This is a genomic window from Microbispora sp. CL1-1, assembly GCF_012034195.1.
Lineage (GTDB): Bacteria > Actinomycetota > Actinomycetes > Streptosporangiales > Streptosporangiaceae > Microbispora.
In genome coordinates this window covers 343264-384572 of sequence record NZ_JAATEK010000003.1, presented here as the reverse complement: position 1 = coordinate 384572, position 41309 = coordinate 343264, and the positions used below count along the sequence as shown (strand labels likewise).

At 71.5% G+C, this 41309-nt stretch carries 37 protein-coding genes and 1 tRNA gene (1 of these 38 running past the window's edge); 34 read left to right on the top strand and 4 right to left on the bottom strand.

Annotated elements, in window-relative coordinates; translation table 11 throughout:
- The first annotated feature begins 931 nt into the window (after window positions 1–931).
- The 18 genes from HCK04_RS06000 to HCK04_RS05915 all read left to right on the top strand — a co-directional run bounded on the left by HCK04_RS06000 (window position 932) and on the right by HCK04_RS05915 (window position 23821).
- On the top strand, window positions 932–2215 hold the full coding sequence (locus HCK04_RS06000) for a folylpolyglutamate synthase/dihydrofolate synthase family protein (protein ID WP_142645884.1): 1284 nt from the start codon (window positions 932–934) through the stop codon (window positions 2213–2215).
- An 8-nt stretch (window positions 2216–2223) separates the two neighbouring features.
- The gene (locus HCK04_RS05995; RefSeq protein ID WP_260617132.1) at window positions 2224–2562 is read left to right on the top strand and encodes a DUF4233 domain-containing protein; all 339 of its coding nucleotides are present in this window, start codon (window positions 2224–2226) and stop codon (window positions 2560–2562) included.
- A gap of 11 nt (window positions 2563–2573) precedes the next feature.
- Window positions 2574–4097, top strand: coding sequence for a hypothetical protein (locus HCK04_RS05990; protein ID WP_142645848.1), 1524 nt, complete (start codon window positions 2574–2576; stop codon window positions 4095–4097).
- Window positions 4098–4482: 385 nt separating this feature from the next.
- Window positions 4483–4893 carry a nucleoside-diphosphate kinase gene (ndk, locus tag HCK04_RS05985; protein ID WP_030505860.1) on the top strand — a complete coding sequence of 137 codons (411 nt, stop codon included), beginning with the start codon at window positions 4483–4485 and terminating at the stop codon, window positions 4891–4893.
- A gap of 231 nt (window positions 4894–5124) precedes the next feature.
- Window positions 5125–6144, top strand: coding sequence for a rod shape-determining protein (locus HCK04_RS05980; RefSeq protein ID WP_312845719.1), 1020 nt, complete (start codon window positions 5125–5127; stop codon window positions 6142–6144).
- 8 nt (window positions 6145–6152) lie between these two features.
- Window positions 6153–7460, top strand: a complete 1308-nt coding sequence (locus HCK04_RS05975; protein WP_142645846.1) for a rod shape-determining protein MreC — start codon at window positions 6153–6155, stop codon at window positions 7458–7460.
- Window positions 7461–7463: 3 nt separating this feature from the next.
- Window positions 7464–7982 (top strand): rod shape-determining protein MreD, encoded by a 519-nt coding sequence (gene mreD / locus HCK04_RS05970; RefSeq protein WP_142645845.1) that lies wholly within the window; start codon window positions 7464–7466, stop codon window positions 7980–7982.
- On the top strand, window positions 7979–10033 hold the full coding sequence (gene mrdA, locus HCK04_RS05965; protein ID WP_142645844.1) for a penicillin-binding protein 2: 2055 nt from the start codon (window positions 7979–7981) through the stop codon (window positions 10031–10033). The genes mreD and mrdA overlap by 4 nt, the downstream gene beginning before the upstream one ends.
- A 12-nt stretch (window positions 10034–10045) precedes the next feature.
- Window positions 10046–11218: a rod shape-determining protein RodA gene (rodA, locus tag HCK04_RS05960; RefSeq protein ID WP_142645843.1), complete on the top strand. Its 1173-nt coding sequence runs from the start codon at window positions 10046–10048 to the stop codon at window positions 11216–11218.
- A 159-nt stretch (window positions 11219–11377) separates the two neighbouring features.
- Complete coding sequence (locus HCK04_RS05955; protein ID WP_142645842.1) at window positions 11378–13300, top strand: TIGR03960 family B12-binding radical SAM protein; 1923 nt, start codon at window positions 11378–11380, stop codon at window positions 13298–13300.
- Between the two features lie 94 nt (window positions 13301–13394).
- Complete coding sequence (locus HCK04_RS05950) at window positions 13395–14123, top strand: TIGR03936 family radical SAM-associated protein (RefSeq protein ID WP_142623795.1); 729 nt, start codon at window positions 13395–13397, stop codon at window positions 14121–14123.
- Window positions 14124–14256: 133 nt separating this feature from the next.
- Complete coding sequence (locus HCK04_RS05945) at window positions 14257–17262, top strand: Rne/Rng family ribonuclease (RefSeq protein ID WP_346776131.1); 3006 nt, start codon at window positions 14257–14259, stop codon at window positions 17260–17262.
- A 188-nt stretch (window positions 17263–17450) separates the two neighbouring features.
- Window positions 17451–17765 (top strand): 50S ribosomal protein L21, encoded by a 315-nt coding sequence (rplU, locus tag HCK04_RS05940; RefSeq protein WP_030505848.1) that lies wholly within the window; start codon window positions 17451–17453, stop codon window positions 17763–17765.
- Window positions 17766–17810: 45 nt separating this feature from the next.
- Window positions 17811–18068, top strand: coding sequence for a 50S ribosomal protein L27 (gene rpmA / locus HCK04_RS05935; RefSeq protein WP_030505847.1), 258 nt, complete (start codon window positions 17811–17813; stop codon window positions 18066–18068).
- Window positions 18069–18164: 96 nt separating this feature from the next.
- Complete coding sequence (gene obgE / locus HCK04_RS05930) at window positions 18165–19514, top strand: GTPase ObgE (protein ID WP_142645840.1); 1350 nt, start codon at window positions 18165–18167, stop codon at window positions 19512–19514.
- Window positions 19515–19538: 24 nt separating this feature from the next.
- Complete coding sequence (proB, locus tag HCK04_RS05925) at window positions 19539–20684, top strand: glutamate 5-kinase (protein ID WP_260617131.1); 1146 nt, start codon at window positions 19539–19541, stop codon at window positions 20682–20684.
- Window positions 20677–21933 carry a glutamate-5-semialdehyde dehydrogenase gene (locus tag HCK04_RS05920; protein WP_142645839.1) on the top strand — a complete coding sequence of 419 codons (1257 nt, stop codon included), beginning with the start codon at window positions 20677–20679 and terminating at the stop codon, window positions 21931–21933. The genes proB and HCK04_RS05920 overlap by 8 nt, the downstream gene beginning before the upstream one ends.
- 247 nt (window positions 21934–22180) lie before the next feature.
- Window positions 22181–23821 (top strand): serine/threonine-protein kinase, encoded by a 1641-nt coding sequence (locus tag HCK04_RS05915; protein WP_142645838.1) that lies wholly within the window; start codon window positions 22181–22183, stop codon window positions 23819–23821.
- Window positions 23822–23963: 142 nt separating this feature from the next.
- On the opposite strand, the gene HCK04_RS05910 is transcribed toward HCK04_RS05915, so the two are convergent.
- A complete protein-coding gene (locus HCK04_RS05910; protein WP_142645837.1) occupies window positions 23964–24983 on the bottom strand; it encodes a M48 family metallopeptidase in 1020 nt (339 codons plus the stop codon).
- Window positions 24984–25088: 105 nt separating this feature from the next.
- Here HCK04_RS05910 and nadD point away from each other — a divergent pair, with 105 nt between their 5' ends.
- Complete coding sequence (nadD, locus tag HCK04_RS05905; RefSeq protein WP_185948925.1) at window positions 25089–25700, top strand: nicotinate-nucleotide adenylyltransferase; 612 nt, start codon at window positions 25089–25091, stop codon at window positions 25698–25700.
- Here the strand turns inward: nadD and HCK04_RS05900 are convergent.
- Together HCK04_RS05900 and HCK04_RS05895 are read right to left on the bottom strand one after the other, a co-directional pair.
- Window positions 25663–26712 (bottom strand): MFS transporter, encoded by a 1050-nt coding sequence (locus tag HCK04_RS05900; protein ID WP_142645835.1) that lies wholly within the window; start codon window positions 26710–26712, stop codon window positions 25663–25665. The two genes, nadD and HCK04_RS05900, sit on opposite strands and share 38 nt — an antisense overlap.
- Before the next feature lie 70 nt (window positions 26713–26782).
- Complete coding sequence (locus tag HCK04_RS05895; RefSeq protein ID WP_142645834.1) at window positions 26783–27058, bottom strand: hypothetical protein; 276 nt, start codon at window positions 27056–27058, stop codon at window positions 26783–26785.
- Between the two features lie 181 nt (window positions 27059–27239).
- Between HCK04_RS05895 and rsfS the strand changes: the two genes are divergently transcribed.
- The 4 genes from rsfS to HCK04_RS05875 all read left to right on the top strand — a co-directional run bounded on the left by rsfS (window position 27240) and on the right by HCK04_RS05875 (window position 28703).
- Entirely contained in the window at window positions 27240–27644 is a 405-nt protein-coding gene (gene rsfS / locus HCK04_RS05890) for a ribosome silencing factor (RefSeq protein ID WP_142645833.1), read from the top strand.
- Window positions 27645–27669: 25 nt separating this feature from the next.
- Complete coding sequence (locus HCK04_RS05885) at window positions 27670–28305, top strand: histidine phosphatase family protein (RefSeq protein ID WP_142645832.1); 636 nt, start codon at window positions 27670–27672, stop codon at window positions 28303–28305.
- Window positions 28306–28396: 91 nt separating this feature from the next.
- Window positions 28397–28469 (top strand) — tRNA-Ala (locus tag HCK04_RS05880).
- 51 nt (window positions 28470–28520) lie between these two features.
- Window positions 28521–28703 carry a hypothetical protein gene (locus HCK04_RS05875; protein ID WP_142645831.1) on the top strand — a complete coding sequence of 61 codons (183 nt, stop codon included), beginning with the start codon at window positions 28521–28523 and terminating at the stop codon, window positions 28701–28703.
- 3 nt (window positions 28704–28706) lie between these two features.
- Here the strand turns inward: HCK04_RS05875 and HCK04_RS05870 are convergent, their stop codons facing one another.
- A complete protein-coding gene (locus HCK04_RS05870; protein ID WP_142645830.1) occupies window positions 28707–30092 on the bottom strand; it encodes a peroxidase in 1386 nt (461 codons plus the stop codon).
- 179 nt (window positions 30093–30271) lie between these two features.
- Between HCK04_RS05870 and HCK04_RS05865 the strand changes: the two genes are divergently transcribed.
- The 11 genes from HCK04_RS05865 to HCK04_RS05815 form a co-directional block, all read left to right on the top strand.
- Window positions 30272–31366: a glutamate--cysteine ligase gene (locus HCK04_RS05865; protein WP_142645829.1), complete on the top strand. Its 1095-nt coding sequence runs from the start codon at window positions 30272–30274 to the stop codon at window positions 31364–31366.
- An 85-nt stretch (window positions 31367–31451) separates the two neighbouring features.
- On the top strand, window positions 31452–31805 hold the full coding sequence (locus tag HCK04_RS05860; RefSeq protein WP_142645828.1) for a hypothetical protein: 354 nt from the start codon (window positions 31452–31454) through the stop codon (window positions 31803–31805).
- Complete coding sequence (locus HCK04_RS05855; RefSeq protein ID WP_142645827.1) at window positions 31802–32215, top strand: hypothetical protein; 414 nt, start codon at window positions 31802–31804, stop codon at window positions 32213–32215. The genes HCK04_RS05860 and HCK04_RS05855 overlap by 4 nt, the downstream gene beginning before the upstream one ends.
- A gap of 91 nt (window positions 32216–32306) precedes the next feature.
- On the top strand, window positions 32307–33710 hold the full coding sequence (locus tag HCK04_RS05850) for an MFS transporter (RefSeq protein WP_142645826.1): 1404 nt from the start codon (window positions 32307–32309) through the stop codon (window positions 33708–33710).
- A gap of 68 nt (window positions 33711–33778) precedes the next feature.
- Complete coding sequence (locus tag HCK04_RS05845) at window positions 33779–34447, top strand: SRPBCC family protein (RefSeq protein ID WP_142645825.1); 669 nt, start codon at window positions 33779–33781, stop codon at window positions 34445–34447.
- A 146-nt stretch (window positions 34448–34593) separates the two neighbouring features.
- Window positions 34594–35379 carry a dienelactone hydrolase family protein gene (locus HCK04_RS05840; RefSeq protein ID WP_142645824.1) on the top strand — a complete coding sequence of 262 codons (786 nt, stop codon included), beginning with the start codon at window positions 34594–34596 and terminating at the stop codon, window positions 35377–35379.
- A gap of 226 nt (window positions 35380–35605) precedes the next feature.
- Window positions 35606–36502, top strand: coding sequence for an EamA family transporter (locus HCK04_RS05835; protein WP_142645823.1), 897 nt, complete (start codon window positions 35606–35608; stop codon window positions 36500–36502).
- A 154-nt stretch (window positions 36503–36656) separates the two neighbouring features.
- Window positions 36657–37697 (top strand): LacI family DNA-binding transcriptional regulator, encoded by a 1041-nt coding sequence (locus HCK04_RS05830; RefSeq protein WP_142645881.1) that lies wholly within the window; start codon window positions 36657–36659, stop codon window positions 37695–37697.
- 441 nt (window positions 37698–38138) lie between these two features.
- Window positions 38139–39125 (top strand): LacI family DNA-binding transcriptional regulator, encoded by a 987-nt coding sequence (locus HCK04_RS05825; protein ID WP_142645880.1) that lies wholly within the window; start codon window positions 38139–38141, stop codon window positions 39123–39125.
- A 75-nt stretch (window positions 39126–39200) separates the two neighbouring features.
- On the top strand, window positions 39201–40190 hold the full coding sequence (locus HCK04_RS05820; protein WP_221889869.1) for an ABC transporter substrate-binding protein: 990 nt from the start codon (window positions 39201–39203) through the stop codon (window positions 40188–40190).
- Between the two features lie 81 nt (window positions 40191–40271).
- A protein-coding gene (locus tag HCK04_RS05815; RefSeq protein WP_142645822.1) for a sugar ABC transporter ATP-binding protein crosses the window boundary here: on the top strand, window positions 40272–41309 show its 5' portion. Its footprint extends 474 nt past the window's final position; only the first 1038 of its 1512 coding nucleotides appear in the window; its start codon is at window positions 40272–40274; its stop codon lies beyond the right edge, outside the window.

The window sequence follows — 41309 nt, the reverse complement described above, 5'->3', positions numbered from 1 at the left end:
GCCGCCGGACAATCTTTGATATGTGGTTGGGCCATCCCTTGTGGGGTGGCCCTTCCGCATTTTCGGGCACCTTTCTTTTTCGCGGGTTTGTTCCCGGGGTTGTTCCTGGGGTGTGTTCCCCGGCGGGTTGCTGGGTGTTGGTTCCCGCTGCCTGTTCCTGCGTGTGTGTGGGCGGTGGGCGGTGGGTGTGGTGGGTGGTGTGGTGGCCCCGGCCGGGGTGTGGCCGGGGCTTTCGCATGCCCGGGGAAGGTTTCCCGGGGCTGGCCAGTGCTGGGGCGGGGCGTGTCGGTGGGGAACGCAACGCAGGAGTCGGCAGGCCGCGGATGAGGGACAACACAGGGTGCCCTGCGGCGCGTGCGGCTGGTCGGGTGTGGGCAGGGGCTTTTGTGGGTTGGCGCGAGCGGTCGGCCGGGGGGGGGGGGGGGGGGGGGGGGGGGGGGGGGGGGGGGGGGGGGGGGGGGGGGGGGGGGGGGGGGGGGGGGGGGGGTCCGGGGGGGCGCGAGCGGGGATGCGGGAGGAGCGGAGCGGGCGGGAGTGAGGACCGCAGCGAAGGCCCAGCGGAGCGGGCTTCGCGAGGACCGGAGCTTCCGGCCGGCGCAGTGACGTCCCAACTGACCGGTCCGAACTACGCCCGTCTCAGGCACACCCGTCCCAAGCGCGCCCATTCCAGGCACACTCATCCCGAGTGCGCCGGTCCCAGGCACAGCCGCCCCGCGTGCGCCCGTCCCAGGCACACCTGTCCCGAGCATGTCCGTCCCGAGCGCCTGTCCTCCTGGCCGGTCCGAACTACACCCGTCCACCTCGACCCACATGACCTCAGTTCCGACCTTGCCCCGCTCAACCCCCGGAGCGCGTACCGCCTCGTGAAGGGGCGGGCGGTAGTTCCCGTACGCTGAGGGTCGTGGAATATCGAGCCGTCGAGCAAGCGATCATGGCACGGGGAGTGGAGTGGGATTTCAGCCCCACTCTTGATCGGATCACCGCGCTGATGGAGATCCTCGGCGACCCCCAGAACTCGTACAAGGTCGTTCACGTCGCGGGCACCAACGGGAAGACGAGCACCGCGCGCATGGTCGAGGCTCTGCTGCGCGAGCGTAACCTGCGGGTGGGCCGCTACACCAGCCCTCATCTGCAGTCGATGCGCGAGCGCATCTCGATCGACGGCGAGCCGCTGTCGGAGGAGCGGTTCGCCGAGGTGTACCAGGACGTCGCCCCCTACCTTGAGATGATCGACGCCAGGGTGGGCAAGCTGAGCTTCTTCGAGGTGCTGACGGCGATGGCGTTCGCCGCGTTCGCGGACGCGCCCGTGGACGTCGCCGTGGTCGAGACCGGTATGGGCGGCACCTGGGACGCGACGAACGTGGCCGACGGGACGGTGTCCGTCATCACGCCCATCTCGCTGGATCACACGGATTACCTGGGTGCGGACATCGCGACGATCGCCGGAGAGAAGGCCGGCATCATCAAACCGAAGGCGACGGCGGTGCTGGCGCAGCAGGCGCTGCCCGCCGCCGAGGTGCTGATGCGGCGGGCGGCCGACGTCGGTGCGGTGGTCGCCCGTGAGGGGCTGGAGTTCGGCGTGCTGCATCGCGAGCTCGCGATGGGCGGCCAGATGCTTCAGCTCAGGGGCCTGAAGGGTGTGTACGAGGACGTGTTCCTGCCTTTGTACGGCGCGCACCAGGCGGGCAACGCCGCGGGCGCCCTGGCGGCGGTGGAGGCGTTGACGGCAGGTGACGACCCGCTGGGCGAGGAGGTCGTACGGCAGGCCTTCGCCCAGGTGAGCAGCCCGGGGCGGCTGGAGATCGTGCGAAGGGGCCCGACCGTCCTGGTCGACGCGGCGCACAACCCCGCGGGCATGGAGGCCACGGTCGAGGCACTGACCGAGGCGTTCGGGTTCACCCGGCTCATCGCCGTGGTGGCCGTGATGGCGGACAAGGACGTGGACACGATTTTGGACCTGCTGGAGCCGGTGGCCGAGGAGATCGTGGTCACCCGCAACTCCTCACCTCGCGCGCTCAGCCCTGACGATCTCGCGTCCCGGGCGGAGGCCGTGTTCGGCCAGGACCGCGTCCACATCGAGGACCGGCTCGACGACGCCATCGACAGGGGCGTCGCGCTGGCCGACCAGGGCGACGAGTTCGGTTCGGGCGTTCTCATCACCGGTTCTGTCGTGACCGCGGGCGAGGCGCGCATCCTGCTGAAGGCCGCCAAGTGAGCAGCGCCGTGTTCGAGGTGACCCCCGGCATGCGCCGGCTCTGCGCGACCGTCCTCGGGATGCAGGCGATCGTCGTCGCGCTCGTCAGCCCCGTGGCGATCACCATCAACCACGTGTCCGCCCCGCTCGCGCTGACGGTCGGGCTCGGGCTGGCCGTCCTGTGCGTGGTGGTCGCCGGCCTGCTGAAACGCCCATACGCCTACATCGCGGGCAGCATGCTGGAACTCCTGACAATCGCCACGGGATTCCTGGTTCCGATGATGTTCTTCCTCGGGGTGATCTTCGCTGCCCTGTGGATAACGGCTATCTTCGTCGCTCGCCGTGTCGAAGGGACGACGAAGCGCTAAAGTCGGCAACCATGGCCGTCCCTCCCGTACCGCAGGCTCGGACCGCCGTGCCGGTCCGTGCCGTGCGCGTCCCTCTGCTGGTCGACGTCGTCATCGGGCTGCTCACGCTGGTGGCCCTTCCTCTGGCGCTCGTCGCCATCCCGAACACGATCTCCGTCGTGGCGGCGCTGCTGCCGCCGGGTGTGTCGCAGGTCGACATGATCCGCGCGCACGGCCTGGCGCTGCCCGCCATGCTGGTGACCGTGCCGCTCGCCGCGGTCGCGGTACGCAGGTTCCGCGCGGCGCCGATCCTCGTGGCGGGGCTCACGCTGCTCGCGCTCGCCGACGTGGCCGGGGGTTACACCGACACGGTCGCGCTCGTCGGCGTGCTGCGCGTGCTCCACGGGATCGGCGCGGGCATGCTCGTGCCGGCGACGCTGGTCGCGGTCGCCGAGCGTCCCCGTCACCGGGTGCTGCTGCCGATCTGGGCGGGCACGCTCGCCGCCTCGCTGCTGACGGCCCAGGCCCTCGCCCTGTGGGCGATCCGGGACGTGTCCTCCTGGCAGGTCACCCTTCAGCCGTACCCGCTGCTCACCGGGGTGGCGCTGGCTCTCGCCGCGGCCTACCTGGTGCTGTGGATGATCTCCAGCGACGGCGGCTCGCCGGCCGAGGGGGAGATCCTGCCCGGGGGCCGGCCGACGTCGGCGGAGCGCGGGCGGCTCGCGCTGGCCATCGTGCCCGCCGCGGCCATCGCCGTGCTGGGCGTCGGGATCACCTTCGACTGGCCCCCGCCTCTGGTCGTCGTCGCGGCGGCGGTCGTGGTGGTGGCCATGCTGGCCCTCGCGGCTCTCGGCACGTTCGAGGGGCCGGGCGGCCGTACGCTCGCCTTCGTCAACGTCGCGGTGGGGCTGGTGGTGCTGCCGACCGCCGCGCAGATGACCTACATCGAGCTCGGCGGCCCGCTGGGCGGTCCCGGCCTCAAGGGCCTGTGGGTGCCGTTCCTGGTGGCCGCGGTGACCGCCCTCGTGGGCGCCGTCCTGGCGGGCCGGGCGCCCGAGGCGCTCGCGGCCCGGATGACGGTCCTCGGTCTCGCGGCCGTCGTCGTGGGGCTGGCCGCGATCAGGCTGCTGGTCCCGGCGCCGTCGGGCACGCCGCTGGTGGTGCCGTTCGTCCTGCTGGCCGCGGGGTCGGCCGTGGCGCTGGTCGGCGCGTTCCGTACGGCGGGCCTGGGGACGGCGATGCTGGGCCTGTCGCTGTGCTTCCCGGCCGTGCTCGCGGGCTTCCTGCTCGGCACGGGCATCCAGGTGAACCGGCTGCGCGAGGCCGCGGAGAGCGCACGGGGTGACGGGAACGCCCTGGTCAACGGGTTCATCGACGCGCTGCACATGTGGGCGCTCGTCGGCGGATTCGTGGTGGTCGGCGTGATCGTGCTCTCCTCCGTCCTGGCCCGGAGGGCCGCCACCGCGGCGGCGGACAGTGACGTGGTGATCCCGCTGCCGACGCCGTCGCCCGAGAAGGCCGACGACACCCCCGAGGACTCCGGCTCCAAGCACTGACCCGGCACGCGGCAGGACTCGCCGCTCACGTACCGACCCGGCATGCGGCAGGACTCGCCGCCGCACACTGACACGGTACGCACAGGAACACCGCCGCCCGCGCACCGACACGGTGACACGGTACGCACAGGAACACCGCCGCCCGCGCACCGACACGGCTCGCGCAGAAACGCCCGCCCGGAGCGCCCGTCCGAGACGCCCGTCGAGATGCTCTGCCGCAGACCCGCCGGCATCGGACTCGTCCGATCGGAGCGGCGTTCCCGGACCGGTAAGCTGCCGTTGCGTCGGAGCTTCCCAGCCGGAGCTTCCCAGACGCGTGACGGGCGGGCCCGCGATCCGCCGGGTCACCGTGTACGGCGAGTCAACGACCTTAGGAGAAAAGACCGTGTCCGAGCGTACGCTTGTCCTGATCAAGCCCGACGGGGTCCGTCGCGGCCTCATCGGGGACGTCATCGGCCGCATCGAGCGCAAGGGCCTCAAGATCGTGGCGATGGACCTGCGCACGCTCGACGCCGAGACGGCCAAGGCCCATTACGCCGAGCACTCGGAGCGTCCGTTCTTCGGCGAGCTGGTGGAGTTCATTACCGGCGGCCCGCTGGTCGCGATGGTGCTTGAGGGCCCCCGGGCCGTCGAGGCGTTCCGCGCGCTGGCCGGCCTGACCGACCCGGTGAAGTCCGCGCCCGGCACGATCCGCGGCGACCACGCCCTGGAGATCGGCGAGAACGTCGTGCACGGCTCCGATTCGCCGGAGTCCGCGGCCCGGGAAATCAAGATTTTCTTTCCCGACCGTTTCTAGTCCTTGCCACACGAGAGGCCCCGGTTTAAACCGGGGCCTCTCGTGTTTTTCCAGGTGGTGACCGAGCTTAGGCAGGGCGACACCGGTTTTTCCGGGGCCTTGGGAGCTCGATGTGCCCAGTGATGAGCACATGCCGTTACGATTCGAATGCGATGCGTCATCCCGCACTCCCGCTGAACCCGGTAACCGCTAACCACCTGAAGGAAGGCTTCCTTCCGCATGGGCAGCAAGCTGACATTCCTGGGCCGTGACATGGCTGTCGACCTTGGCACGGCGAACACTCTCGTCTACGTCCGAGGGCGCGGCATCGTCCTGAACGAGCCGTCCGTCGTCGCCATCAACGTCACGACAGGAAACATCGTGGCTGTTGGGATAGAAGCGAAGCGGATGATCGGTCGGACGCCCGGAAACATCGTCGCGATCCGTCCCCTGAGGGACGGTGTCATCGCGGACTTCGATGTGACCGAGCGGATGCTGCGTTACTTCATCCAGAAGATCCACAAACGGCGCCATTTCGTGCGCCCGCGCATCATCGTGGCCGTGCCGAGTGGCATCACCGCGGTGGAGCAGCGCGCCGTGAAAGAAGCGGGCTACCAGGCCGGGGCCCGCCGTGTGTACATCATCGAGGAACCGATGGCGGCCGCGATCGGAGCCGGCCTGCCGGTCCACGAGCCGACCGGGAACATGGTCGTCGACATCGGCGGCGGCACCACCGAGGTGGCCATCATCTCGATGGGCGGCATCGTGACCAGCCAGTCGATCCGCGTCGGCGGCGACGAGCTCGACCACGCGGTCATCGCCTTCGCCAAGAAGGAGTACTCGCTGATGCTGGGCGAGCGCACGGCGGAGGAAGTCAAGATCGCCGTCGGGTCGGCCTGCGTCACGGGCGAGGACTTCCACGCCGAGGTGCGCGGCCGCGACCTGGTCAGCGGCCTGCCGAAGACGGTCGTCATCAGCGCCGAGGAGATCCGCCGGTCCATCGCAGAGCCGGTCAACGCGATCGTCGACGCGGTGAAGTCGACGCTGGACAAGTGCCCGCCGGAGCTCTCCGGCGACCTCATGGACCGGGGGATCGCCGTGACCGGTGGCGGCGCCCTGCTGCGTGGCATGGTCGACCGGTTGCGTGAGGAGACCGGCATGCCGGTCCACCTGGCCGAGAACGCGCTCGACTCGGTCGCGCTCGGCTCCGGGCGGTGCGTGGAGGACTTTGAAGCCCTCCAGCAGGTGCTCGTGCCGGAGCCCCGCAACTAAGGAGCGTCATGAGAGACACCCGTCGCGCCCGTCTCACGCTCGGAATCCTCCTCGCCGTGGCGCTGATCCTCATCACCGTGGATCACCGGGCCGGGAACAACCGCGTCCTCGGCCCGGTGCGCGACTTCGCGAGTGCCGTGTTCGGGAAGGCCGAGCGCGTCGGTGCCGCCGTCACCAGCCCGATCACCGGATTCGTCGGCATGGTGCGCGACGCGCCCTCCGCGCGGCGCACCATCGCCGACCTGCGCAAGGAGAACGCGCGGCTGCGCGACGAGGTGTCGGCGCAGAAGCTCGACAGGGCACGGGCCGACAAGCTCGACAGCATGCTCGGGCTGGCGGGTCTCGGCCGCTACCGCATCGTGCCGGCCCAGGTCGTCGCGCGGCGTACGGTGGCCGGTTTCGAGGACACGGTCGAGATCGACGCCGGCACCGGCGACGGGATCCGGCCCGACATGACGGTGCTCAGCGACGCCGGGCTGGTCGGCCGCGTCGTCCAGGCGGGCCCGGACGGCTCGACGGTGGCGCTCCTGACCGACCCGGCCCTGTCGGCCGGGGCCAGGTTGGAGGGCGGCAACGAGCTCGGCGTCGTGAGCGGCCTCGGCGAGGCGGGCGGCGGCGGCAACCTCGTCAGGTTCCGCCTGCTCGACTCCACCGTGCCGATCGGCGTGGGCCGCCGGATCGTCTCGTTCGGCTCCCAGCAGAGCAAGCCGTACGTGCCGGGGGTGCCGATCGGCGTGGTCGAGCGGGTGGACAACACGCCGGGTGAGGTGACGAGGACGGCCTACGCGCGGCCCTTCACCGACTTCTCCGCGCTGGACGTCGTCGGCGTGGTGGTCGCGGCGCCGAAGCGTGATCCGCGCGACGCGGTGCTGCCGCCGAAGCCGCCACCGCCGCCGAAGCCGCCGCGCGAGGACCAGCGGCGCGGCGACGCCCGGGGGCAGGGACGCGCCTCGCTGGAGGCCGAGTGGGGGCTCGACGGCCGCAGTCGCGGCGCGGGCGACGAGGCGCGGGCCGCGACCGGACCGCAGGTGCGCGAGGGCCGGCCCGAGGCCGCGCAGGAGCGGCGCGGCCGGCACGGCACGCAGGCCGTGGACAGCGAGCAGCGCGCCCAAGAGCAGCGCGCACAGGAGCAGTACGCCCAAGAACGGCAGGCGCAGGAGCAGAGGCGCGAGCAGCCGGCGCAGGAACGGCAGGCGCAGGGGCGGCAGGTCCACGAGCAGCCCGCCGCGCACCGATCGCCCGCCGCGCACCGGCCGCCGGCCGTGGAGCCGCGCGACGCGCCTCGGCAGCACGACGGCCACGGTGAAAGGAACTGACCGATGGGCCGCAACCTCCTCGCCGCGCTGCTGCTCTTCGTGGCTCTGGTGCTCCAGGTCAGTGTGGTCAACCGGCTGCTGCTTTCCTGGGCGCCCGACCTGGTGCTGGTGACGGTGGCCGCGCTCGCGACCAGGCGCGGGGCCGTCCCGGGCGCGGTGATCGGCTTCTGCGGCGGGCTCGCCTATGACCTGCTGCCTCCCTCGAACCACACGCTGGGCCAGTACGCGCTGGTGCTGTGCGCCCTCGGCTACGCGGCCGGGCGGTTGGGAGATCGGGTGCCGCTGTTCGCGGTGGCGGCGTGCGCCGTGCTCGCGCCCGGCATGCTGGCGGGCCTGGGCGCGTTGATCGGCGCGCCGGGGGTCACCTGGTCGGTGCTGGCCACGGCATGGCCCCGGGCCGCGATCTGCAATCTCGTGGCCGCTCCACTGGCGCTCTGGGCGGTCAAGGTCACGCACGGCGGCCATCGCAGGCGCGCAGGCGGTGGCGAGCTCGTGCCGAGCTGGAGACGGGGGACGGCATGACACGTTTGCGCGGACGCCTGATCGTCCTGCAGGTGCTGGTCATCGCCATGATCGTGGTGCTCGTCGTCCGGCTGTGGCAGGTCCAGGTGGTGCAGGGGCCGCGGTTCGTCACGGTCGCGACGGAGACGCGCACCCGTGAGGTGCGGGTGCCCGCTCTGCGTGGGGCGATCCTCGACTCCTCCGGCCGCCCGCTCGTGCGCAACCGTACGACGCTGGTGGTCTCCGTGGACCGCGGCCGGCTTGAGCGGATGCCGGACGGCGGCGACGCGGTTCTGCGCCGGTTGTCCGCCGTGCTGAAGGTGCCGCTCGCGAAGCTGAAGCAGGAGATCCGGGCGTGCGGCCCGGGCATCAGCCGCCCGTGCTGGCCCGGCTCGCCGTACACGCCGATCCCGGTCGCCAACAACGTCAATCCCCGGGCGGCGCTGCAGATCCTGGAGCGCCAGGAGGACTTCCCCGGCGTCACGGCCGACATCCAGGCGCTGCGCGACTATCCCAACGGAAAGGACGCCGCCCAGCTCCTCGGCTACCTGCAGCCGGTGACGGAGAGCGAGCTGGAAAAGCGCGAGGGTCTCAAGGCCAACTATTCGGGCGTCGACCTCACCGGCCGCGACGGGCTCGAGCGCACCTACGATTCCGCACTGCGCGGCACGCCCGGCCTGCGCAACGTCCAGGTCGACCGGATGGGCAAGGTCATCACGGTCAACCAGGCGTCCGACCCGGTCCCCGGCGACGTCCTGGTGACCAGCATCGACGCCAAGGTGCAGCGCATCGTGGAGAAGTCGCTGGACCAGGCCATGCAGGAGGTGCCCCGCTCCGACGGCGCCGCAGGCGTGGTGCTCGACATCAAGACCGGTCGCGTGATCGCGATGGCCAGCCGGCCGACGTACGACCCCAAGGTCTGGACGGGCGGCATCTCGGAGAAGGACTACCGGTGGCTGCTGTCGGACAAGTCGGGCAAGCCGCTGGTGTCGCGGGCGATCGCCGGCGAGTACGCGCCGGGTTCGACCTTCAAGATCAGCTCGGTGTCGGCGATGATCGCCGATGGGCAGCCCCTGCACGGCACCTACCAGTGCCCGAGCTCCTACAACGTCGAGGGCAGGTCGTACCCGAACGCGGGCGGCATGAGCCTGGGCGCGATCTCGCTGCACGAGGCGCTGGTCAAGTCGTGTGACACCGTGTTCTACCGCGCCGGATATGAGGAGTGGCTGCGCGACGGCGGCAAGACGCCCAAGGCCAAGGTCAAGGAGCCGATGCCGAACATGGCCAAGGCCTACGGCTTCGGCAAGCGCACCGGCATCGACCTGCCCGGCGAGTCCGCGGGCCGCATCCCGACCCGCGCCTGGAAGCTCGACCTGTACAACACGACGAAGTCGGAGATGTGCAAGCGGGCCAAGATCGGCTACCCGGAGATGAAGGACCAGAGCCGGGCGGCGTTCGCCAAGCGGCTGGCCAACGAGAACTGCCTGGAGGGCATGATCTTCCACGCCTACGAGGCGGTCAACCTCTCGATCGGCCAGGGCGACGTGCTGGTCACCCCGCTCCAGCTCGCGCGGGCGTACGCGGCGCTGCTGGGCGACGGCCAGGTGCGCAGCCCGCGTGTCGGCTGGGCGCTGATGCGGCCGGACGGCACCCTTAAGAAGGAGATCCCGGTCCCGGTCGTGGGGCGCCTCCCGGTCAACGACGAGACCCGCACCTACATCCGCAAGGCGCTCAGCGAGGTGCCCTCGGACGGCACGGCCGCCGGCGCGTTCCGCGGGTTCCCGATGAACGTCGTCAAGATCGGCGGCAAGACCGGTACGGCAGAGGTCTACGGCAAGGAGGACACGTCGTGGTTCGCGTCCTTCGCGCCTGCGGACAATCCGCGGCTGGTCACCGTGGTCATGGTGGCGCAGGGCGGCTTCGGCGCCTCGACCGCCGCGCCCGCCGTGCGGCGCATCTGGGAGGGGATCTACGGCCTCGGCAAGGGGAACGACGGCAAGCCGCTCAAGCCGGCGCTTCCGGACGGCAAACCGGCGACGCGGCTGCCGGCCATCAGCCGCGAAACGCAGTGAGGCGGATCTGCCATGACTGAAGCCCTCGGGGTAAGGCGGAGGTCGTTCGCGAGCCGCGTCGTCGGCAGGGGATCGGTCGTCTGGCGGATGGACTGGCTGCTGTTCGGCGCGGTGGTCGCGCTCAGCGCGATCGGCACGCTGCTGGTGTGGTCGGCCACCCGCACGTGGTCGTCGATCGAGCCGACGGGCATGGCCAAGAAGCACGTGCTCAACCTGCTCATCGGCCTGGCCCTCTACAGCGCGATCGCGGTGACCGACTACCGCTGGCTGCGCACGTACGCGCCGGTCCTGTACGGCATCGCCGTCCTCGGGCTGATCCTGGTGATCAGCCCGATGGGTTCGACGGTCAACGGCCACCACTCGTGGATCCTGCTCGGCGGGGGTTTCGCCCTGCAGCCCGCCGAGCTGATGAAGCCGGCGCTGGTGGTGATGCTGGCGCGGCTGCTGGCCCCGGTGTCCGAGAAGGGGAAGACCAAGGACCGGCCGAGGGGCTCCGGTCTCGCGCTGTCGCTGGCGGCGGCGGGCGGGGCGGCGGCGCTGGTCATGCTGCAGCCCGACCTCGGCACCACGATGGTGCTGATGGCGACGACCGGCGCGATCATCGTCTTCGCCGGGATACGCAAGCGCTGGGTGCTGGCCGGGGTGCTGCTCGCGGGCCTCGCGGGGGTGGCGGTGTGGGCGCTGGGGCTGCTCAAGCCCTACCAGGTGGCGCGGTTCACCGCGCTCATCGACCCGTCGAGCGACCCGCGCGGCGTGGGCTACAACAGCACGCAGGCGCTCGTGGCGATCGGGTCGGGCGAGGTGTTCGGCAAGGGCCTGTTCCACGGCGGCCAGACCACGGGTCGCTTCGTGCCCGAGCAGCACACCGACTTCATCTTCACCGTCGCGGGCGAGGAGCTCGGCTTCGTCGGGTCGGTCACCGTGGTGGCCCTGCTCGGCGTGGTGCTGCTGCGCGGCGTGCGGATCGCCCGGATGTGCAACGACCGGTTCAGTGCGCTCGTCTCCGGCGGCATCGTCGCGTGGCTGGGCTTCCAGACCCTCGTCAACGTCGGCATGACGATCGGAATCATGCCGATCACCGGCGTGCCGCTGCCGTTCGTCTCCTACGGCGGCACGGCGACGTTCGCGAACATGACGGCGGTGGCCATCCTGCAGGCGATCCATCTCAGGTCGCGGCCCGGGTGATCCGCGCCGCCCGGTGCCTCGCGCCGGGCGCCGGGACGCCGCGGCCTACGGCGAGCCGGGTCACCGCCCGGTCTCGCCGCGCGGGCGGCCCGATCTGGCACCCCTGCTGAGGACGGAAGATCCGCAGGGGCCACTCTCCGGAGCCGATACCCTGGATACATGTCTGTCGAGTCGTTGTTTCCCCGCCTGGAGCCGCTGCTGCCCAAGGTGCAGAAGCCGATCCAGTACGTCGGGGGCGAGCTGAACTCGACGGTCAAGGACTGGGACGAGGCGACCGTCCGGTGGGCCCTGATGTACCCGGACGCCTACGAGGTCGGCCTGCCCAACCAGGGGGTGCAGATCCTCTACGAGATCCTCAACGAGCTGCCCGAGACGCTGGCGGAGCGCACCTACGCGGTGTGGCCCGACCTCGAGGCGCTCATGCGGTCCGAGGGTGTCCCGCAGTTCACCGTGGACGGTCACCGGCCGGTTCGCGCGTTCGACATCCTCGGGGTGTCGTTCGCCACCGAGCTGGGCTACACCAACCTCCTCACCGCGCTCGACCTGGCGGGGATCCCGCTGGAGGCGGTGGACCGCACCGACGAGGACCCGATCGTTCTGGCGGGCGGCCACGCCGCGTTCAACCCGGAGCCGATCGCCGACTTCCTCGACGCCGCCGTGCTCGGCGACGGCGAGCAGATCGCCATCGCGATCTCCGAGGTGCTGCGCGAGTGGAAGGCCGAGGGCTCGCCCGGCGGCCGCGACGAGCTGCTGCTGCGCCTCGCCTCCACCGGCGGGGTGTACGTCCCGAAGTTCTATGACGTCGAGTACCACCCGGACGGCCGCATCATGCGCGTCGTCCCCAACCGCGACGGCGTGCCGACGCGCGTGTTCAAGCACACGGTCATGGACCTCGACGAGTGGCCCTACCCGAAGAAACCGCTGGTCCCGCTCGCCGAGACCGTGCACGAGCGGTTCAGCGTCGAGATCTTCCGGGGCTGCACCCGGGGCTGCCGCTTCTGCCAGGCGGGGATGATCACCCGTCCGGTGCGGGAGCGGTCGATCACCACGATCGGCGACATGGTCGAGGCGGGGATCAGGGAGTCCGGCTTCAGCGAGGTCGGGCTGCTGTCGCTGTCCAGCGCGGACCACTCCGAGATCGCCGACGTCACCAAGGGCCTCGCCGACCGTTACGAGGGCAGCCAGGTCGGCCTGTCCCTGCCCTCCACCCGGGTCGACGCGTTCAACATCGACCTGGCGAACGAGCTGTCCCGCAACGGCCGCCGTTCCGGTCTCACGTTCGCGCCGGAGGGCGGGTCCGAGCGGATGCGCAAGGTGATCAACAAGATGGTCACCGAGGAGGACCTGATCCGCACGGTCACCACCGCCTACTCCAACGGCTGGCGGCAGGTGAAGCTCTACTTCATGTGCGGGCTCCCGACCGAGGAGGACGAGGACGTCCTCGGCATCGCCGACCTGGCCAAGAAGGTCATCAAGGCGGGCCGCGAGGCGACGGGCTCGCGCGACATCCGCTGCACGGTCTCCATCGGCGGGTTCGTGCCCAAGCCGCACACGCCGTTCCAGTGGGCCGCCCAGTGCGACCACGAGACGGTGGACCGCCGGCTGCGCGCGCTGCGCGACGCCCTGCGCTCCGACAAGGAGTACGGCAGGGCCATCGGCTACCGCTACCACGACGGCAAGCCGTCGATCGTGGAGGGGCTGCTGTCGCGGGGCGACCGCCGGGTGGGCCGGGTCATCCGGGCCGTCTGGGAGGACGGCGGCAGGTTCGACGGATGGAGCGAGCACTTCTCGTTCGAGCGGTGGATGGCCGCGGCCGAGCGCGCCTTCGCCGACGAGCCGGTCGACGTGGACTGGTACACGACGCGCGAGCGGGACGAGCACGAGGTGCTCCCCTGGGACCACCTCGACGCCGGTCTCGACCGCGAGTGGCTGTGGCAGGACTGGCAGGACGCGCTGAACACGGTCGAGGTCGAGGACTGCCGCTGGACGCCCTGCTACGACTGCGGCGTCTGCCCCACGATGGGGACGGAGATCCAGATCGGCCCCACGGGCAGAAAACTGCTGCCACTCACCGTGATCTGACGGTCACGGCCTATCCTGAAAGACGATCGACCGACAGCGGAAGGACGACGGAACTCTGAAACCCGTTCCCGACGGGCCCGCGCCCGAACCCACCGTGCAGCGCCTTCGTGTGCGCTACGCCAAGCGGGGCCGCCTGCGTTTCACCAGCCACCGCGACATCTCCCGCGCCGTCGAAAGGGCGGTGCGGCGAGCGGGCATTCCGGTGGCCTACAGCGCCGGCTTCAGCCCTCACCCGAAGATCTCCTACGCCGGCGCCGCCCCCACCGGAGTGGCGAGCGAGGCCGAATACCTGGAGATCGGGGTGAACCGGCCGTGCGACCCGCGGCGGGTTCGCGACGACCTCGACGCCTCGCTGCCGCCGGGGCTCGACGTGCTCGACGTGGTGGAGGCGCGGGACGGGAACCTGGCCGACCGGCTGGAGGGCTCGATGTGGGAGCTGCGGCTCCCCGGAGCCGATCCGGGCGAGGCGGAGCGGGCGGTGAAGGAGTTCCTCTCGGCCGATCTGGTGGAGGTCGAGCGTCTGACCAAGAAGGGAATGCGGCGGTTCGACGCCCGCCAGGCGGTGCGTTCGCTGGCCGTCGTGGGGGAGCCGGGAATTACGGCAGGTCAGGAGACCGTTCAACCGTGTGTCATACTTCGTATGGTTGTTCGGCACGAAACACCTGCCGTCCGGCCCGATGACGTGCTCATGGGTCTGCGTCTCGTGGCAGGCTTCGCGCCGCCGTCACCCGCTGCGGTGACCAGGCTGGCGCAGGGGCCGCTCGACGCGACCGGTGAGCCCGCCGACCCGTTCGCCTTCGACCGGGCAGGCGGAGACCGATAAGACTTGCCGCCGAGGCGCCGACAGGAAGCCCGGCGGACCGCGAGAGACGAGAGCCTTCGCGCGGCGCGGCAACGTGCCCGGAGGCTGACGGGAGAGCGCCCGCATGCTCGACAACGAGCCCACTGACGGGGCTGTGAGCCTTGACAGTGACACGACAACAGAAGAACGCCGGCAGACCGGGGGAGAGGTCGTTTCTTCCGGTCCTTCGGTCGTATCCACGACCCGGCGCCGCCGGTCGGCGAGCCGTCCGGCCGGGCCACCGCCCGAGCCCGACGACCTGCCGCCGCCGGTGACCACCGTGGCCGCGGCCACCATGCCCAAGGCCGTGGAGACCACCGCGCCGAAGAGCGCCCGCGGCACCGTGCCGAAGAGCGCGGAAACCACCGTGGCCTCCGTGGCCGAGCCCGTGGCGGCTCCCGCGCAGGAGGAGCCTGCCGCGAAGGAGAAGCCCAAGCGGGTGACCCGCCGCCGCACCAAGGCCGCGGAGGAGCCGGTCGCCGAGCAGCCGCCGGTGACCGCGGAGGCCGTGACGGCCCCAATGGAGACGGCCCCAATGGAGACGGCCCCGGCGGAGACGCCACCGGCGGCCGCGGAGACCGCCGCGGAGACCGTGCCGGCCACCGCGGAGACGGCGCCTGCCGCGCAGGACGAGCCGCCCGCGCCCACCCGGCGTCGCCGGAGCCGCAAGCGGACCGACGAGACCGAGACGCCCCAGCAGGCCGAAACGGCACAGGCCGAAGCGGCACAGACGGAAACGGCACAGACGGAAACGGCGCAGACCGAAGCGGTGCAGGACGTGCCGGCCGAGCAGCCTGCCACGTCGAGGCGGCGCCGCCGCGTCCGCGCGGAAGAGCCGGAGCCGGAACGATCCAGGGCGATGAGCGCCGCCGAGGCGGAGGTCGACGCCGCGCTGCGGCTCAACCTCCCCGACGAGGAGCCGCTGGACGACGAGCCGCTCGACATCGAGGACGTCGACCTGGAAGAGGCCGACGACGAGGACGGCGATCGCCTGGACGTGGTGGCCGACCCCTTCGGGCTGTCCGCGCAGCAGCCGGCCGTGCCCTCGGTGACCTTCCAGGCGCCGTCGGCGCTGTTCCAGCCGATCTTCCAGGCCCCTGATCCGTACGCGGTGCCCGTGCAGAGGGCGGCGACGCCCCCGGCCGAGCCGGTGCCGGCTGAGGACGAGGAAGCCGAGGCGGAGGAGCCGGAGGAGACCGTCGATTCCGGCGATGACGACTCCGAGGGCGAGGGCGGCACCCGCCGTCGTCGCCGCCGCAGGGGCGGCCGCGGCCGCGGTGCCCGCGCCAGGGACGCCGAGGACGGCGAGGAGCAGGAGAGCGAGGGCGAGGAGCCCCAGGCCGCGTCGGCCGAGGAGGACGACCGCGAGCAGGCGGAGGACGACTCCGAGGGCCAGACCGGCACCCGCCGCCGTCGCCGTCGCCGCCGCCGGGGCACCGAGGACGCCGATCTGACCCCCGACGACCCGCCGAACACCGTCGTCCGCATCCGGGCGCCCCGCGCGACCAGGTCCACCTCCGTGGACGAGGTCCAGGGCGTGCGCGGATCGACCCGGCTGGAGGCCAAGAAGCAGCGCCGCCGTGAGGGCCGCGAGCTGGGCCGCCGCCGTCCCCCGATCATCACCGAGTCGGAGTTCCTGGCCCGGCGCGAGTCGGTCGAGCGGATCATGGTCGTGCGCCGCCAGGGCGGCCGCACCCAGATCGCGGTGCTGGAGGACGGCGTCCTCGTCGAGCACTACGTCGACCGGGAGTCCAGCCAGTCGTACGTCGGCAACGTCTACCTCGGCAAGGTCCAGAACGTGCTGCCCTCGATGGAGGCGGCGTTCGTGGACATCGGCAAGGGCCGCAACGCCGTGCTGTACGCCGGCGAGGTGAACTTCGACACCGCGGGGCTGGAGGGCCAGCCCAAGCGCATCGAGGCGGCGCTGAAGTCCGGGCAGTCGGTGCTCGTGCAGGTCACCAAGGACCCGATCGGTCACAAGGGCGCCCGGCTGACCTCGCAGATCAGCCTCCCCGGCCGCTATCTGGTCTATGTGCCGGACGGCTCGATGACCGGGATCAGCCGCAAGCTGCCCGACAAGGAACGGGCCCGGCTCAAGCAGATCCTGCGCAAGGTCATGCCGGAGAACGCGGGCGTGATCGTGCGTACCGCCGCGGAGGGCGCCTCGGAGGAGGAGCTCAGCCGCGACGTCGCCCGGCTGTCGGCCCAGTGGGAGAACATCCAGCGCAAGGCCAAGTCGGCCAGCCCGCCGGAGCTGCTGTCCGGCGAGCCCGACCTGACCATCCGGGTGGTCCGCGACGTCTTCAACGAGGACTTCAGCTCCCTGGTCGTCGAGGGCGACGACGCGTGGACGACGGTGGACGAGTACGTCCGCTACGTCGCCCCGCACCTGGCCGATCGGCTGTCGAAGTGGGAGGGCGAGACCGGCGCGTTCGCCGCCTACCGCATCGACGAGCAGATCGCCAAGGCGATGGAGCGCAAGGTGTGGCTGCCGTCCGGCGGCTCGCTGGTGATCGACAGGACCGAGGCGATGACCGTCGTCGACGTCAACACCGGCAAGTTCACCGGGCAGGGCGGCAACCTCGAGGAGACCGTCACCCGCAACAACCTGGAGGCGGCCGAGGAGATCGTCCGCCAGCTCAGGCTGCGGGACATCGGCGGCATCATCGTGATCGACTTCATCGACATGGTCCTGGAGAGCAACCGCGACCTGGTGCTCCGGCGGCTGCTGGAGTGCCTGGCGCGCGACCGGACCAAGCACCAGGTGGCGGAGGTCACCTCGCTCGGCCTGGTGCAGATGACGCGTAAGCGGGTCGGCCAGGGCCTGCTGGAGGCGTTCTCCACGCCGTGTGACTGCTGCCACGGGCGCGGGATCATCGTGTCGACCGAACCGGTCGAGGCGAAGCCCGAGCCACGTGGCACGCAGGGCAAGATGGCCATCGAAAAGGCGGTGGCCGAGAAGGTGGCGGCGAGCGAGGGCTCCGTCGCCGCGGCGGCGGGCTCGGTGCGCGAGAGCGTCACCGACGCCATCGACGCCGATTCCTCCGACTCCGACGGGGGCGACGGCTCCGCGTCGTCTTCCCGGGGACGGCGACGTTCCCGCAGGAAGACGGCGGAGTAGCGACTTCGTCAACCGGCGGTCCGCTCGGTTCGACCTGGGTACCGGATATCCGGTACCCTAGTCAACCGGTGCGCCTGGTGTCGGCGTGCCTGGCTTCGCGCGCCTGCCCGGATCGCCGGTCGTTTTATCGACAGCAGCTGGATGCGGGGCGCGGCATCTCAGCATTTAGCCAGTAGAAGGGTTCCGCGGTGTACGCGATCGTTCGTTGCGGCGGCAGGCAGCAGAAGGTCTCCGTCGGGGACGTCCTCGAGGTGGACAAGGTCGCCGGCGAGGTTGGGTCCTCGGTGTCGCTGCCGGCGGTGCTCGTCGTCAACGACGGCGATGTCACCACCGACGCCGCCACGCTTTCCCGGTTCCAGGTGACCGCCGAGATCCTCGGCGAGACGAAGGGGCCGAAGATCCGGATTCTGAAGTACAAGAACAAGACCGGATACAAGAAGCGCCAGGGTCACCGCCAGCGGTACACCCAGGTCAAGGTCACCGGCATCAACCCCGGACAGTAGTTTCCCGGGGGACGACCCCCGCTTACCCCCGAAAGGGAGTGAATCATGGCACACAAGAAGGGCGCCTCGTCCACCCGGAACGGTCGTGACTCGAACGCTCAGCGTCTCGGCGTGAAGCGTTTCGGTGGCCAGCTGGTGAACGCCGGCGAGATCATCGTCCGTCAGCGCGGCACGCACTTCCACCCCGGCGACAACGTCGGCCGTGGTGGCGACGACACGCTGTTCGCCCTGGCCACGGGCCGGGTGCAGTTCGGCACCAAGCGCGGTCGCCGCGCGGTGAGCATCGTCCCGGCCGCGGAGTAGATCCGCCCAGGACACCCACAAGCAGCGCGATGAGGCGGATCGAGCATTCGGTCCGCCTCATTCGTTTTTTCATACGGCAGTAAGGGGGAGCGGCTGATGGCCGACTTCGTGGACCACGTCGTCCTGCACATCAAGGCGGGTGACGGGGGCAACGGCTGCGCCTCCATCCACCGGGAGAAGTTCAAGCCGCTCGGCGGGCCCGACGGCGGCAACGGCGGGCGCGGCGGCGACGTCATCCTGGAGGTGGATCCCAACACTTCCACCCTGCTGGAGTATCACCACCGTCCGCACCGCCGCGCGGGCAACGGCAAGCAGGGCATGGGCTCCAACCGGGACGGCGCCAACGGCGAGGACATCGTCCTGCCCGTGCCCAACGGCACGGTCGTGAAGGACGCCAGGACCGGCGAGGTGCTGGTCGACCTCGTCGGCTCCGGCACCCGTTATGTGGCCGCGCAGGGCGGCTTCGGCGGCCTCGGCAACGCCGCGCTCGCCAACGCCAAGCGCAAGGCCCCCGGCTTCGCGCTGCTGGGCGAGCCGGGTGACGAGGCCGAGATCGTGCTCGAACTCAAGACCGTCGCCGACGTGGCGCTGGTCGGGTTCCCCAACGCGGGCAAGTCGTCGCTGATCGCGGCGCTCTCCGCGGCCCGCCCCAAGATCGCCGACTATCCGTTCACCACGCTCATCCCCAACCTGGGCGTGGTGACGGCGGGCGAGACGGTCTTCACGGTCGCCGACGTGCCGGGGCTCATCCCGGGGGCGTCCGAGGGCCGGGGCCTCGGTCACGAGTTCCTGCGGCACGTCGAGCGCTGCTCGACGATCGTGCACGTGCTCGACTGCGCGACGATCGAGCCGGGGCGCGACCCGGTCACCGACTTCGAGGTGATCGAGGCCGAGCTCGCGGCGTACGGCTCGTTGCAGGACCGGCCGCGGCTGGTCGCGCTCAACAAGGTGGACGTCCCCGACGGACGTGACCTGGCCGACATCGTCACGCCCATGCTGGAGGAGCGCGGACTGCGCGTCTTCGAGATCTCCGCGGCCAGCCACGAGGGCCTGCGGCCCCTGGCGTACGCGATGGCGGAGATGGTGGCCGCCGCCCGGGCGCAGGCCCCGGTGGAGGAGCCCACCCGACTGGTCATCCGGCCCAGGCAGCTCGGCGAGACCGGCTTCGCCGTACGCAGGATCGACGAGAACCGTTTCCAGGTGACCGGCGAGAAGCCCGAGCGGTGGATCCGCCAGACCGACTTCTCCAACGACGAGGCCGTCGGCTATCTGGCCGACCGGCTCGAACGGCTCGGCGTCGAGGAGGAGCTGATCAAGGCCGGTGCGACGGCCGGCGCCGAGGTGATCATCGGCCCGATGGAGGGCGGCTACGTCTTCGACTGGCAGCCGTCGCATGGCACCGGGGCGACCATGGGACCGCGTGGCACCGACGCCAGACTCGGCTGATCGGGGGCCGGAGTGGGAGAGGGCGTGACAGGCAGGGAACGGATCCGCGAGGCCGCGCGGCTGGTGGTCAAGGTGGGGTCGTCGTCGCTGACGACGCCCCGGGGCACGATCGACGTCGACCGGGTGGACGCGCTGGTCGACGTGCTGGCGGCCCGGCGTACGGCCGGCACGCAGATCGTGCTCGTGTCGTCCGGCGCGATCGCCGCCGGGCTGGGGCCGTTGGGACTGCGCGACCGGCCCAGGGACCTGGCCACGCAGCAGGCGGCGGCCTCGGTGGGGCAGGGGGTGCTGGTCGCCCGCTACACCTCGTCGTTCGCCAGGTATGGCCTGCGCGTGGGGCAGGTGCTGCTGACCGCCGACGACATGATGCGCCGGTCGCACCACCGCAACGCGCAGCGGGCGCTGGCCCGGCTGCTCGAGCTGGGCATCATGCCCGTCGTCAACGAGAACGACACGGTGGCCACCGACGAGATCCGGTTCGGCGACAACGACCGGCTGGCCGCGCTGGTCGCCCACCTGATCCACGCCGACGGGCTGGTGCTGCTGTCGGACGTCGACGCGCTGTATGACGGCGACCCCCGCAAGGACGGCGCGACACGCATCGCCGAGGTCCGCGGGCCGGAAGACCTCGAAGGCGTCGAGCTGGGCACCTCCGGCCGGGTCGGCACCGGCGGCATGATCACCAAGGTGGAGGCCGCCCGCATCGCCACCGGGGCGGGTGTCCCGGTCGTGCTCACGGCGGCGGCGCACGCGGCCCAGGCGCTCGCCGGGGCCGACATCGGCACGTGCTTCCACCCGGGCGGCCGCCACCCCGGCACCCGGCTGCTGTGGCTCGCCCACGCGACGACCGGCCGGGGCCGCCTCTACCTGGACGCCGGCGCCGTCGAGGCCGTCGTACGGCGGCGCAAGTCGCTGCTGCCGGCCGGTGTGGTGAAGGTCGAGGGCGACTTCGCGGCGGGCGACCCGGTGGACGTGTGCGGGCCGTCCGGCGATCGGGTCGCCCGCGGCCTGGTGAACTACGACGCGGGGGAGATCCCGGAGTTACTCGGCCGATCCACCCGGGAGCTGGCGAACACACTCGGCCCGGAATATCGGCGCGAGCTGATCCACCGGGACGACATGGTCATATTGGAGCCCACAATTCGTGACGGAGCGCGAGGCAATGTCTGAGGCAGAGGAATTCCTGAAGGTCGCACGGGCGGCGAGAGACGCCGCGACGGTGCTCGCGCCGATGCCGCGCGCGCCGAAGGACGCGGCGCTGCGTGCCGTGGCCGACGCCCTGGAGGCCGCCACGGACGAGATCGTCGCGGCCAACGCCGTGGACGTGGACCGGGCCAGGGAGAACGGCACCTCCGAGGCGATGATCGATCGGCTGCGGCTCGACGCCGGCCGGATCGCCGCGATCGCGGCGGCCGTCCGCCAGGTCGCCGACCTGCCCGACCCGGTCGGTGAGGTCGTGCGCGGCAGCACACTGCCCAACGGCCTGGAGCTGCGTCAGGTGCGGGTGCCGCTCGGCGTCATCGGCATCATCTACGAGGGCCGGCCCAACGTGACCGTGGACGCGGCCGCGCTGTGCCTCAAGAGCGGCAACGGCGTGCTGCTGCGCGGGTCGTCCAGCGCGTACTCCTCCAACACGGCGCTGGTGCGGGTCATGCAGGAGGCGCTGGCCGCGACCGAGGTGCCGGCGGACGCCGTGCAGCTCGTGCCGGGGCAGACCCGCGAGTCGGTCAAGCACCTGATGCGCGCCCGCGGGCTGGTCGACGTGCTGATCCCGCGCGGCGGCGCCTCGCTGATCAACAGCGTGGTCGAGGAGTCGACCGTGCCGGTGATCGAGACGGGCGTGGGCAACTGCCACGTGTACGTGGACGCCGACGCCGACATCGGCACCGCACTGAAGATCCTGGTGAACGCCAAGGCGCAGCGGCCATCGGTGTGCAACGCGGCCGAGACCGTGCTCGTGCACGCCGCCATCGCCGACGCGTTCGTGCCCAGGGCCCTGACGGCGCTGAAGGACGCGGGCGTGACCGTCCACGGGGACGAGCGGGTGCGGGCCTACGGCGCCGACGTCGTGGCCGCCACCGAGGAGGACTTCACCAGCGAGTACCTTTCGCTCGACATCGCCGCCGCCGTCGTCGACTCGCTGGACGACGCGGTCGCGCACATCCGCAGGTATGGCTCGGCCCACACCGACGCCATCGTGACCCGCTCCCAGCAGGCCGCCCGCAGGTTCGTGGCGACCGTGGACTCGGCGGCGGTCGCCGTGAACGCCTCGACCCGGTTCACCGACGGCGGGGAGTTCGGCTTCGGGGCGGAGATCGGCATCTCCACCCAGAAGCTGCACGCCCGGGGCCCGATGGGACTGCCGGAGCTCACCTCCACCAAGTGGATCTACACCGGCGAGGGCCACGTACGCGTGTGACCGCCGGCCGCGGGTGAGCCGGGGACGCGAGCCGAGGCCCGCGTCCCCGGCCCCGTGGGACCGCAGTGCCGCCTCCACAGTGCCGCGTCCGGGCCGCGTCTGGGCCGCGTCCGTGGCGGCGGGCGCGGCAGGTTTTCGGGCCGGCGGCCCTATCAGCTTCCGGTCTGTCCGCGCCATCGGTTTTATCGCGATCGGACGGCGCGCCTCCGCCTGTTCGGACGGCCGGACCGCTATGGTTGGCGCTCCTATGGCTGGACGTCTCGGGCGGGTCGGCCCCTACGCGCTGCTGGAGCGGCTGGGCCGGGGTGGCATGGGTGAGGTGTACCTCGCCGTCGGCCGCCGGGGCGACCGCGTCGCGCTGAAGATGCTGCGCGACCCTATCGAGAACGATCCCGACGCCCGATTACGGCTCGAACGCGAGGTGCGGGCGCTGCGCCGGGTCGAGAGCCCGTACGTCGCCCAGGTGCTCGACGCCGACCTGTCGGGTGACCGGCCGTACCTCGTCATGGACTACATCGAGGGGGAGAACCTCCTCGACGCCGTACGGCGGCACGGGCCGCTGCCCGAGTCTCGGCTCATCACGCTGGCGCAGGGCCTCGCGTCGGCTCTGGCGATCATCCACGCGGGCGGGATCGTGCATCGCGACGTCAAGCCGGCCAACGTCCTGCTGGGCGAGGACGGGCCGGTGCTGATCGACTTCGGCATCGCCCAGGTGCTCGACGCGACGCGGGTCACGATGACCGGCACGTTCCTCGGCACGCCCGGCTACTGCGCCCCCGAGGTCTTCGCCGAGGAGACCGTGGGGGCGCCCGCCGACGTGCACGGCTGGGCCGCCACGGTGGCGTTCGCCGCCACTGGACGGCCGACCTTCGGCCGGGGCACCGCCGAGTCGCAGATGTACGCGGTGCTGAACGGCAAGGCCGATCTGGTGGGGGTGCCTGCCGCGCTGCTGCCGCTCGTGCGCGCCGCCCTGCACCGCGACCCCGCCCGCCGCCCGACGGCCGCGCTGCTGGCCGACCGGCTGTCGCGGCTCGCACGGGTCGCCGGGGAGTCGTCCCGCGCGCCGGGCGAGCCGTCCGCCGCCGAGACCACCACGCGTACGGCGATGGAGGCGGCACGGGCCCGCGCCGCGTCCGACGCCAAGCCGGGCGCGAAGACGGGCACGAAACCGGACGCGAAGGCGGGGGTCAGGAAGGCGGCCAAACCGGAGGACAAGCCGGTCAGGAAGGGTGCCGAGACCACGGCGCGGGAGCCGGCGACGGCGGCCGAGCGGGCCGCCCGGCGCGGCGGCCCCGCCGCCCGGCCCCGGCGGGTGAAGGCGGCCACGGCACTCGCCACCGCGCCGGAGGGGGCGCCGGAAGGGGCGCTCGGCATCCCGACAGGGAACGCGGCCCTGGTGCTGGTCGCGCTGCTCGCCGTGCCGTGCGTGGTGGTGTCGGTGGTCTATCCGCTCGCGACCTTCGCGATCACGGCGGCCCTCGCGGTGGTGATCAGGGCGGTGTGGACCAGTCACTGGCTCGTACGGCGCCGCAAACCCGGCCGGGCCCGGGCCTGCCTGCGCGCGCTGGCGTTCCCGCTCACGCTGGCCGGTTCGGTGTTGTCGGCCGTCGCGTGGCCGGGGCTGCCCGCGGCCGCGGTGGCGTTCGCGGGGCTGTGGGCGATCTCCGGGGGACGTCTGGAGCCCGAGTGGTGGTCTCGGCCGGTGCCCGTGACGATCGCCGGGATCGCGTTCGGCGTCGTCAGCGGCGCGATCATCGGCCGGGAGATCGAGCGCGCGGGTGCGGCGATTCCCGGCCTGCGGAGGGAGGGCCTGCGCGCGCTCGCCGTCCTGGGCGGGTTCGTCGCGCTCTGCGCCGCCGCCGTCCGCGCCGTGGCGTTCTTCTTCTGACGGCTTCTGACAGCTTCTGACGGCCTTCCGACGACTGTGGAAGGCCCGCCGCGGTGCACACACGGCTCGTCCGGGCGGGCCTACCCGGCGCCCGCCCCGGTGCCTGTCCCTGGAGCCCGGGCTCCGGGCCCGGTCACGGTGGTCAGTTCTCGCGGCGGGCGAAGCGGTTGAAGATGCGCTCGCCGGCGTGGACCGCGCCCTCGGCGACGTCGCGCAACACGCCGATGAACGGGTCCTGCGACTGCGCCCACGACTCGCGGTAGGAGTTGGCCGCCGCCTTGATCTCGTCGGTGAGGCGGGCGTTGGCGTCGTCCTCGCGGCGGGGGTAGGTGCCGGCGATGATCCGGTCGTACTCTCCGCTGCGCCGCCAGCGGTCGAGCTCGGCGACGCGGCTCACCGCGAACGGGTGGGTCGTGCCGAGCATGTTGAGGACCTTGAGCAGGCCGTCGCGCACGTCGCCCGCGGTGTCGTACTCCCTGGCCTGGTCGAGGAACGCCTCGATGTTCATCTCGTGCAGGCGGGAGCCGCCGGCGAGCTTCATGAGCGCCCGCAGCGCGGCGTCGGGGTCCTGCCCGGCGAGCAGGCCGCCGCGGTCGGCGGACATCTCCGCCTTGCGCTGCCACTCCTCCAGGGCGGCGACGATGACCCGCAGGCCGATGTAGCCGAGCGGGATCCAGGCCACCCGGGTGGCCAGGCGGGTCAGGATCGCGAGCATCGTGCCGTACACGGCGTGGCCCGACAGGATGTGCGAGGTCTCGTGGCCGATGACGAAGCGCAGCTCCTCGTCGTCCATGAGGTCGAGCAGCCCGGTCGAGACGATGATGAACGGCTCGTCGAAACCGATCGCCATCGCGTACGCCTTCGGGTCCTGCTGCACGTAGATCTCGGGGATCCGGTGCAGGTCGAGGATGTAGGCGCTGTCGCGGCCCATGTCGTGCAGGGCGCGAAACTGGGTGTCGGTCGTGCGCACCGCGGAGGCCAGGAACATGAGGCGGAGCCGGCGCTCGCTGAACAGGCCGGACGTCCGCTTGAGCACCGCGTCGAATCCGGACAGCGACCGCATCGCGACGAGGGCGGAACGATCGGCGGGGTGTTCGTAGGCTCGCGAGCTGATGCCGGGCAGCTGCACGCGATTGCGATCGGGAGTGGTCATGTTCCGCATGCTATGTCTCACGGGCCGGACGCGCGCGGGCACAGCGGGGCGCCCGGGCCGTCACGGGAGGGCCGGTTTCCCGGTTGGTCCGGTAGGGGCGTTATCGTCCGTTCCATGCGTAACGGGACGGCGATCCGGCGACTGGGCGTGATGGGCGGGACCTTCGACCCGATCCACCACGGTCACCTGGTGGCGGCCAGCGAGGTGGCCCACCACTTCAACCTGGACGAGGTGGTGTTCGTCCCGACAGGTCAGCCCTGGCAGAAGGCCGAGCAGACCGTGTCCTCGTCCGAGGACCGCTATCTCATGACGGTGATCGCCACCGCGTCGAACCCGCGCTTCTCGGTCAGCCGGGTGGACATCGACCGGCCGGGCCCCACGTACACGATCGACACGCTGCGTGACATCTCCGCCGCGTACGGCCCGGACGTGGAGCTCTACTTCATCACCGGCGCCGACGCGCTCGCGCAGATCCTTAGCTGGCGCGACGCCGACGAGCTGTTCACGATCGCGCACTTCGTCGGCTGCACCCGGCCCGGCCACACGCTCCAGGACCCCGGCCTGCCGGCGGGCAAGGTCAGCCTGATCGAGATCCCGGCGCTGGCGATCTCCTCCTCCGAGTGCCGCGACCGGGTGGCCGCCGGGGAGCCCATCTGGTATCTCGTCCCCGACGGCATCGTGCAGTACATCAACAAGCGGCGCTTGTATCGCGATCCGGAGTCGTGACGGCCCGGCGCGGTCTCCGCCGGGCGTACGCCGCGGCGAGCGCGCCGGCGAACGCCGCGGCCCACAGCACCGGGCGGTAGGAGGTCAGGGCGAGGAGCCCGGCGCCGAGCGCCATCCCCACGGCGGTCGGGACGAACAGCACGGTGTTGGCGGTCGCCGAGACGGTGGCCAGCAGGTCGCGGGGTGCGATCCGCTGCACGGCGGTGAGGGCGGCGACCAGCACCCAGGGCAGCCCCAGCCCGGACAGCAGGCTCGCCGCCGCCACGACGGGCGTCGAGGGGAGGGCCCGCAGCGCCACCGAGGCGGCGTACAGGAGCCCTCCGGCGGCGGCCAGCCGCGCCTCGCCGGCCCGGCGCAGCAGCGGCCCCGCGATCATGCCGCCGAGCACCGTGCCGCCGCCCTGGATCGCGGACAGCACGCCGGTGAAGCCGGGCTCCTGGTGCAGGCCGTGATCGACGACGGCGAAGACGAGCGCCCCGTTGACGCCGGAGACCAGCATCAGCGCGGCCCCGGACAGCATGAGGCGGCCCAGGAGCGGGTCGCGGAACAGGAAGCGCGCCCCCTCCGCCGTCCGGGCCGCCCAGCCGCGCGTCACGCGGGCGCGTCGCACGGGGGCGGCCGGCAGGCGCAGCGTGCCGAGCAGCCACGCGCCGGCCGCGAACGTGGCCGCGTCGAGCGCGACCACCGCGTCGCCGCCCGCGACGGCGAACAGCCCGGCGCCCAGCAGCGGCGCGGCGAGGCGCGTGCCTTCCGACGCGCTCATGCGCAGCCCGTTGACCCCGGCCAGCAGGGTCTCCGGCACGGCGTCGGGCAGGACGGCCGCCTCCGCCGCGTCGAGCACGACGAAGCTCACGCCGTACAGCAGGAGCACCGCGAACACCAGCCAGACCTGCGCGGGGGAGCGGACCAGGAACAGCAGGCAGAGCGCCGCGCCCATCACGACGTTCGTCCAGACGAGCACGGGCCGGGCGCCGAGGACGTCGACCACCGCGCCGAGCGCGGGCCCGGCCACGCTTCCTGGACGCCGCCGGGCTGACCGAGCTGGCCGACGTACGGGTCCGGCGCGGAGGCAGGGAGCGCCGCTATCGGGCGGCGGGAGGCACGCCGCTGACCGAGCAGAGGGACGGCTTCCCGCTGCTCGCCGAGGCGCTGGCGCAGTCGCTGCGCGAGCGGGCCGGGCGGCGCCGCGCGGACGAGGAGGGGGTCACGGCCGACGCCGAGCTGTGGGTCGAGCCGGAGCTGTGGCACGACGTCCGCGGCAGGATCCTCGCCGCGATCGTGGACCTGCACGAGGGCGCGGTGGCCCCGCGCACACCGGGGACGATCCGGGTCGGCGCGACGGTCGCCGCCTTTCCCATGACGGAATCCACGGGCACCGAAGGACGTTGAACCCCTGATCCCGGGCATAACACCGGAATGACAGGGTGTGCCGGTAGGGTCTCCCCGGGAAAGCCGGTTGTACGGGGCACGCGGACTGTGCACCCTGGAATGACACTGTGCACCCTGGAAGAACCCGTCAACGGAGGACAGAACCGAATCGTGACAGCATCCGAGAGATCGATCCAGCTCGTGCGCGTGGCGGCCGAGGCAGCCGCGGAGAAGCTGGCCGACGACATCATCGCCTATGACGTGAGCGACCAGCTCGTCATCACCGACGCCTTCCTCCTCTGCTCCGCGTCCAACGACCGGCAGGTGCGCGCGGTCGTCGACGAGATCGAGGAGCGCCTGCGCGTGGAGGCCGACGCCAAACCCGTACGCCGCGAGGGGGAGCGGGAGGGCCGCTGGGTCCTGCTCGACTACCTCGACATCGTGGTGCACGTGCAGCACGAGGAGGACCGCAACTTCTACGCGCTGGAGCGCCTGTGGAAGGACTGCCCGTCCATCGAGCTGCCGGAGAGCGTCAAGCGGGTCGCCGCCCAGCGCGGGCACGGGGCGGCCCGGTGACGAACGCGATCATCGGAGCGGCGCGATGAGCCGCCGCGTCGTCTGCCTGCGGCACGGGCAGACGCTGTGGAACGTCGAGAAGCGCTTCCAGGGGCACACCGACATCGCACTGGACGAGACCGGCATCGCGCAGGCGGCCCGGGCGGCCTCCCTGCTCGCGGCCCTGCGGCCGACCATGCTCGTCTCCTCGGACCTGCGGCGCGCGTACGACACCGCCTCGGCCCTCGGCCGGCTCACCGGCCTCGACGTGTCGGTCGACAAGGACCTGCGCGAGCGCGGCGGCGGCGAGTGGGAGGGCCTGACCCGCGACGAGATCAGGGCGGGCTGGCCGGTCGAATACGAGGCGTGGGAGGCCCCGGGCGGCGAGGACGTGGGGCACGTCGCCGACCGGGTCGCCGACGCGATCGGGCGCTGGGCGGCCCGCCTCGACGACGACGGCCTGCTGGTCGTCGCCTCGCACGGCGCCGCGCTGCGGCTCGGCATCTGCCGGCTGCTCGGGCTGCCGCAGGAACTGTGGTCGGCGCTGGGCGGCCTCGGCAACTGCTCGTGGTCGGTGCTTGAAGAGGGCCGCCGGGGCTGGCGGCTGCTGGAGCACAACGCGGGCACGCTGCCCGAGCCGGTCAGCAGCGACGACAGCCCGGCCGCCACCGCGGACGGCTGAGACGCGTGTGACCGGTGACGATTAGGTAAACGGATGGGCATACCTATATGCTCTCCGAGCGCCGCGCCGGGAACACCCGGAGCGGTGGCAAGGGGCTATAGCGCAGCTGGTAGCGCACTTCCATGGCATGGAAGGGGTCTGGGGTTCGAATCCCCATAGCTCCACCCTTCATCCGGTGAGTTATCCGGCGGGCAGCGGGCTGCGGCGAGCGCCGCGTGGCGTGGACCAGGCCGCTTACGGCGCAGACCGGGACCAGCGCCGGATACCGCGGCACGGAGAACGCGAACCACAGCTCGCCCACGAGTGCCTCGCCCAGCGCCGCCGGCGAGGCGGCGGCGATCGACGTGCCGAGCGGCGCGCCCGCACCCGTCACCGTCGGCGTCGCCTGCAGCGTCTGAGGATCAGAGGCTCTTGAGATAGGCGAGCGACGGCATGAAGAAGTATTCGCCGCCCTTCATGGTCACGGTCTGGGGGACCTGGCGCTGCGGGGCGCTGAGCTTGGTGCTGTTCCACGCCTTCGGGTAGCGCACCTTGACGTCCCGCTTGCCCTGGCCGATCACGGGATCGTGGCCGGTGCCCTCGTCAGGGAAGCCGGGGTTGTCGGCCCAGGTCTGCTGGGTGAACTCGAACTGGCCCTGCAGGCTGGCGTTGAACGCCATGAACAGCAGGCCCACCCCGCCGGTCGGCCGGGCCGCCGGGGGCGCGTCGTCCCACGGCGTGTCGGTGCGCCTGCCGTACGTCTGGCCGCGCCGGGCCATCATCACGCCGAGCGTGCGCTCCAGGCCGCCGTCCCGGGAGTCACGGGGGTTTGCCTTGCGGATGTGCGCGCCGACCGGGCACTTGGCGCCGGGGTCGTCGCGGTAGCTGAAGTCGTTCTGCACAGGGTGGCCCTCGGAGCTGGGCCTGCCGTGCAGCCGCAGCGGCGTGCCGTTGCGGAACCGGCCGACCAGCATCGCGCCCGCGAGCGGCCGGTCGTCTCCCTTCAGGCCGAGCGCGTCGGCGAGGGCCTCCTCGGCCTCGCGGAACGCGCGGACGTTCTGCTCCAGCTTGCGCAGCACGAGGTAGCTGCCGAAGTGGCGGGCCGGGCGGGGAGCGAGGGGATCGGGGACGAGCACGTGGCTCAGCGGGAAGAAGGGATTCCAGTTGGCGCCGGACTCGGCGGCCACCTGGTCGGCGAGGAACAGCGGCTGGCTGCGGCCGTCCACGTAGCCGAAGTGCTCGATGCCCCGCCCCTGCGCGTCGCGCAGGCCCTCGCCCTTCTCCTCGCCGACGATCTTCGCGGTCTTCGGCAGCAGCGCGAGGACACGCTTGCGGGTGGCGGCGACCGGCTCGGGCGCGGCGTCGCCGATCAGCACGATCGCGTGGATCTCCTCCTGGTAGTGCTGCTCCCAGGCGCTCACCGCCGGGTCGTTCAACGTGTCCTTGCGCCGCTTCATCCCCGATTTGAACGCGTTGTCGGTGAATCGGGTGGTCGAGTGGCCCAGTTTCAGATAGCCGATTTTGCTGATGCCGACGCCCACGTACGGCGTGCCGGGTTTCTTCGTGCGGTTGAACGCGCGGACCTCCTCCAGGTGCTTCCTGGCCGATTTCATGAGCGGCGCCAGGGAGCGCAGGAAGCGCCTGCCGTCCGGGCCGTCGCCGAAGTGCACGAGGAGCAGGGACATGCTCTCCCGCACGTGCGCCTGGAGGATGTTCGGCTGCAGGTTGTCGAGCATGACCTTGGTGTCGGCGTCGAGTTTCGCCGAATCCCAGGCGAGCGGTTTGGCGTTGGACAGGTCGACAGGCATGTCGAATCCTTCCCCGTAGTGGAAATGTCGGGCCCCCACCCGATAAGAGCCATCATTCACGGAAAATGTTCTACGTAAAGGGAAATTCGCCAGGCGACGCCGGATACGTACACGGCTCCTGTCTCGCGCGTGCTCGGCCGGGCAGGCCTATTTCGCACCATCGGGGTAGTCGAGCGGTCATGACGAAGAGACGGCCTGTCGGCGTTGAAGAAGAGTTCCTTGTCGTCGATCTCGAGACCCGGCGGCTGACGCCGGTGGCGGAGTCGATGCTGGAGCGGCTGCCGGACGCGGGGTTCGCGGCCGAGCTGCAGCGCTCGGTGGTGGAGACCAACAGCACCCCGATGGAGGACCTGAGCGACGTGCGGGCCGAGATCGTGCGGCTGCGCCAGGGGCTCGTGTCCGCCGGTGAGCCGCTGGGGGTGGGCGTGATCGCCTCCGGCAGCACTCCGATCACCGGCATCGAGGGCTACACGTTCACGCCCGGGGAGCGCTACGAGTACCTGCAGGAGTCCTACCGGTTCCTCGCCCAGGAGCAGCTCATCTGCGGGGCGCAGGTGCACGTGGAGATCGACGACAGGGACGTGGCGGTGCTCGCCGCCCAGCGCGTGGAGGCGTGGCTCCCTCCGCTGCTCGCGCTCAGCGCCAGCTCGCCCTACTGGATGGACGAGGACAGCGGATATGCCAGCAGCCGCGCGCTGACCTGGCAGCGCTGGCCGACCGCGGGCCCGCTCGGGCCGTTCGCCGACGCCGCCGACTATGACAGGACGGCCGATGACCTGGTGGCCTCCGGCGTCATCGAGGACCGCGGCATGGTCTATTTCGACCTGCGGCTCAGCGCCCACGTGCCGACGGTGGAGATGCGCATCTGCGACTCCTGCCCGCTCGCGGACGACGTGGTGCTGCTCGCGGGTCTCTTCCGCGCCCTCATGACGAGGGAGACCGAGGCCGTGGAGCGGGGTGAGCCGCCGGCCGGCGAGCAGCGCCTTGCGCTGCTGCGGGCGGCCAACTGGCGGGCGGCCCGCGACGGGCTGGAGGGCGACCTGCTGTCGCCGGTGACGAGCAGGCCCGAACCGGCCCCGCGGCTCATCACGTGGATGCTGGAGGAGCTGCGGCCGACCCTGGAGGAGCTGGGCGACTGGGAGATCGTCTCGGAGCTCGCCGACGCGGCGCTGCGCCGGGGCAGCTCCGCCTCGCGCCAGCGGGGGGCGTACGCGGTCAAGGGGAAGCCCGAGGACGCGGTCGACCTGCTCCTCGCCGAGACCCGACGGCGCTAGGCGGCGCCGGGAGGCCGTGCGGCGGGGCGGGCGCGGGGGCCGATACCCTACTGGCCATGTCTGTGATCCCCGCCCCGAGCGCGGCATGAACGGCGCCTACTCGGGCTGGCTGATCGGCGCCGCCCTGGTGCTCGCACTGGTCAGCGTGATCACCGCCGTACGGAACCGGCCGATGGGGCCGGTGCTGCTGGCCGGGCTCGGGCTGCTCGAACTCGCCGTGCTCGCGCAGGCGGCCTTCGCGCTCGCCGATCTCGGCCACGTGACGGAGAAGGCGACCTTCATCGGCTACCTGCTGGGCACCGTGGTGATCCCGCCCGCCGCCATGTGGTGGGGCCGGGCGGAGCGCACCCGCTGGGGCCCCGGGGTCATCACCGTGGCCGCCTTCACCGTCGCCGTCATGACCGGGCGGCTGCTGCAGATCTGGAACGCGGGCGCATGAGTGCTCATTCCGGGCAGGACCGGGGCGGCGAGGCCGTACGCTCCGGGCCGGGACGCGTGCTCGTCGCCGTTTACGGCATCTTCGCGCTGGCCGCGACCTCACGCGCCGCCGTGCAGATCGCCACGAGATTCGCCGAGGCGCCGCTGGCGTACGTGCTGTCGGCGTTCGCCGGGGTGGTCTACATCGTGCTCACGGTGGCGCTGGCCCGCGGCGCACGGCGCGTCGCGGTCGCCGCCTGCGTGGTCGAGCTGGCCGGGGTGCTGGTCGTCGGCACGCTGAGCCTGGCCGACTCCGCCGCGTTTCCGCAGGCCACCGTGTGGTCCGGGTACGGCAGTGGCTACGGCTTCGTGCCGCTCGCGCTGCCCGTGATCGGCCTGCTGTGGCTGCTGCGCGGCGTGCGGCGTTCGTAGAACTTCTCCCAGGCTGGAACAAATGAGAGCGATGAGGGCTTTGGTATGGTGTCAATCGTAGGATGACCGGATGAGGGGAGATGTTGCGGCGATGAGTGCCGTCGTGACGCGGAGGGGCGTGCTCGCGTTGCGAGCACACGGCGGATCGATGGCGTGGCTGATCGCCGGGGGCATCGCCCTCGCCGCGTTGAACCTGCGTACCGCGGTGACCAGCGTGGGGACCGTGCTCGACCAGGTGAGCGCGGGGCTGGGCCTGTCGGCGGCGATGACCGGGCTGCTCACCACCCTGCCGGTGATGAGCTTCGCCCTGTTCGGCGCGCTGACGCCGGCCATGTCGCGCAGGATGGGGGAGCAGCGGCTGCTGCTCGGGGCGATCGTCCTGCTCGCGGCGGGCCAGGCCGCGCGCGCCCTCGCCGACTCCGCCGTGCCGTTCATGGCGGCCAGCGCCGTCGCGCTGGCGGGCGGCGCGGTCGGCAACGTCGTCATCCCCGCGCTGATCAAGAGGCACTTCCCCCGGCGGGCGGGGGCGATGACCACCGTCTACTCGACGGCCCTCGCGGCCGGGACGATGGTCGCCGCCGCCGCGACCGTTCCCGTGCAGCAGGCCGCGGGAGGCAACTGGCACGTGGCACTCGGGGTGTGGGCGGCTCTGGCCGCCGTGGCCGCGATTCCGTGGCTCGCGCTCAGGCGCGGTGAGCCGGAGCGGCGCGACACATCCGTGAGGGCCGGAGCCGACGGCCTCCTGCGCAGCAGGCTCGCCTGGGCCGTGGCCGGATATTTCGGCTCGCAGTCGCTCATCGCGTACGTGATGTTCGGCTGGCTGCCCCTGCTGCTGCGGGACAACGGCTACACCGCCGGGGAGGCCGGCCTGGTCCTCGCCGTGTTCACCGGGCTCGGGATCCCCGTCTCCATGGCGGTGCCCGCCCTGGCGACCCGGTTGTCCGGCCAGCGCCCGCTGGTGATCGCCTTCTCGGTCCTGTACGCGGCCGGCTTCGCGGGCCTGCTCACCGGGCACGCGCTGTGGGCGTGGTCGATCCTCGTGGCCGTCGGCGGGGGCACCTTCCCGCTCGCGCTGGCGATGCTGGCCATGCGGACCCGCACGCCGGCGGGCACCGCCGCGCTGTCGGCCTTCGGGCAGAGCGCCGGATATCTCATCGCCGGCGCGGGACCGATCACGTTCGGCCTGCTCCACCAGGTGAGCGGCGGGTGGGCGCTGCCGTTCGTGCTGCTGTTCGCGGCGCTCGCCGTACAGGTGGTGACCGGCTGGTACGCGGCGGCCGACCGCACCCTCGAAGACGAGACCCCGCCCGTGCCCGCCGGGGGCCGGGACGACCACGTCTCGCGGGGCGTGCGCGACCTGGTCACGGGACAGGCGCGCCGGCCGGCCGGCAAGGCGCGGCACGCGCGGACGGGCGACGGGGGCAAGGCGGCCCGGCCACGGCTGGCCCGCCCGGCCGGGCGGCACGAGGGGCGCCGCAGGTCGCCCTGCCCCTGAGGCCGCCGGGTTTACCTCCATCTCTCAGGGCAGGCGTAGTGCGGCAACCCACGAGAGAAGGAGAAGGCATGAGCTCGATCGAGCAGTCAGTCGACGTGAATGTCCCGATCCACACGGCGTACAACCAGTGGACGCAGTTCGAGAGCTTCCCGGAGTTCATGGAGGGCGTGGAGTCGGTCAAGCAGATCGGCGACACGCGCACCGACTGGGTCGTCGAGATCGCGGGCGTCCGCCGCGAGTTCGAGGCGGAGATCACCGAGCAGCACCCCGACGAGAGGGTGGCCTGGCGCTCGGTGGACACGCCGCGGCAGGCCGGCGTCGTGACCTTCCACCGGATCGGCGGCGACACGACGCGCGTCACGCTGCAGATGGAGTACGACCCCGAGGGCTTCCTGGAGAAGGCGGCCGACGCCCTGCAGATCGTCCGCATGCGGGTCAAGGGCGACCTGGAGCGTTTCAAGACGTTCATCGAGACGCGCGGCGGCGAGACCGGCGGCTGGCGCGGCGAGGTCCCCGGCCCGCACCAGCAGGACGACACGGGCCGCGCTCCCGGCGCCGGCGGCACGGGTTATGACATCGGCGAGCCGATGCCGCCCCGCACCGTGAACCCCGAGTATCCGCGCGAGACGCCGCTGCCGCCGCCCGGCACCGGCCCGGTCCCGCCCGCTCCCGGCACGGGCCCCGCTCCCGGCACCGGTCCGGTGCCGCCGCGGGACACGCCCGGTCCGGTGATCTGATCCGATGCAGTCAGGCCCGTCTCCCGAAAGGAGACGGGCCTGTTATTTCCGAGAAATCGGAAATTTATTTTGTCCTGATATGATGGACGGGATGTATTGTAGCCTCACGGGCGTATCCGGCAATCTCAACGAAAGGCATATCGCCCGTGTGTTACGAGCCCGACGCCGTGCCGCCCGTCTGCGGTTCTCCGATCACGACCGTCACGTCCGAACGCATCGTGCTGACCTCGGCCGACGGCGCGAACTTCGCGGCCTTCCTGTCCCGTCCCGGCCGGGTATCCGGCTCCGCGGTGCTCGTCCTGCCGGACAATCGCGGTTTGTCGGGGTTCTACGAGCGCCTCACCGAACGGCTCGCCGAGCAGGGCCACACCGCGCTCGCCATCGACTATTTCGGGCGTACGGCCGGGACCGATCCGAGGCCCGATGACTTCCCCTTCATGGAGCACCTGGGCAAGGCGCACCGGGACGGGCTGTTCGCCGACATCGCCGCCGGCGCCGCGCACCTGCGGGCCGAAGGAGGTGAGGACGTGGTGTCCCTCGGCTTCTGCTTCGGCGGGAGGCTCGCGTTCATGACGGCCAGGCCCGCCTTCGGATTCGCCGGGGTGATCGGTCTCTACGGATATCCGGACGTGCTCTTCGGCAACCCCGGCCCCACCCAGACGGCGGGCGAGCTGCGCGGGCCGATCCTGGGCCTGTTCGGCGGCGCGGACGAGGGCATCTCCGCCGAGGTGGTGAGCGCGTTCGATGAGGCGCTGGAGGGCGCCGGGGTGGCGCACGAGTTCGTCACCTATCCGGGAGCGCCGCACAGCTTCTTCGAGCTGGGCCGCCCGGAGCTCGCGGAGGCCTGCGCCGACGCCTGGTCGCGCATCCTCGGCTTCGTGAAGCGGACAGCCCGAGGCGACCTGACCTCGCCTCGGGCTGCCACGATGTAAGACTAAGCCTTCCGCGTCCCGTCACGCGCACCGGCACCCCCGAAAGTGCCCAAATGGTGATGCGGACGGCCGTGCGGACACGTTACGGTGCCCGCGTGACATTGATCGTCTCTCCACCTCCCGCCCGCTAGCGGGCGGCGCCATCCGGTGAGCCGGGCCTGGGCGGCCCGGCCGGTGGCCCCTGCCCGCCTGCGGGAATCGGGCCCACCTCACTGGAGAGACGTCGATGAACCATGCTCCAGCCCTGTCCGTACGGCAGGGCCTTGTCTACGTGTCCACCGCCGCGGTCGCTTGGGGAACCGGGGGAGCGGCGGGGGCGCTGCTGCACGGTGCGGGACAGCTGAGTCCCGTCGCCGTGTCGTTCTGGCGCTTCGCCTGCGGCGCGGTGCTCCTGCTCGCCGTCGCCCGCAGCCGGCCCTCCTGGCGGGTGGTGCTGCTCGTCGGCCCGGCGATGGCGGTGTGCCAGGCGGCCTACTTCGCGGCCATCGCCGAGGCCGGTGTCGCGGTCGCCACCATGATCACGATGGGCGCGGCTCCGCTCCTGGTGGCGGCCGGCGGCCGGATCTTCCTGGGCGAACGGCTGGGCCGCACCGGCCTCGGGTGCGCCGCGCTCGCCGTCGCGGGTCTCGCCATGCTCACGGGCGGCGCGCAGACCGTCACCCCGGCGGGAGCCGGCTACTCGCTGCTGTCTGCGGCGGCCTACTGCTGCGTCACCCTCACGACCCGCCGGATGCCCGCCGACGGCGTGGCAGTGTGGGGGTTCGCCGGGGGCGCGGCCTGCCTGCTGCCGCTCGCCGCGTCCGGAGGGCTGCTGCCCGCCGGGCACACCGTGACCAGCATGGTGACCAGCGTGCTGCTGCTCGGCTATCTGGCGGCCGTGCCGACGGCCCTCGCGTACGGGCTGTTCTTCGCGGGGCTGCGCGTCGTCGGCGGCACCACGGCGGCGGTCCTCTCCCTGCTCGAACCACTCGTCGCCGCCGTCATCGGCATCGTGCTGCTGGGGGAGCGGATGTCCGCCGTACAGGTGGGCGGGGCGATGGTGCTCCTGTGCGCCCTCGCCTGGCTCGCCAGGGGGGAACTTCGTGACGCTCCGCACCAACACAAGGGGAGCGGGAGCTGTTAGCGATACCATGAGCTGGGCACGTGCGCACACGTGGTCGCCAGGCGGAACGTTCCTCACCGGGCTCGTGACGCACAGTGATCACCGTTGTGGTGGCGCGGCCCGCTGTTATCGCAATCACTCAGGAAACCTGACCAGAATGAGCGGGGCGCGGCGGATGACGAAGGTCCGGCCTGGAGAGAGCCCGACCGAACGCCCGAAGGCGGCGGTCATGGAGGACGTCGCGGAGCTGGCAGGAGTGTCGGCGATGACGGTGTCGAGAGTGCTGAACGCTCCGGAGAAGGTGCGCCCGGAGACCCGGGCGCGCGTCCTCGCGGCGGTCCGCGAGCTCGACTACCGGCCCAACTCGGCGGCGCGGGTCCTCGTGACCGGCCGCTCGGGTGTGCTGGGGGTCGTCTGCTTCGACACCACCCTGTACGGCCCGGCCTCCACGCTCTTCGGCATCGAGCAGGCGGCAAGGGACAGCGACTACCTGGTCAGCATCGCCAGCCTGCCCGCGCTCAACCGAAGCTGGATCACCCGGGGCATCGACCGCCTGCGGTCCCAGTCCGTGGACGGCGTCATCGTCGTCGCGCCGCACGAGTCGGCCGCCGAGGGGCTGCGCCACCTTCCCCAGGGGCTCCCGGTGGTCGACGTCGGCGGCGGAACGGACCTGCCGGTGCCGGTGCCGGTCGCGGCGGTGGACCAGTACGCCGGTGCCGCCCGCGCCACCCGCCATCTGCTCAGTCTGGGTCACCGCACGGTCTGGCACCTGTCGGGCCCGCCCAACTGGATCGACGCGAACGGCCGGGTGGCAGGCTGGCGGTCGGCGCTGGAGGCGGAGGGCAGGGAGGTGCCCGAGCCGCTGGTCGGCGACTGGACCGCCCACTCCGGCTACGAGATCGGCAAGCGGCTCGCCCGTGAGCCCGAGGTGACGGCGGTCTTCGTGGCCAACGACCACATGGCGATGGGCGTGCTGCGGGCCCTGCGGGAGGCGGGCAGGCGGGTCCCCGACGACGTGAGCGTCGTCGGGTTCGACGACGTCCCCGAGGCGGCCTACTTCTGGCCGCCGCTGACCACCGTGCGGCAGAACTTCGGCGAGGTCGGCCGGCAGGCGTTCCAGCTCCTGCTGGACCGCATCGCCGGGGTGGAAGGCGAGGCGCGGCGCATGGTGGAGCCCGAGCTCGTGGTGCGGGAGAGCACCGGCGTCAGGCCCTGAAGGAGGCCGCCGCGCCGGCCGCGATCGGCGTGCCGTTCCGCGCGGACAGTGCGGACAGCGCGAACAGGCCGACCTGCTCGACATCCGGCGCGGCGGTGACCCTGGACGCCTGGACCCAGGACGACGGCGCTGACGACGCCGCTCACGATGGCCGCCGATAAGGCCGGTGGCCAGGCCTTTCTGCTCACTCGAGGGGCACTCCGGGTGCTGTTAACGTTCTCATTACGAGATGGTTGCAAAGTGAGCGCTAACAACGGGGATTCGGCCATCAGTTAAGGGCTATGCGACATGTCCGTCAATAGCGTGTTACCAGGATGTGTCGGTGTGACCGGACCGTAATCCCTCATCGCCTTGACGGAGGGTCGTGTTAACGCTCACAGTCTTCCCAAGCAGTTGAGAGGAGCACCAGTGGGACCCAACGTCGACCGTCGCCCGCCCGTCATGGCCGACGTGGCCAGGCTGGCCGGAGTGTCGCATCAGACGGTCTCGCGGGTGCTCAACGACCATCCGAACGTCCGCGCCGAGACCCGCACCCGGGTCATGCGGGCCATCGACCAGCTCGGTTATCGTCGCAACCTCGTCGCCCGGGCCCTGGTCACCAAGCACTCGCGCACGCTGGGCGTGGTCAGCTTCGACACGACGCTGTACGGCCCGGCGAGCACGGTATACGGAATCGAGCAGGCGGCACGGGACGCCGGTTACTTCGTCAGCATCGTGAGCCTTCGGACCATCGACAGGGCCGGGGTCAACGACGCGATCGGCTACCTCGCCGAGCAAGGTGTGGACGGCATCGTCGTCGTCGCCCCGCAGCGGTCGGCGGCGCGGGCGCTCGACGACCTGCCGGCGGGCATGCCCGCCGTGGCCGTCGAGGGCTGGCATCAGGGCGAGGTCTCCGTGGTGAGCGTCGACCAGGTGGAGGGCGCCAGGCTGGCGACCTCGCACCTGCTCGACCTCGGGCACGAGACCGTCTGGCATGTCAGCGGCCCGGCGGACTGGCTGGAGGCCGAGGGGCGCATCGAGGGCTGGCGCGCGGTTCTGACCGCCGCGGGGCGGCCCATTCCCGGCATGCTGACCGGCGACTGGAGCCCGCGTTCGGGCTACCGGGCCGGCAAGGAGCTCGCCGCGATGGCCGGCGACGTCACCGCGGTGTTCGTCGCCAATGACCAGATGGCACTCGGCCTTCTGCGCGCGTTCACGGAGGAGGGGGTGAAGGTACCCGAGCAGATCAGCATCGTGGGCTTCGACGACATCCCTGAGTCGGAGTTCTTCTCCCCGCCGCTCACCACCATCCGACAGGACTTCGGGGCCGTAGGCAGGCGCAGCATCGACGTGCTGCTCCGGCAGATCGAGTCGGGCGAGGCGCTGCCCCACGAGCGTCTCGTCGTGCCTCCCCAGTTCGTGCTCAGGGGAAGCACGGCCGCGCGCTAGCCGTACGGAAACACATTGGATGAGCAGCGCTGCGCCCAAGGTGTTAGCGCTAACTTTAGAAAGGATCCCCCCCAAGTGTTGAAGAGGTTCTCGGCACTGATCCTGGCCGGTGCCACGGCCCTGACGATGGCCGGTTGCAGCAGCAGCGACGGCGGCGACTCGTCCGTCGGCGGCGGCGCCGACGACGGCAAGCTCGTGATGGGCTTCGCCCAGGTCGGCGCGGAAAGCGGTTGGCGCACCGCCAACACCAAGGACATCCAGGAGGCCGCGAAGGCCGCCGGAGTCGAGCTGAAGTTCTCCGACGCGCAGCAGAAGCAGGAGAACCAGATCAAGGCGATCCGGTCCTACATCCAGCAGAAGGTCGACGTGATCGCCTTCTCGCCGGTCGTCGAGTCGGGCTGGGACACCGTGCTCAAGGAGGCCCAGAACGCGAAGATCCCGGTCATCCTCACCGACCGGGCCGTGGACTCCAAGGACACCAGCCTGTACAAGACCTTCCTCGGCTCCGACTTCGTCGAGGAGGGCAAGAAGGCCGGTCAGTGGCTGGTCGACCAGTACAAGGACAGCAAGGACGACGTGAACATCGTCCAGCTTGAGGGCACCACCGGCTCCGCGCCCGCCAACGACCGCAAGTCCGGGTTCCAGGAGGTCATCTCCGCCGATCCGAAGTTCAAGATCATCGCTTCGCAGAGCGGCGACTTCACCCGCGCCAAGGGCAAGGAGGTCATGGAGGCCTTCCTGAAGTCCAACCCCGACATCGACGTGCTGTACGCGCACAACGACGACATGGGCCTCGGCGCCATCGAGGCGATCGAGGGCGCGGGCAAGGTCCCGGGCAAGGACATCAAGATCATCACTGTCGACGCGGTGCACGACGGCATGCAGGCCCTCGCCGACGGCAAGATCAACTTCATCGTCGAGTGCTCCCCGCTGCTCGGCACCCAGCTGATGGACCTCGCCAAGAAGGTCGTCGCCGGCGAGCAGGTGCCCCAGCGGGTGGTCACCGAGGAGACCACCTTCACCCAGGAGCAGGCCGCGGAGGCTCTGCCCAACCGTAAGTACTGATCGGGTTCCGGGCCGCCCCGCCACCGGGGCGGCCCGCCCCACGACGAGGCGAGGATCGAGAGACAGAGGAAGGGGCGCCGCATGGCCGCACCCGCGCCGATCCTGCGGATGAGCGGGATCGGCAAGCAGTTCCCCGGCGTGAAGGCACTGGACGGCGTCGACTTCCGGCTGCTTCCGGGCGAAGTCCACGCGCTGATGGGAGAGAACGGCGCCGGCAAGTCCACCTTGATCAAGGTGCTTACCGGCGTCTACGACATCGACGCGGGCGAGATCGAGCTGGAGGGCCGGCCGGTCGCCTTCTCCAGCCCTCTCGCCGCGCAGCAGGCGGGCATCAGCACCGTCTATCAGGAGGTCAACCTCTGCGCGAACCTGTCGGTGGCGGAGAACATCTTCATCGGCCGTGAGCCCCGCCGCTTCGGCCGCATCCAGTGGAAGGCGATGCGCCGCCGGGCCGAGGAGATCCTCGCCCGGCTCGAGCTCGATCTCGACGTGTCGGCGCCCCTGTCGTCGTATTCGCTGGCGATCCAGCAGATGGTCGCGATCGCGCGGGCCGTCGACATCGACGCGAAGGTGCTCATCCTCGACGAGCCCACCTCCAGCCTCGACGCGGGCGAGGTCGCCCAGCTCTTCCGGGTGATGCGCAGGCTCAAGGAGCAGGGCATCGCGATCCTGTTCGTCTCGCACTTCCTCGACCAGATCTACGAGATCTCCGACCGGATGACGGTGCTGCGCAACGGGACGCTCGTGGGGGAGTACCTCACCAGCGAGCTGAGCCAGGTCGAGCTGATCGGCAAGATGATCGGCCGGGAGCTGGCCGACCTGGAGAAGCTGGAGGAGCGCCCGCCGGCCCGCGAGGGCGCCCCGCTGGTCGAGGCCGAGAAGCTGGGCCGCACCGGCGCCATCCAGCCGTTCACACTGACCATCCACGAGGGCGAGGTCGTCGGCCTGGCCGGGCTGCTCGGCTCGGGCCGTACGGAGATCGCCCGGCTGCTGTTCGGGGCCGACCACGCGGGCACGGGCTCTTTGAAGATCGACGGTGAGCCGGTCAACCTGCGTACGCCGCGATCCGCGGTCTCCCGGAAGCTGGCCTTCTGCTCGGAGAACCGGCGGGCCGAGGGG

Coding starts and splice junctions, on each gene's coding strand:
- HCK04_RS05975 (WP_142645846.1), top strand. CDS start 6,153: ATGAGAGACACCCGTCGCGCCCGTCTCACGCTCGGAATCCTCCTCGCC.
- mrdA (WP_142645844.1), top strand. CDS start 7,979: ATGACACGTTTGCGCGGACGCCTGATCGTCCTGCAGGTGCTGGTCATC.
- HCK04_RS05850 (WP_142645826.1), top strand. CDS start 32,307: ATGAGTGCCGTCGTGACGCGGAGGGGCGTGCTCGCGTTGCGAGCACAC.
- HCK04_RS05825 (WP_142645880.1), top strand. CDS start 38,139: ATGGCCGACGTGGCCAGGCTGGCCGGAGTGTCGCATCAGACGGTCTCG.
- HCK04_RS05895 (WP_142645834.1), bottom strand. CDS start 27,058: ATGGGAAAGGCGGCGACCGTCGCGCCGACCCGGATCGTCCCCGGTGTG.
- HCK04_RS05870 (WP_142645830.1), bottom strand. CDS start 30,092: ATGCCTGTCGACCTGTCCAACGCCAAACCGCTCGCCTGGGATTCGGCG.
- HCK04_RS05865 (WP_142645829.1), top strand. CDS start 30,272: ATGACGAAGAGACGGCCTGTCGGCGTTGAAGAAGAGTTCCTTGTCGTC.
- HCK04_RS05845 (WP_142645825.1), top strand. CDS start 33,779: ATGAGCTCGATCGAGCAGTCAGTCGACGTGAATGTCCCGATCCACACG.
- HCK04_RS06000 (WP_142645884.1), top strand. CDS start 932: ATGGCACGGGGAGTGGAGTGGGATTTCAGCCCCACTCTTGATCGGATC.
- mreD (WP_142645845.1), top strand. CDS start 7,464: ATGGGCCGCAACCTCCTCGCCGCGCTGCTGCTCTTCGTGGCTCTGGTG.
- HCK04_RS05920 (WP_142645839.1), top strand. CDS start 20,677: ATGTCTGAGGCAGAGGAATTCCTGAAGGTCGCACGGGCGGCGAGAGAC.
- HCK04_RS05915 (WP_142645838.1), top strand. CDS start 22,181: ATGGCTGGACGTCTCGGGCGGGTCGGCCCCTACGCGCTGCTGGAGCGG.
- HCK04_RS05860 (WP_142645828.1), top strand. CDS start 31,452: ATGAACGGCGCCTACTCGGGCTGGCTGATCGGCGCCGCCCTGGTGCTC.
- HCK04_RS05830 (WP_142645881.1), top strand. CDS start 36,657: ATGACGAAGGTCCGGCCTGGAGAGAGCCCGACCGAACGCCCGAAGGCG.
- HCK04_RS05835 (WP_142645823.1), top strand. CDS start 35,606: ATGAACCATGCTCCAGCCCTGTCCGTACGGCAGGGCCTTGTCTACGTG.
- HCK04_RS05990 (WP_142645848.1), top strand. CDS start 2,574: ATGGCCGTCCCTCCCGTACCGCAGGCTCGGACCGCCGTGCCGGTCCGT.
- rodA (WP_142645843.1), top strand. CDS start 10,046: ATGACTGAAGCCCTCGGGGTAAGGCGGAGGTCGTTCGCGAGCCGCGTC.
- rpmA (WP_030505847.1), top strand. CDS start 17,811: ATGGCACACAAGAAGGGCGCCTCGTCCACCCGGAACGGTCGTGACTCG.
- HCK04_RS05855 (WP_142645827.1), top strand. CDS start 31,802: ATGAGTGCTCATTCCGGGCAGGACCGGGGCGGCGAGGCCGTACGCTCC.
- HCK04_RS05910 (WP_142645837.1), bottom strand. CDS start 24,983: ATGCGGAACATGACCACTCCCGATCGCAATCGCGTGCAGCTGCCCGGC.
- nadD (WP_185948925.1), top strand. CDS start 25,089: ATGCGTAACGGGACGGCGATCCGGCGACTGGGCGTGATGGGCGGGACC.
- HCK04_RS05955 (WP_142645842.1), top strand. CDS start 11,378: ATGTCTGTCGAGTCGTTGTTTCCCCGCCTGGAGCCGCTGCTGCCCAAG.
- obgE (WP_142645840.1), top strand. CDS start 18,165: ATGGCCGACTTCGTGGACCACGTCGTCCTGCACATCAAGGCGGGTGAC.
- HCK04_RS05885 (WP_142645832.1), top strand. CDS start 27,670: ATGAGCCGCCGCGTCGTCTGCCTGCGGCACGGGCAGACGCTGTGGAAC.